Source organism: Panacagrimonas perspica, from assembly GCF_004364935.1.
Taxonomy (GTDB): Bacteria; Pseudomonadota; Gammaproteobacteria; order Nevskiales; family Nevskiaceae; genus Panacagrimonas; species Panacagrimonas perspica.
Window position 1 is genome coordinate 401,469 of sequence record NZ_SOBT01000011.1, and the last position, 56,854, is coordinate 458,322.

Below are 56,854 nucleotides of genomic sequence, written 5' to 3' on the forward strand. Positions count from 1 at the left end.
GGGTGGGCGCCGGCGGCACCGGGACGGGCATCCGCGACGGCGGCAGGATGGAGCCCGGCCGCAGGATCATCGTCTTGTCCATCTCCGACGCCGGTACCTCGACGCTGAAGTAGCGCAGCGTGTTGCGACCGATGGTGATCACGTCGCCGTGCATGAGCGGGTGCTTGGTGACCGGCTGGCCGTTGACCTGCGTGCCGTTGGTGGAATCCAGATCCTCGAGGAAGGAGTCATCGAGGATGGTCACGATCGCGGCATGGCGGCCCGACACGGCCTTGTCGTTCAGAACGATGTCGTTGCCCGCCTGGCGTCCGAGCGTGACCCGTTCGGCGGTGAGCTCGAAATCGGTTGTGACGCCTGTGTTGTCGGTGATGACGAGCTTGCCCATTCGCGTGTTCCCTTCCGGTATTCCTTAGGTATCCCGTCCGCGCTCAGAACCAGTCCAGCAGGCGCCGGTACCAGGGCTTGCCGATGGCAAAGGACTGGTCGACTCGCGCCAGGATCACGGAGACGTTGTCCTTGCCGCCGCCTTGCAGTGCCTGCTCCACCAGGTCTTTTGCCGCTTCCTGGAGGTTGTCGCCGTTACGCTTCAGGCTGACGCCGATCTGTTCGTCCGAGACCATGTCGCTCAGCCCGTCGGAACACAGCAGGAGCACGTCGCCCACTTCCACCGCCGCCTCGCCGAGTTCCACGCTCACGGCGGGTTCCACCCCCATGGCGCGCGTGACGATGTTCTTGCGCACCATCATCGCCGCTTCCTCGCGCGTGTAGTGGCCCTTCGCGATCATCTCTTCCTGCAGCGAGTGATCCCGCGTGACCTGCTGCAGCTTGCCGGCGCGATACCGGTAGAGCCGCGAGTCGCCGACGTGCGCGATGCTCATGCGGTCGTCGTGCAGCAGCACGACGACCACCGTCGTTCCCATGCCGGCGCACTGCGGCTGCGATTGCGCGGCCTGGTAGATGGTCTCGTGCGCTTCCTCGATGGCCTTCTTCAGCAGCAGCGCCTGCGGCGAATGGTTGGCGCCGTCCTCGGACGAGGTCAGGCGCCCCAGCTTCTTCCAGTCGCGGCGGACCACGTGCGGAATCGTCGTCGTGGCGATGCCGCTGGCGACTTCGCCGGCGTTGTAGCCGCCCATGCCGTCGGCAAGAACCAGAAGTCCGAAATCGCGGTCCTCCGTGATCGCGTCTTCATTGTTCGTCCGCACCCGCCCCATGTCGGTCAGCAGCGCGGTCGATACCTTGTCCTTGATGGCCATGTCGATGTGCGCCCCTGACTCAGCTCATCGTGGCCAGGACCGCACGCAGATCGCGCGCGAACTCACCCCCGCGGGCATAGCGCGTGTCGTAGTGCTTCTGCAGCACCTTCTCGATGATGGCGTTAAGCTCCGGCGGCAGATCCGGACGCACCTTCGTGATCGGCATCTGCGGCTCGTTGGCGATCTTGAACATCAGCGTCGCCATGGATTCGGCCTGGAACGGCAGCGTGCCGGTGAGCAGCTGATAGGCCGTCACGCCGAGCGAGAACAGATCCGAGCGGCCGTCCACCTTCATGCCCGAAAGCTGTTCCGGGCTCATGTAGCTGGGCGTGCCCAGCACCATGCCGGTCTTGGTCTTGCTGGCATCGGTGATGCGTGCGACGCCGAAGTCGGTGACCTTGATGGTCCGCGTATCGGTCACCAGCATCAGGTTGGCCGGCTTGATGTCGCGATGGACGATGTTGCGGGCGTGCGCGTAATCGAGCGCGTCGGCCGCATCGGCCATGTACTTGAGGACGTCCTTGACCGGCAGCAGCGCCGCGGCCTTGGTGTGGCGTACCAGGTCGTAGCCCTTGATGAACTCCATCGCGATGTAGGCAAGGTCATGCTCCTCGCCCGCATCGAAGATCTGCACGATGTGCGGATGCGACAGGTTTCCGGCCGCCTCGGCTTCGCGGAAGAAGCGCGCCTTCACGTCGGCCAGTTCGTCCGAGGCGAAGTCGTTGGACAGGGCCATCGTCTTGATCGCCACCATGCGGCCGATCTTCGGATCCTTGCCCAGATAGACGACGCCCATCGCGCCCTTGCCCAGCTCCTTCTCGACCTGGTAGCGGCCGAGCATCGGCTTTTCCATGTCGCCCGAGCCGCCGGACATGATCAACGTGCCGTCCTGTGTCTGGGCGCCCATGCCGGTGCCCAGGATCACCGTCTCCGACAGCTTCTTGGCGCGCACCTGCTTGCTCTGCACGTCGCGGAAAGTCTTGTTCTTCGAGCCGATGTATTCGTAGACGCTCTGCGCCTTGTTGAACTGGCGCTTGCGCTCGAAATCCAGCGCGAGGTTGTACATCAGGTCCAGCAGGCGATCGTCCACCGGCTGCACGCGCTTGAACTTGTCGAAGGCCATGTCGAGCTGACCCTGGCCCTGGAAGGCCAGGCCCAGCATCTTGTTGGATTCCGCACCTTCGGCATCGCTGGAGACGCGCAGCTTCTCCGTCAGGCGCAGCTTCTTGACCGTCATGAACAGGTGGCCGAGAACCAGCAGCAGGGCGGGGATCGTCAACTGCACCCAGATCGCGCTCGCCGACAGCAGATAGAACTCGGTGAGCAGGATCACCGCCACCAGGCCTCCGCTGATCGCGAAGCCGATGGCGGGTGTCAGCATCGGCAGCACCGCGGCGAGATACGCGATGGCCAGGATCAGCACCAGCGCGCTGACGATGCCGCCCCAGGAGGGCTCGATGAAGTAGTGGCCCTGCAGGATGCTCGACACCGAATGCGCCAGCACCATCACGGGCGCCATGCTGGCCGACACCGGCGTCGCCAGCGAATCGCCGGTACCGGCGGCGGTGGCGCCGATCAGCACGATCTTGTCCTTCAGCGCGCCCTTCTGGACCTTGCCTTCGCGTACGTCGTAGAACGAGTACACCGGGAACGGCGGACGGCCGTTCACGTCGCCGTAGAAGTGCGTGCGCATCTGCAGGTACGGCGAGGTCTCCAGATTGATTCCGCCCAGGCGGACGCCTTCGCCCAGCTTGACCTCGATCTCTTCGGGCTTGAGGTTGAGCGCGCGGGCCGCGGTCATCAGGCTCAGCGAGGGATACAGCTCGTTGAAGTACTGAACCGCCAGCGGCTCTTCACGCACGACGCCATCCGGGTCGAGCAGGAACATCAGGTGCCCGATGCCGCTCGCAGCGGCGCCCAGGTCAGGCAGCGGCAGGAGCTCTGCAGAGGTGACCGGCATCGGCAGGCCGCCCGAGGCGACCGCCTCGACGTTGTCCTGCAGGTTGGTCAGCGCGAAGCGGCTGACGTAGTCCGGCAACGGCGCGTCGGGATTTCCCTGCGGCGTCCCCGGCGTGAACATGATCGGCAGCAGGTTGGCGCCGTAACCGCGCATCGCGATGCCCAGCGAATCGTCCGCGGACAGCCGGCTGCGTGCGTTGTCGAGCTTCTCCTTGAGCGCCGTCATTTCACCGGCGTAGCGCTTCGAGAGCGCCAGATCGGCCCACAGCTTGTTCAGATCCCGCATCGCCTTGAGGTCCGGCGCGGCCTGGGTCGGATCGATCTGCCGTGCCGCCGCGGAGGCCGCGTCGATCTGCTTGCGCAGGCCTTCGACGTCCGCCACCTGCTTGCCCAGCGAATCGATGTCGCCCGGGATCGACTGCGTCAGCGGCGACTGCGCCAGGTAGGTCGACAGGTCGCTCAGGGCTTCGAGGCCCGGCTCGTCCTGGGACTCGGAGAAGAAGATCGCGCTGGTGACCACCTTGGCGCCGGCTTCGCGTAGCCGGTCGAGCATCTGCGCATGCACCAGGCGAGGCCATGGATAGCGGCCGATCTTGGCGATGCTGTCGTCATCGATGGCGACCACGACGACTTTGTCGGAAGGCGCGCGAGAGTTGGCTCGCACACCCAGATCGTATGTATACCTTTCGAGCGAACTGAAGCTGTTAGGCACAACTGCGTAGGCCAGCAGCACGAACGCTGCAGAGAACGCGAGCGCCGCAAACCAGTCCCTGGTCCAGAACCCCTGCTTCACCATCATCCCCCTGCGCGCGAACCCGATTCGCGTTCTGCGGTGATACTAGCGTGGTTTTCGGGACCTCAACTAACGGACTTTACGAACGTCATGGCGAAAACCCGAACCGCCTACGTCTGCCAGAACTGCGGTGCATCGGCTTCCAAGTGGGCAGGGCAGTGCGCCGATTGCGGGGCCTGGAACACGCTGGTGGAATCGACCGTCGCGGCGACCCGCCCGGGGACCCGGCCGGGTGTCGCAAACGCGACCGCCGTCCGGCGTCTGCACGAGGTCGATGCGGAGTCGGCGCCTCGTGTCGGCTCCGGCCTGGAGGAGATGGACCGGGTGCTCGGCGGAGGCTGGGTCCGGGGTGCCGTGATCCTGATCGGAGGCGATCCCGGCATCGGCAAATCCACGCTGCTGCTGCAGTTGCTGGCCGCCGTCGAGGGGCGTCTCGACACCCTTTACGTGACCGGTGAGGAATCCCTCTCGCAGGTGGCCATGCGGGCCCAGCGGCTGGGACTGCCGCGCGTGGATTTGCCTGCACTGGCCGAGACTTCGATCGAGTCGATCCTGGCCACGGTGGCCGCCACGCGACCCGGCCTGGTCGTCATCGATTCGATCCAGACGCTGTACACCGACACGCTCGATTCGGCGCCGGGTTCGGTGTCGCAGCTGCGCGAATGCGCAGCGCAGCTCGTGCGTCAGGCCAAGGCCAGCGGCACCACGGTGATCCTGGTCGGGCACGTGACCAAGGAAGGCGCCATCGCCGGTCCGCGCGTGCTCGAACACATGGTCGACACGGTGCTGTATTTCGAGCACGACCCCGGTTCGCGTTTCCGGCTGATCCGCGCGGTCAAGAACCGCTTCGGCGCCGTCAACGAACTCGGTGTCTTCGCGATGACCGACACCGGCCTCAAGGAGGTCAGCAATCCGTCGGCGCTGTTCCTGTCACGCCATGAAGAACCGGTGCCGGGAAGTGTGATCACCGTCACACGTCAGGGCTCGCGACCGCTGCTGGTCGAGGTCCAGGCGCTCGTCGACCGCTCGATGGTCGGCAATCCGCGCCGCGTCGCGCTCGGTCTGGAAGGCAATCGGCTGAACATGCTGCTGGCGGTGCTCCATCGGCACGGAGGCGTCGCACTCGGCGACCAGGATGTCTTCGTCAACGTCGTCGGCGGCATGCGCATCAGCGAACCGGCTGCCGATCTGCCGCTGCTGCTCGCCGCGCTGTCCAGCTTTCGCGGCCGACCGCTGCCCACCGACCTGGTCGTGTTCGGGGAAGTGGGTCTGGCCGGCGAGATCCGCCCGGTGCAGGGTGGCGAGGAGCGGCTCGTCGAGGCGGCCAAGCAGGGCTTCAAGCGCGCGCTGGTGCCCGAGGCCAATCGCCCCCGCAAGAGCGTGAAGCTCGATCTCGAGGTCACTGCCGTGAGCCGCCTGGATCAGGCGATGAAGTTCGCGAGTTGAGGGCGACATGGCCCGCGCCGGAAAGATCCTGACGTGGCTGGTGGTTCTGGGCGTCGGTCTTGGATGCGCGGTCTACGTCGTGTTCCAGTTGCCGGTCTTCGGCGGACGCTTCGAAGGCGCAAGACTCGAGCGCATGCGTCAATCGCCGCAGTACCACGACGGCCGTTTCGACAACACGCCGCGATCGCCCGGAGGCTTCGCGCTCGTCGAGACGATCCGCAAGTATTCGGAAGGCCAGGTCCGCGAGCCGACGTTCGAGGTGCCGGTGATGGCGATGCCGCCGGCCGCGCTGCTGGAGCCGGTCCGTCCGGGATTGCGCCTGTGGTGGCTCGGGCATGCGAGCACCCTGGTGGAAATCGACGGCGTGCGCCTCATGACCGATCCCGTTCTGTCCGAGCGTGCATCGCCGTTCGCGTTCGCGGGCCCGAAGCGCCTGCATCCGTCGCCGTTGGCGCTGGAGGCGCTGACGCACATCGACGCCGTCGTAATCTCGCACGACCACTTCGATCATCTCGACATGGCCACGATCGAGCACCTGGCCGATGGCGGGACCCATTTCTATGTGGGCCTGGGCGTGGGCGCACACCTCGAACGCTGGAAGGTGCCCGCGGCGCAGATCCACGAGATGGACTGGTGGGAGCAGGCGGACATCAAGGGCGTGCGCATCCATTGCACGCCGGCCCGGCATTATTCGGGTCGTCGGCGCATGGACAACTCCACGCTGTGGGCGTCCTGGATGATCCGCGGTCCCGGACATTCCGTTTACTACAGCGGCGACACCGGCTACTCGCCGCATTTCGCCGAGATCCGGCGCAGGCTGGGCGCGCCCGAACTGACTCTGATGAAGGTCGGCGCTTATGGCGAACCCAAGCCCTGGATCGACATCCACATGGATCCCGAATCCGCCGTGCGTGCGCAGGGGGATCTGGGCGGCTCGGTATTGCTGCCCTTGCACTGGGCGACGTTCAACCTGGCGTATCACGCGTGGGACGAACCGATCCGGCGCACGTTGGCAGCGGCCCCCGCGCTGGACGTGAAGGTCATCACGCCGCGCCTCGGCGAGCGCTACGAAGCGGGCGAGGATTTCGTCAACACCGCCTGGTACGAAGCCCCGTACCCCGGGTGAAACCCGGGTTTCCCTCCGATTTGCGAGAAAACCCCGCTCTTTCGCTTCGCGAAATTCAACACCCGGGCTACGGGGACGGTCAGACCAGCGCCGGAATCTGCATCGTCACGCAATGCAGGCTGCCGTACTGCCGGATCAGCCAGCGGCAATCGACGGCGACGACCTCGCGATCCGGGAAGCAGGGCCGCAATGCCGCGAGCGCGGCCTCGTCCTGCGGCGCGCCGTAGACCGGCACCAGCACCGCGCCGTTGACGATCAGGAAATTCGGATAGCCGGCGGGCAGGCGCTTGCCGTCCTCGTCATGCATCGCGGCCGGCAGCGGCAGCGCCACCAGGCGGTAGGGCTGGCCGTCGACGGTGCGCAGCGCGCGCAGTTCCTGCTCCATCGCCGCGAGGTCCTCGTAGTGAGGGTCGTTGCGGTCGTCGCAGGCCTGGTAGGCGATCGTGCGTGCATCGCAGAAGCGCGCGATCGTGTCGATGTGTCCGTCGGTGTCGTCGCCGAGCAGATCGCCGTGCCGCAGCCACAGCACGCGGTTCACGCCCAGGCGCGGCTTGAGGAAGGCCTCGATCTGCGCGCGGTCGAGATGCGGATTGCGGGTCGGCGCCAGCAGGCAGCGCTCCGTCGTCAGCAGCGTGCCCTGGCCGTCGACCTCGATGGCGCCCCCTTCGAGAATGAAATCCTGCGTCTCGATGGGCGCATCCCAGGCGCCGAGCTTCGCCAGCTCGCGCGTCAGCGCATCGTCGCGCGCGGCTTCGAACTTGCCGCCCCAGCCGTTGAAGCCGAAATCCAGGTGCAGCAGCCGACCCTCGCGCACGACGGTGATCGGGCCGTGGTCGCGAGCCCAGACGTCGTCGGAGTCGACGCGATGGATGCGGACGCGCTGCGTGCGTGCGCCCGCCGCCGACAGCCGCACGAGCAGCGATGCCGCATCCAAGCCGTAGTTGATGTGCACCGGTTCGTAGCGGCTGATCGCCGCGGCGATGCGCAGGAAGTTGTCCTCGACCTGCGCGAAGTGCTGCGCGAAATCGCCGTCGGCGCGCGGCCACGTCAGCATCACGGAGGTCTGGGGCGCCCACTCGGGCGGAAGGAAGTCGGTCATGTCAGGGCTGAAAATGAGAAAGCCTCGGCGGTCGAGGACCACCGAGGCTGCTGGGCGGGGATGACGCCCGGGTTACGGATTTGAGCGGACGGCTTGTTACCGCGGGGGGCCGCCGGCCAGGCCGTCGTACACCGCGATGGGCGCGGGATGGTCACGCTGCACGGCGTCCACCACGTGGTCGTATTCGAAGAAGACCGAGAAACCGTCGTAGTCCCAGCGCGTGATCGGCGGCTGCGCGCGTGATCCGCCACCCACCGGCGGACGCTTCGCAGCGGGCTGGCCGTACTGGGCCGAAACGGACGCCTTGTTCATGCCCTTGCTCGGCAGGATCGTGCTGGACGCCGGGCGCGAGGCCTGCGTGACCACGACGATCTCGCCGGCATCGACCGACAGTCCCTCCTGCTCCTCTTGCGCGAGGCAGGCGAACGGGCAGGACAGGGCGGCGGCGGTGAAGAGAACAGTCAGTCGCATAGGGGCTTACCTCCGCAATCTCGACATGAGGATAGCACTGGCCCCGGGTGTTCAGGCAGGCGGGTCCGGGCCGATGGGAGCCGCGTCCTGAGCCGCCTGGCGCCTCCGCAGCCCGGATCGTCTAGGTCGGCAAGGCCAGATCCTCGAGCATCGCGGCGAGGAATCGCGCCGCCTCGCCGCCGGTCACGGCGCGGTGATCGAACGTCAGCGACAGCGGCAGCACCGGGCTCACGACGGCCTGTCCATCGAGTGCGATGACGCCGGAGCGCACCGCACCGGCTGCCACGATCGCCACCGTCGGCGGCACGATGACCGGGGTCGCGTACCGCCCTCCGAACCGGCCGAAGTTCGACAGCGTGATCGTGTAGCCCCGCAGCTCCTCCGGCGGCACCGTGCGATTGCGCGCATCGGTCTTCATCTTGTCGAGGCCCCGGCGCAGCGACTCCCCGTCACGATTGCCGACGTCCTGCATCACGCAGACGAACAGGCCCTCGGGCGTGTCTACCGCCACGCCAAGATGCACCTTGTCGAGCAACCGCCGGCCCACCTCGGCGTGATCGAACCAGGCGTTGAGCGCGGGCTCGCGCCGGGCCGCAGAGACGATCGCGCGGATCAGGCGCAACGTGACGTCCTGCTGTTGGGGTCCCCACGCACGCAGCACCGCGTCGTCCATCAAGGTCGTGGGCATGACCTCGTCGCGCGCCTGGCTCATCGCGTTGGCCATCGCCTTGCGCGCGCCCTTGAGCTTCTCCAGCGGTCCCACTTCCGCGAGGATCTTGTGCACGCGCTGCACGTCGGCCGCGGTGATGATTCCGTCCGGGCCCGAGGGCGTGATGATCGTCAGGTCCACGTTGAGGCGATGCGCCAGCGCGCGCACGGCAGGCGCCACCTTAAGGCCCGCCGCGGAGCCGACCGAAGTGACCTTCTCGGTCACCACCTCGTTGTTCTGCGTCATCGCGCCGACGACGACGCCGGTGTCGCGAATCGCCTCGCCCGCGGTCGCTTTCGCTGCGGCGGGCGCTGGCGGCTGCGGCGGCGCATGGCTCGTTGCGGGCTTGGCCGCGGTTGCGGGTGACGGCGCGCCGCCCTCGAACGTGACCAGCGCCTTGCCGACCTCGATGGTGTCGCCGACGCCGCCGTGCAGCTTGGCGATGCGGCCCGCCTGGGGGCTTGGGACTTCGACCACCGCCTTGTCGGTCTCCACCGACACCAGCGGCTGATCGGCCTTCACGGTGTCGCCTTCCTTGACCAGCCATTCGCGGATCTCGGCTTCCTGCAGGCCTTCGCCGAGATCGGGCAGCTTGAACACGCTCATCGAATTCCTCCTTCTTGTTGTCCGGCTAGCCGACCGGTGCGAGTTCCAGCAGCTTGCGTACTTCGGCCACGATGCGACGGACATCGGGCAGATACACCTTCTCGAGCCGCGCCAGCGGCATCACGGTGTCGTAGCCACTGACGCGCAGGACCGGCGCGAACAGGCTCAGCAGTCCATGCTCGGCGAGATTCGCGGCGATCTCGCTCGCGGGCCCGTAAGCGCGCGGCGCCTCCTGCACGATCACGCAGCGGCCGGTCTTGGTGACGCTCGCCAGGATCGTGTCCATGTCCAGCGGCTTGAGGCTGGCGACGTCGATCAGCTCGCAGCTCACGCCTTCCTGTGCCAGCGCGTCGGCGGCAAGGCGGGTCTCATGCATCATCGCGCCCCAGCTCACGAGCGTCAGATGCGTGCCCTCGCGTTCGACGAACGCGGTATCCAGCGGCAGCGCTTCGCCGCTGTCTTCCACCGCCTGCTTGAACAGTCGATAGCAGCGCGTGGGTTCAAGGAAGATCACCGGGTCGGGATCGCGGATCGCCGCCAGCAGCAGTCCGTAGGCGCGTGCGGGATTCGACGGCGCGATCACGCGCAGCCCCGGCATGTGGGCGAAGAACGTCTCCATCGATTCCGAGTGATGTTCGGGTGCGTGGATGCCACCGCCGTTGGGCGCGCGGATGACCAGCGGACAGGTGATGCGGCCGCGCGTGCGGTTGCGATAACGCGCCGCGTGGTTCGCGATCTGATCGAGGCAGGGATAGAGGAATCCGCTGAACTGGATCTCCGCGACCGGGCGCAGACCCTGCGTGGACAGGCCGATGGCCATCGCCGCGATCAGGTTCTCGGCCAGCGGCATGTCGATGACGCGCTCCGGTCCATAGGCGTCGAGCAGTCCGACGGTGGCGCGGAACACGCCGCCGTTGCGTCCGATGTCCTCGCCCAGTACCAGCACGTTCTCGTCGCGCGCCATCTCCGACTTCAGCGCGAGGTTCACCGCCTCGATGATGTTCAGATCGGCCATGACTCAATGCTCCGTCTGCGGCGCGGGCGCGGTCATCACTTCGGCGCGCTGCGCCCCGAGCGCGGTGGGAAGCGTGGCGTAGAGCGAATCGAAGATCGCCTGCGGCATTTCCGGCTGCACCGCGAAGTAGGCTTGCGCCACGGCTTCCGCGCGCGCTGCGGCCTGCGCTTCGAGTTCCTCCTCATCGGCCACGCTCCAGCAGCCGAGCGTCGCCATGCACGCGCGCAGCCGCTTGATCGGACAGCGCGTCCAGGCGTCCTCGAGTTCGTCCTCGGCGCGATATCGGCGCGCATCATCCGCCGTGGTGTGATCGTGCAGGCGATACGTCACGGCCTCGATCACGCGCGGCCCTTCTCCGGCGCGCGCCGCGGCGAGCGCCCGTTCCAGCACGTGGCGCGTGGCGATCACGTCGTTGCCGTCCACCTGCTCGCCGGGAATGCCGCCGGCGATGGCTTTCTGCGCCAGGGTCTGCGCGCCGGTCTGGCGCGCGCGCGGCAGGCTGATCGCCCACTGGTTGTTCGAGATCAGGAACACGACAGGCAGGTTCCACACCTTTGCGCTGCTCACCGCCTCGTAGAAGTCGCCGCGCGACGTGGCGCCGTCACCGCAGGCCGCGACCGCCACGCGCGGCTGCTTGCGCAACCGGAACGCGTAGGCCACGCCAATGGCCTGCGGGATGTGCGTGCCGATCGGCACCGAGAACGGGAAGTCGTGGCGCGACGGCGTGCCTTCTGGAAAATGCATCGAGCGCTCGTCGCCGGCCCAGTACAAGAACGTCGACTCGGCCGGCACGCCGCGCAGGAACTGCGCCGCATAGTCGCGGTACGCGGGAATCAGCACATCGTCCGCGTGCATCGCGATGCCGGTGGCGGTGCCGATCGCCTCCTGGCCCAGGCAGGACGCGTAGGTGCCGAGCTGGCCGGTGCGTTGCAGCGCAACCGCCTTGCGGTCGATGGCGCGCGTCTCGACCATCACGCGGTACATGCGACGCAGCTCTTCGGGATCCTGCGCGAACGCAGGCAGCGGCGCGAGCACGGTGCCGGCGGCGTCGACGAAACGCGTCATGCGTACGTCGAACGCCGCGACCGTGGTCTCGGCGGAAGGCGAGGTTTCGCTCACGCGACTCTCCTTTGCGAAGTTCGACCCCACGATAGCACCGGCCGCAGCGAAGCAATTTCAGCGTCGGTTCATCTTGAAAAAGCCGTCGATGGAGCGCAGCCGCGATCGCTCATTGCTTCCTCTGCCGGTGAAAAAGCTCGCGGGGGAGAAGGGCCTCACGCAGCAGACCTCACGTCGTCGTGTCCGCCAAGCGCGCACGCGCTACCGGGGTGGCACGCGGCGCTCCCAACCACCGATACAGCGCCGGCAGCACGAGCAAGGTCAGCACCGTCGACGTCACGATGCCGCCGATCACGACGGTGGCCAGCGGCCGCTGCACCTCCGAACCGATGCCGGTGTTGAACGCCATCGGCACGAACCCCAGCGCCGCGACCAGCGCGGTCATCAGCACCGGGCGCAGCCGCGTCAGCGCGCCTTCGTGAATGGCCTCGACGAGCGGGCGGCCCTTTTCCTGCAACGAGCGGATGAAGCCGATCATCACCAGGCCGTTGAGCACGGCGATGCCGGACAGTGCGATGAAACCGACGCCGGCGGAGATCGACAGCGGAATGTCGCGCAGCCACAGCGCGAGCACGCCGCCGGTGAGCGCCAGCGGCACGCCGCTGAAGATCACCAGCGCATCGCGCGTGGATCCGAACGCGAGCCACAGCAGCGCGAGAATCAGCGCCAGGGTCACCGGCACCACGATGGCCAGGCGACGCGACGCGGACTGCAATTGCTCGAACGTCCCGCCGTAATCCAGCCAGTAACCCGCCGGCAGTTCGAGCTGCGTGCGCATGCGCGCCTGCACGTCGCCGATGAAGGAACCCAGATCGCGTCCACGCACGTTGGCCGTGACCACGACCCGGCGCTTGCCCTGCTCGCGGTTGATGGCATTCGGACCCAGGCCGAGTTCCACCTGCGCGACCTCGCCCAGCGGCACGTAGCCGCCATCGGGCAGCGGCACCGGCAGTCGCACGATCGCATCGGCATCCATGCGCAGGGCCTCGGGCAGGCGCACGACGATGTCGCTGCGCCGGTCGCCTTCGTACAGCAGGCCGGCGTGCTCGCCGCCATACGCGGCCGCCACCAGGTCCTGCAGTTGCGAGACGTTCAGGCCCAGGCGCGCCAGCGATTCACGCCGCGGCGTGACGGTGAGCAGCGGCAGTCCGGTGGTCTGCTCGGTCTTCACGTCGGCGGCGCCATCGACGCCGGCGAGCACGCGCTCGACCCGCTCCGCCACCTCGCCGAGCGTGTCGAGGTCGTCGCCGTAGACCTTCACGGCCACGTCCGAACGCACGCCCGAGATCAGTTCGTTGAAGCGCATCTGGATCGGCTGCGTGAACTCGTAGTTGTTGCCCGGCACGTCGGCCGCGATGCGCTCGAGCTTTCCGACCACAGCCGCCTTCGATGCCCGCGGATCCGGCCATTCACGGCGATCCTTGAGCATGACGAAAGTGTCCGCCACGTTCGGCGGCATCGGATCGCTCGCGATCTCGGCGGTGCCGATCTTGCTGAAGACGCGTTCCACCTCCGGCGCCTGGCGTAGCGCGGTCTCGAGCTGCGTCTGCATGCGCACGGCCTGGCCCAGGCTGGTGCCGGGAATGCGCAGCGCGTGCAGCGCGACATCGCCCTCGTCGAGGCTGGGCAGGAACTCGGAGCCCAGGCGCGTCGCCAGCCAGGCGCAGACCATCACGAACGCCAAGGTCGCTGCCAGCAACGGCACGCGTGCACGCAGTGCGAGGTCCAGCAGCGGCGCATAGCCTCGCATCGCCAGCCGCATCGCCGCGTTCTCGTGCGACTTCACCGGACCGCGGAAGGCCAGCGCGATCGCCGCGGGGACGAACGACAGCGACAGCAGCAGCGCCGCGGTCAGCGCGGCGATCACGGTGATCGCCATCGGGTGGAACATCTTTCCCTCCACCCCGGTCAGCGCGAAGATCGGGAGGTAGACCGCGGTGATGATGCCGACGCCGAACAGCGTCGGGCGGATCACCTCGTGCGTCGCCTGCAATACCACCTCGTGCCGCTCGCGCTCGTCGAGCGTGCGGTTGCCGGCGCTCGCCAGCGCCAGCCTGCGCATGCAGTTCTCCACGATGATCACCGCGCCGTCGACGATCAGGCCGAAGTCGAGCGCGCCCAGGCTCATCAGGTTGGCGGACACGCGCGCCTGCACCATGCCGGTGAAGGTCATCAGCATCGCCAGCGGAATCACCATCGCGGTGATCAGCGCCGCACGCACGTTGCCGAGCAGCAGGAACAGCACGACGATCACCAGCAGCGCACCTTCGACGAGATTGCGGCTGACGGTGTCGAGCGTGCGCTCCACCAGCGTCGTGCGGTCGTAGACCACGTTGACGGTGATGCCGCGCGGCAGGCTGCGCTTGACGTCTTCGAGCTTTGCCGCGACGGCGCGCGACACCGCGCGGCTGTTCTCGCCGATCAGCATGAACACCGTGCCGAGCACCACCTCGTGTCCGTTCTGCGTCGCCGCACCGGTCCGCAGTTCGGAGCCGATGCCCACCTCGGCGACGTCGCCGATCCGCACCGGCATGCCCTGCGCCTGGCCGATCACGATGCGCAACAGGTCTTCGGCGTTCGCTGCCTGGCCCGGCACGCGGATCAGCTGCTGCTGGCCATTGCGCTCGATGTAGCCCGCGCCGCGGTTGGCGCTGTTGGCGCCGACGGCCTGCACGATCTGGTCGAAGCCCATGCCGTAGGCGAGCAGGCGGCCCGGATCCGGCCGGATGTGGAACTGCTTCTCGTGGCCGCCGATGGTGTTGACCTCGACCACGCCGGGTACGCGCAGCAGCTGCGGGCGCACGATCCAGTCCTGCGCCTGGCGCAGCGCCACGGCGTCGATCGGCGCGTCGTCCGCGGCGTCGACGGTGTACATGAAGATTTCGCCGAGGCCGGTGCTGATCGGTCCGAGCTGTGGCGAGAGTTCCGCCGGCAGGTGCGTGCGCAGCGCCTGCAGGCGTTCGGACACCAGTTGCCGTGCGAAGTAGATGTCGGTGCCGTCCTCGAAGACCACCGTCACCTGCGACAGCCCGTAGCGCGACAGCGAACGCGTGGTGTCGAGGCGCGGCAGGCCGGCCATCGCGGTCTCCACCGCGAACGTCACGCGCTGCTCGATCTCCAGCGGCGTGTAGCCCGGCGCCTCGGTGTTGATCTGCACCTGCACGTTGGTGATGTCCGGCACCGCATCGATCGGCAGTTGCCGCGCGCTGTGGACGCCGAGCGCGGCGAGCGCCGCCACGACGACGAGCATCGCGACGCGATGCCGGATGGCGAAGCGCAGCCAGCGTTCAATGGTCATGCGACGCTCCCGATTTCTCGATGTCGGCCTTGACCAGGTAACTGTTCTCGGCGACGTACTCGGCGCCCGGCTTCAGGCCCGAGAGCACTTCGACGTACTCGCCGTCGCTGCGGCCCAGTTCCAGCATGCGCACCTCGTAGGTGTCGCCGACCTTGGCGAACACCACGGTGAAATCGCGGAAGGCCTGCAGCGCGCTGCGTTTGACGGCGAGTGGAACGTCGGCACCGCCGGTGAGTACCTCGGCCTGCACGTGCAGGCCGGGCGTCCAGCTCGCATCGGGCGCATCGAATCGCACCCATGCGCGCAGCGCCTGGCTCGCATCGCTGCCCGACGGCGCCAGGCGTGCGATGCGTCCCGCGATGCTGCGCTCGCCTTCCACGCTGCGCAGGCGCACGTCCTGTCCGACACGAAGGCGCGCCAGGTCCCGCGGAAACACCGAGAGTTCGGCGCCGCCGCGCGACAGGTCGCTGATCGTGAACAGCGGAGCGGCGCCGGCGTGCTCGCCCGGCTGCACGCGGCGCGCCGTGACGACGCCGGCGATCGGTGCGGTGACGGCGTAGACCTGCAGCGAGTCGTTGGATTCGACACGCGCCAGCACGTCGCCGGCCTTCACGGTTTCGCCCAGCGAGCGGGTGACGCTCTTCACGATGCCCGGAAAGCGCGCCGTGACTTCGCGCACCGCCTCGGGATCGGACGCGATGCGCCCGTACAGCGGCAGCACGTCGCGGATCAGTCGTGGACCTGCGATGGCGACGCCGAGTCCGGCTGCCTGGGCACTCGCCGCCGCGATCGTCACGCGGCCTTCGAAGCTGTCGTAGCGCCACTCGTGCGTCGCACCGGCGTGCTCGGCCTTCACGAGCACCGAGAACGAGTGCGGCTCGGTGACGATGCCGTCGCCGCGCAGGAAGTCGCCGGCGGGCACGAACGTAAAACGATTCGTCTCGCCGTCGAGGCGCGCCAGGCTCACTTCGAGTTTCACGTCGGCGGGCGCGAGCGCCTTGCCGCCCTTCGTGGCCCAGGCGTGGAATTCCGGCGGAACGCCGTCCTCGAAGACGGCGAGCTCGATCGCGAACGCGCCGTCCTGGAGCAGGCGGCCGCGATGCGGTCCGCGTGGCGCCTCGTCGGTCGCGGCTTCATGGCTGTGGCCGTCGCCCTGCGAGGTCGCGGCCTCGTCGTCGCGATGGCAGGCCGCGAGCGGCAGCGAGAGCAGCAGGGCGAGCGTGATGCGAAGGAGGAAGGAGCGGTTCATTGCGGGATCCCGGAAGTCAGTGCGGGGGCGCCGGCGAGGCGCTGAATTTCGACGAGATGGCCGTGGTACTCGGCCGCCGACTGGATCAGGCGGAGGCGCTGCACCGCCCACTCGGCCTGCGCCTCGCGCAGTTCGAGCAGCGAGTAGCGGCCGCGCTCGTAGGCGTACTGCGTCTGCTTGAGTGCTTCTTCCATCGCGGGCACCACGCGGTCGCGCTGCGCCTCGAACTCGACGCGCGCGTGGTTCAGCTCCTGCCAGATCTCGTAGAGCTGGGCCTGCGCCTTGAGCAGCGCCTGCTCGCGGTCGGGTCCGATCTGCGCGAGGCGCGCCTGGCTTTCGATCTGGTGACCGCGCTGGCGCGACGCACCGAACAGCGGCATCGAGGCCGAGAACACCAGCGCGGTGTCGTCGCGTTCCTCCAGGCGTCGCACGCCGGCGCCCAAGGTCAGGCCCGACGCGGCACGTGCTTCGGACAAGCGCACTTCCGATTCGCGCAGCCGCGTTTCGCTGGCGAAGCGCAGCAGGTCCGGGGTCTGGCGCAGGCGCGCGAGCAGCGCCTCGAACGGCTCCACCGCGGGCAGGTCGAGCAGATCGCCCTCGGCCTCGCCGAAATCGGCGTCGAGGCTGCCGGTGGCCGCGGCCAGATGGCGACGCGAAGACAGCAGCTCGTGCTCGGCGTGCTCTTCTTCCAGGTGCGCGCGTTCGAGCGACACCTGTGCGCGCGAACGCTCGGCCAGCGGCGAGCGCGCGGCGGCGACGCGGCGCTCCACTTCGGCCAGCGTGCTGCGCGCGTGCGCAGTGGCCTGTTGCGTGATGCCGAGCTGCGCCTGGTCCGACAGCACGTGCACGAAGCGCCGCGCCACCTCGGCGCGAAGATCCAGGCGCGCAATCTCGCCGTCGGTGACCTGCAGGCCGCGCTCGGCTTCCGCGGCCTCGACGCGGCGGTCGCGCAGGCCGCCGCGTTCGATCAGCTGGCTGAAGGCGATCGTGGTCTCGGCGCCGGAGAGTCCGGAACGCTCGCCGCTGCCGAATGCGTTCTCGATGTCGATGCCGAGTTCCGGCGCCGGGCGGGTCGCGGCCTGCACCGCGCGTCCCTCCGCTGCGCGCAGCCGTTCGCGCCAGGACAGGAACAACGGATGTTGTTGGTCGGCGCGTCGAAGCGCCTCGGCCAACGTGAAGTGCGGGCCGGCGTGAGCCAGGTGCCCTGAGGTGTGACCGGCATGCGCGTCGTGCGCCTCCGGTTCGTTCTCCGCAGCCAGCGGCGCGAAGGACAGCGCGGACAGGATCAGCGTCGCGGTGAGCCGCAGTAGCGGCGACGGACGTTGTGCTGGAGCAAGCAGGTGTAGCGATGACATGCAGCCTCCCGGATCGGGACGGACGAGCGCCCGCGGCGAGCGGACGAGCGAACTTCGCTGGACGGGGAAGGGCGATCGCGACCCGCGGTATGCGGGAACGGATGCGACTGCGGGGCCATCGTCTTCCACGCCGCCCCGGTGGTGTCCGCGGGGCCCGAGCGCGAAAGCGGCCGGGCACGACGGATGGCCGGGAACGTCAGGGACGCCTGTGCGGCGCGCGATGCAACGGATCGATGCGGGCCAGGCTTGAAGCCCGGCCTTGCCGCCCGAACCCTCAGGCCGGAGAACCCGCCTGGGTCAGCGTCAGCGCGCTACAGGATTCCCTGATGCGCGCGCGGAGGGCCGCGCAGGGGCGGCAGCAGCCTCAGGACCGCCGATGCGAAAGCAGGCGGTTCGGCGCGTCGAGCGGGACGCTCGCGCGGGAACGACAGGAATGCGAGGCAGGTCGCCGCGAGCAGGAACAGCGTCAGGTCCTGCACCAGCTTGCCGGGCTTGGTCAGCGGCTGTTCGCCCAGCGGCACGTCGACGTCGCTATGGATCTCGTGGGCGCCGTGATGTCCGCCGTGATCGTCCGCGTGGTGCGCCGCATCGCTCAGGTGCAGCGTCGTCGGTGCTTCACGACCGTCGAAGCACAGGTGCAGATGGGCGACACCGGTGCGCGCCCACAGCAAGGCCAGGCAGATCAGCGCCAGTACAGCCACCTGCCGTGAGGTGCGGGAGAACATGGGCTTCAGTCTAGGGCCGCGAAGGCAACTACGCAGCCCCGTAGCCCGGACGGAGTCCGGGATGGCATTCGCCCGTCGAGCAAAACCCCGGACTTCGTCCGGGCTACGACGCGGTCCGTGCGTGATACAGGCTCATCGTCCCGAACACCGTCGAATACCGCCGCGTCTCCCGTGCCTGCTCGAATCCGGCCTCCTGCATCAGCTCCGGCAGGCACCCCTCGACGTTGTCGGCCGTATTGACGTAACCGTCCAGCAACTGGATGCCGAGGAAGGCCAGGCGCATCAGCGGATTCGCCGCGCGCCCCCAATCGGCCACATGCAGGCTGCCGCCCGGGCGCAGGACGCGGCGGGCTTCCAGCAGCACCAAGAGCTTGGAGGCGCGATCCAGGTGATGGAAGAACAGGCTGGACATCACCGCGTCGAATCGCGCGTTCTCGTACGGAAGCGCCTGGGCGAGCGACTCGTCGAACCGTGGCGTCGCACCGCTGCGGGCGGCCTTGGCGCGCGCCTGCGAGAGCATTGCCGGATCGCCGTCGACACCCGTCAGGTCCAGGCCCGGTGTGCGCTGCAGGGCCATCAAGGCCAGGGTGCCGCTGCCGCAGCCCAGATCGAGTACGGCGTCGCCCGCCTGGAACGCGGCCTGATCGAGCAGGCCCCGCTTGAAAGCGTGTTCGCGGGTGGTCAGCCGGACCACCGGATCGTAGAACGCGGTCAGCGCGCGATAACCCAGCGCGGGGACGTACGCGGATCGAGTTTCTGCCGTCATTCGTTCACTTCCGTTCGCGAAGAAGAAGCCGGACTCGCGGGTGCGGCCCCGATGGCAGCGCCGCGCGGGACGGCAGTGTGGCGCCTCGTTGTCTGCGATCGAAGGTTTGGCCACGGCTGGGCCGGATTTCCCAACGCCGCGGCTTCATGCGTTCCTCGAGCAAGCCGAGCGCCATCGCGATCACCGAGGGACCGGGTGCGCCTGAAGGACGTTGCCCGTCTGCACACGGGCTCGATTACATTGAGGCGTCGCTCGACTCGCGCGACCGGACCGCAGCGCGCAAGCTGTCCCCAGGCCGTTCCGCCCCGGACTCTTTTCGAGATGACCGCGAAGCCGACAACCCCGCAGCCCGCTTCCGTCACGTCGCCGTCGGCGGATTTCCGCCCCGAGATGCTCGCGCCGCTCGTGGCGATGTACGAGGCCGAGGGCGCCAGGGAACTGGCCGAGACGATGCGGGACGATCTGCCGCGCCAGCGGGCCGATTTCGCGCTGGCGCTGGACAAGAAGGATCGCGTCAGCTGCGCGCGCGTCGCGCACAGCCTCAAGTCCGAAGTCCGCATGGTGGCCGCCGACGCTCTGGGCCATGCCCTGGAGTCGGCCGAGCGCGATCTGCGCGAGGCGAACTTCGACGAAGGTGTTGCCGCCATGCCGGACCTGCTGGACCGCTGCGGTGCGCTGTTCGGCAAGTTGTGCGAGGCGGCGAACGCCTGACGCGCCGCGCTGTCGGAGGCGGCCACGCTTCGATGTCCGGAGCAAAAGGCCGGCCCGGCGAGCCGGGTCCCGTCCCCAGTTTCCCTAGAATGCGCGCATGCGGAATCCCTACGAGCTGTTCGCTGGCCTGCGCTACACGCGCGCCAAGCGTCGCAATCACTTCATCTCCTTCATTTCTGCCGCCTCGATGGTCGGCATCGCGATCGGTGTGACGGCACTGATCACGGTGCTGTCCGTGATGAACGGCTTCGAGCGCGAACTGCGCACGCGCATCCTCGGGATGGCGAGCCACGCGACGATCTCGGCCTATCGCGGGCAGCTCGCGGACTGGCCGGACGTGGCCAAGTCGGTGCGCGGCAATCCCGAGATCGAGGCGGTGGCGCCCTACATCGAAGGTGAGGGCATGCTGCGCGTCGGCCAGGATCTTTCGGGAACCTTGCTGCGCGGCATCCTGCCCGAGGAGGAGAAGACGGTTTCGGACATCGGCAAGCACATCAAGGCCGGGTCGCTCGAATCGCTGAAGGCGGGCGAGTACAACATCGTCATCGGCGTGGAGCTGGCGCAGACGCTGGGCGTGGAGCCGGGCTCCAAGATCGACCTGATGATTCCGACGGCCAGCATCACCCCGGCCGGCGTGCTGCCGCGTTTCCGGCGCTTCACGGTGTCCGGCGTGTTCCGCGTCGGCATGTACGAATTCGATCGCGGCCTGGTGCTGATCCATCTCGCCGACGCGCAGGCGCTGTACCGCATGGGCGAGGGCGTCACCGGCGTGCGCCTGAAGCTGCACGACATGTTCAAGGCGCCCGCGGTGTCGCGTCAGCTGGCGAGCACGCTCGACGGCACGTACTACGTCAACGACTGGACGCGCAGCCACGCCAATTTCTTCCGCGCCGTGGCCACCGAGAAGATCGTGATGTTCATCATCCTGTCGCTGATCGTCGGCGTGGCCGCGTTCAACATCGTGTCGACCTTGGTGATGGTGGTGCAGGACAAGCAGGCCGACATCGCGATCCTGCGAACGCTCGGCGCACGGCCGCGCGCGATCATGGCCATCTTCATGGTGCAGGGCTCGATCATCGGCGTGATCGGCACCTTGCTCGGTGTCATCGGCGGCGTGGCGCTGGCGCTGAACGTCGAATCGCTGGTGCCGCTGCTCGAGGCCGCCACCGGGCAGCAGTTCCTGTCGCCCGACGTGTACTACATCAGCGACCTGCCGTCGGAGCTGAAATCCTCCGACGTCATACGCATTGCCACGCTTTCGCTCGCACTGGGCCTGTTGTCCACTCTGTACCCGGCGTGGCGCGCATCGCGCGTGCAGCCGGCGGAGGCGCTGCGGTATGAATGAAGCCGCTGTTCTCCCCTCTCCCGCAGGGAGAGGGGCCGGGGGTGAGGGAGAGTCGCGCTGGAAGCACGCGCTTCCACTCGAGGTGCTGCATCGCGTGCGGGATCTGCGGATCGCGATGACGGATGCCGAGCAGAAGCTCGGGTATTTCCTGCGCGATCGGCGATTCGGCGGGCTGAAGTTCCGGCGCCAGCATCCGGTGCAGCCGTTCGTGCTCGACTTTTTTCGCGAGCAGCTGAAGCTCGGGATCGAGCTGGATGGTGGTCAGCACAATGAAGATGCGATGGCTGTTCGCGGTGCGAAGCGGTCGCGCGTGTTGAATGCGAAGGGGATACAGGTGGTGCGTTTCTGGAATGACGAGATGCTGGGACGGATTGAAGAGGTGTTGCAGATATTGTGGGAGCTGGCTTTTCGCGGCCCAGACTCTCCCTCACCCCGGTTGGGTTTACGCGGGAGTGCCATTGATGCACTCCCACGCTGGGACCCAACCGCTTCGGGGCACCCTCTCCCTGTGGGAGAGGGGAAAAGGGGGCGCAGCTCGTGAGCGATAGCGATACCGTTCTGCGTTGCGCGGGTCTGTCCAAGACCTTCGACGACGGACGTCTGAACCTGACGGTGCTCGAAGGCATCGACCTCGAAGTGCGCAAGGGCGAGCGCATCGCCATCGTCGGCGCCTCGGGCTCGGGCAAGTCGACGTTGCTGCACATCCTCGGCGGGCTCGATTCGCCGACCACGGGCGAGGTCTGGGTGCAGGGTTCGAAGATGTCGGCGTTGTCCGACTCGGCGCGTGGTGATCTGCGCAACCGGGCGCTGGGCTTCGTCTACCAGTTCCATCACCTGTTGCCCGAATTCACGGCGCTCGAAAACGTGGCGCTGCCGCTGCTGATCCGCCGTACCAAGGACAAGGAAGCCTTCGCACAGGCGCGCGAGCTGCTCGAACGCGTGGGCCTGGGCGAGCGCCTGCAGCACAAGCCGGGCGAACTGTCGGGCGGTGAACGCCAGCGCGCGGCGGTCGCGCGTGCGCTGGTGACGCGTCCGGCCTGCGTGCTGGCCGACGAACCCACCGGCAATCTCGATGCGAAGACCGCGGGCCGCGTGTTCGACCTGATGCTCGAACTCAACCGCGAACTGGGCACGAGCCTGGTCGTGGTCACGCACGACATGAACCTGGCCGCGCGCATGGATCGCACGTGGACGATCGAGTCCGGCCGGCTTCGCCTGACGTCCGGAAGCTGAGTTTCGCCTTCGTCGCCGGCGTGCTCGCAACGCACGCGGCGACGAACCTTCTCCCCGCGTGGGTCCTGGTGCTGCTGGGTCTGTCGGCCTTGCCGCCCTGGCGCGGTCGCGCGCTGTGGTCGGCGGCGGTGCTTGGCCTGCTGATCGCGAGCCTGCACGGGCAGCGCTATCTCGATGAACGCTGGCCGGCTGCGCGTCACGGCGAGCAGATCGATGTCGTCGGCCACGTCGTCAGCCTGCCCGAGCGGTCGCTTGCGACGGGGCGCGAAGGCTCCGATGCCGATCTGCATACGCTGAGATTCGAATTCGAGCCTGTCGATCCCGCACTGCCCCGCCGCATCCGCGCGTCCTGGTATCGCACGCAGACGACGCTGCGCGGCGGCGACTGCTGGAAGCTCACGCTGCGCGTGCGCACGCCGCACGGCTCGTCCAATCCGCGTGCCTTCGACTACGAGGGCTGGCTGTACCGGCGCGGCATCGGCGCCGTGGCGACCGTGCGGGACGGAGTGCCGTGCGCAGAGGAGCGTCCGATGCCGGTGCTGCGCGCGCGGCAGGCCATCGTCGATCGCATCGATGCCTGGCTTGGCGAGCATCCGGGCAAGGCGATGGCCGTGGCGTTGACGGTGGGTGACGACGCCGGATTCAGCGACGCCGACTGGGATGCGTTCCGACGCACAGGTACGAGCCACCTCGTGGCGATCTCCGGCTTCAACATCGCGATCCTCGCGGGCTTGGCCTTCCTGCTGCTGCGATGGACCTGGCCTGCCTCGATGCGGCTGGCCCTGCGACTGCCGGCGCAGAAGGCGGCGATGGTGGCGGCGGCGATCGCGGGTCTGGGATACGGCCTGCTCGCGGGCTGGGAATCGCCGGCCCAGCGTGCCGCGCTGATGCTCGCGCTGCTCCTGCTCGCCGCGCTGCCGGATCGAAGGGCCGATCCGTCGCGCGTGCTGGCCTTCGCGCTGGCCTTGATGCTCGCGTTCGATCCGGCGGCGGCGCTGGCGCCCGGCCTGTGGCTGTCGTTCGGCGCGGTCGCCGCGATCTTCTATTCGACGGCGGGTCGACTGCGGGCGCCCGGTGTCGCGGTGGTCGCCGTGAAGCTGCAGATGATGCTCAGCGTCCTGCTGGCGCCGCTGACCTTGTACTTCTTCGACGGCGCCGCCTGGCTGGGGCCGTTCGTGAACCTGCTCGCGGTTCCGGCGATGGCCGTGCTGACACCGCTGGTGCTCGCCGCCGTGGCGCTCGCGGAAGTGATCCCGTCGCTGGGCGTGCCGGCGCTGGGGTGGGTGGCCGACGCCCTGCACCTGCTGCAGGTCTCGTTCGCCTGGATCGCCACGCACGCGCCGTCGGCCTGGATACCGGCCGCGCCGCCGTTGGCGGCCTTGCTGATGTCGCTGTTCGGCGCGCTGCTGCTGTTCGCGCCGCGTGGCTGGCCGTTGCGCTGGCTCGCGCTGCCCTGCTTCGTTCCGCTATTGCTGCCGCCGCAGGCGCCGGTCCACGGGCCGTTCGAGATGACCGTTCTCGACGTCGGGCAGGGGCTCGCGGTGCTGGTGCGAACACCGCACCACAGCCTGCTCTACGACGCCGGGCCGGCCTTCGAGGACGGCTTCGATGCCGGCGAGTCGGTGGTGGCGCCGTACATCCTCGGCCTGGGGCAGCGCGACGTGGATCGTCTGCTGCTGTCGCACGGCGACAGCGATCACTCGGGCGGCGTGCCCGCCGTGCGGCGGCTGGTCGGCGTACGGGACGAGCTCGGCACGCTGCCGGCCAACGCCTGCCACGAGGGCCAGGGCTGGGAATGGGACGGCGTGCGCTTCGAGTTGCTGCATCCCGATGCCGGCACCTGGTCGGACAACAACCGGTCCTGCGTAATGCGCGTCTCGGCGCCCGGCTTCAGCGCCTTGCTGACCGGCGATATCGAGCGCGGTGCGGAAGCCCGGCTGCTGGACGTGCACGCAGGGGCCATGAAGGCGGACGTGCTGATCGCTCCTCACCACGGCAGCCTTTTAACGTTGTTTTTATTTAATTCAGTAATACTATGATTTTACAGTGATTATTAATAGGTTATCATAACTGAATGAGGACGATCGAGAAGCATGGGGAGAAGGGGCAGCACACTTGGTTAGTGCTCGTTGGGGGCGCCATCGATCGTGAGCTGACGCTTTTCAGTGCTGCGGCATCGGTGCAGCTCGGCCTGGCGGCGAAGACGGTCATCGTCTACCTGTACGCGCTTGCTCGGTTCTTCGACTGGCTCGAGCAGGACGCAATCGCTCGCCGGGAGAAATGGGGCCGATTCGAGGAGCCACGCCTGGTTCGAGCAGCGACAGAAAGAAGGCTGCTGACTAAGCACGCGTGTCGAGTTCAGCGAAGGAGCTCCGAAGTCGAAGCGGAGATCTGTCTCGTGAAGCCGTCGAGTGCAACGCGCAGCTCACTCCTGATTGAGCTTCAAGCACTGCGTGCGTTTTACGAACTCTGCAGTCGTTGCGGGTTGTACGGGCACCCAAACCCACTCCGTAGGCAGGGCCAGCGGACAGCTCTTGAGACGATGAGGAGTCCGATTGTCCCTTCTCGTGGGCGAATGCCTAGGCGTAGCGGGGTTGATCCTCCTCCATCGCGGTCTTCTTCCGACAGCTACTACTGCATCATCGGAGACCTTTGGCGACCCGACATCAGAGCGGCTCCTGATATGCGCCATAAGCTGCTGCAGGAGGCGGCGACTGCAGGAAGCTCATTGCGGTACGAATCGGCTCTCCGGGTCATGTGTGACTCTGGCTCTCGTGTAAGTGAAGCCTGCGGCGTCACGATGGAGAATTGGTGGCGAGGCAGCAGGTTTGGAACGGCCATTGACTCGCCTTCGAAGGGTAGCGGGGATGTTCCTGTGAAGGTCCTTTCCCTAAGTAAGGACACCGCCAAGGCTCTGCGGACCTACGTTGATACGGAGCGCCGTCGGTTGGATCCAGAAGGTCGTGGGCTGGAGGAGTTTGAGCTCCTCGGTCGGCGTGGAGACCTCCCCCACAGTACTCCCATATTTCTTACAAGAAATCGAACCCAGCTGAGCCCGGAGCAGTTCCGCAACCAGTTCTTCAATCCATTGGCGCGTCGTGCTGGTTTCGATATCTCGCCGCACGGAACGCGCCACAACTTCGTTTCACTGGCGCTCGACGAGATTGACTTGGTCGCCGATACCCCCGCGCGGCGGCAAATGTTGAGGGAGGAACTGGTGAGCCTCCTCGCTTGGGCTCAAGGGGATCGCATGCTCAAGGTTTACGACCGGCGCTCAAAGGGTCGGAGAATCCTTGAGGTGATCGAGCGAGTACGCGAGAAGCAGGACTCAGCTCCGGTAGCGAGAGTGGGATCGACCGAACTGGCAGCCGACGCCCAACCGTCCGTCATCAGCAAAATTATGGGACGGCCGACATGAATAGTCCCCCTGAAGACGTGCAACGCGCGCTCAAAAAATACTTCGGGCGGCTAAAGCGCACAGGGCAAAAGTTGCCACCGCCTGGACCCAACGGTAAGGGAAACGGAAAGAAGGCAGCGCAGTTTGTAAACATTGCCGAGATTGCCCGACAGATCAGTTTGCCGAGGCATCGGCTGTACCAAGATGGCTTTGCGTATCGGCTGATCGAGGAAGCAGTCGAAGAGATCGGAGTCGCTGAACCCATCGTCGGATCCGTTGACGAACGGATAATCGTCGTTCAGGACGATGCTATTAAGCACTTTGAGGCATCCGCATTCACGTTTCGTCGACTTCGAAAAATCTTTCCATCGATCGTGTACGGCGATCAGTATGAGAATCGACTGGTACTTTCGTTGCCGCTCATACCCGACGGAGACGAGCGATGGCCGGACAGTACTTCGAAGATCGATAGGTTAAAAATCGCGCTGATCAACGAGTCAGAGTATGCAAGTCCGCCGCAGACTCAGGAGGAATTTGAGGAGCGGGCGAAACTGTTTGCCAAGCTCCGCATTTTCTCCGTCTATCGCGTGCCAGAGTCCTGGATTTTCAGCGCTTGTGAAATCATCTATTGCGCAAACGGTGGGCACCTACCATCGTTATTCGAAGTCCGAAGTCTTGTATGGGGAACGACGAAGAAGGCGCCGAACATCGTGGACCGATGGGACTCGAGAGCGGCAACAGGTAGCACTTGGAGTATCGACGAGATCGCCGATGTCGTGAATCTTTGGAGGGTGAAGCAGAAGAAATACCTTCCGCCTTCAATCTCGACAGGGAGACCCGCGACCATTGAGCATTTCCGTCAGGCGATGAAGAGGGTCGGCAATCTGCCTTTCACTTGCTTGGACAAGGATGCAGGGAGTGAATATACGGCGCCGAACGCCGAACTCATCGCATTTGTTTGCAAGATCGAGGACCAAGCCCTTCGAAATAGCATCGGTCTGGTGGCCGCAATTCAATCTGCGAACAAGGTTAAGCAGATTGCGATTATTGGGCGTGCTAGATCTATCGTCGCTCGAATTCGAGACATCAGCGAAGAGCTAACGGCGTGGGATTTCACGACCTCCACGCCTGACGCTGCGATCAAAGGCGTTTTTGACGGCACGATTTGCAAGGCCTACTCGAAATCGAAACGGGAGCGATTTCCCTTTTTGTGGCGGGAGGTTGCTAGAGCGTACGAACGGCACCAGGCCAAGCTGGGAGTTGAAGACGCTCGCCGTCTGATCCGATTCGCAATCAAACACCCGAGGGACGATGCCCAGTATCGAAACGTATCGCTGTGGCGTGCGATGCAAGCGCGTACCCGAAAGGAAAGGAAGGCGAAAGTTGAAGAGCTTTCGTTGGATTTCGCGGGCCTCCGTTTTCTCATTGAAATTCGAACGAATATCGCGCGGCGTTTGGAAGAGGCGACAAACGTAGCGGTGGCGGAGGTGAAGAAGCTGGGCCTTCCCTTGCCGCACGACTTTGCCTACAGAGACACCATTCACTACGAGGACCGCAGAACTCCGATCGTCCAGATGGTCAAGCTGCGGCTCCATTCGGTGGACAGTTTGCGAGCGATGTCGAAGGTGAAGCCGAAGTCCAGGAAACGCGAGGACGCAAACGAACCCGTTCCCATCGTCGAATTTCTCTCTATCGAAGCAGAGGAAGGCAGCGCCGGAACCGAAGAGTTTTGGTTCGCTCCCCTGATCAAGGGCCAGTTCTTCAACTCCGAGCACAAGGCAGCGTCGGCTGAGGTACAGCGCTTTCGCAAGAGAGTCCTCTCGGGTGTCGAGCTGGTAGGTCGCCAGATCGGGCGGCTTCCGGTTGGGTTTGCAGCAGGTCTTCCGGAGCCGTGGTCAAGCCGCCTGCGTCCGGTTGTTAACGATCTAACGGATCGCGTTGGCCTGCAGCTGTTCTATCCGCGAGGGATATACGCGACGTGTCTTTATGGACGCGCGATGCTTAGAACACAGACAGTGACGGGTGCCCGAATAGGAGAGGTCCTCCAGGTCGCGACCTCTCCAGGACGGATCAAGCACGAGCGGGTCCCTGTCGCCTCAGGTGCGCCGAAGGACATCTTCTGCTTCTCTGCTGTTCCAAAGGGACATACCGAGCTGTCCGAGTACTTCGTTGACGCAGAGACAATGGAGACGATGCTGGACGTCGCCATCCTAGTCAGACAGATGCGTGGACTTAAGGACGACGAGCAACTCCCGGTGGTCGCCCCATACCTTAAGGCGCGGGAACTAAAGCGCGATCGCTATCTTTTTCAGGTCAACAGCCGAGCAGTTACGACGGCAGAGGCCAACTTCATCTATCGATTCTTGCTGTGGGGGAAGCATTCCCACGTTGAGACGCACACCGTGCGTCACGCGGTGGCGAATCTGTTGGACCAATTAGGTGTGCCGGAAGAGGTTATTGCTGAGATGTTGAAGCAGAAGGACCTCAGCGCCACCCGCTACTACAAGCAAGCGACGCGAAGGCAGGTTCTTTCGGCTGCCGAGTTCCTGTTTCGCCCGCAGGTGGATTGGTCTGACGTGACTACTACTTCCCAGAGACTGGGAGCCGAGCGAGCGGCTGTTTTTCTTGAAAGCCTGGAGTCTGTTGGTCGCTTGAGCGGCGCGTACACCCACGTACTAGGCGGAATCTGCACCGTATCGCACGCGTGCGCCGCGAAGTTCAGTTGCGTCAACTGCGCAGGAAAGATCCCGGATCCGGCCAAGCGTGATCAGGTGGAGGTAAAGCTCGTTGATGCGCGCCGCTGGAAGCAGTACGCCGAGAAAGAGAATTTGGGGGCTGAGGTCCGTAAGGCGGCAGCTGCTATCAATGATTGCGAAGCAGAGCTACGAGAAATGGATCTGATCCAGCTGGCGAAAAAGAATCGTGCTTCAAAATGAATTTGCGATTCGCCGGCGGGTCGACGAAGTGCGCGTGCGAGGCGCTGGGCAGCTAGAAGCGCTAGTGAGTTCAGGTCGCGAAGGCGGGTCGGCAGGTGGCCGCTCTAAGGGTGAGCCCAATGGCATCTGTGCTCGAGGCCCACTCCTCCGGCCGGATGGGGTTATCGATCAACAGGCAACCTTTGGCAGGGCGCCGCAGGCATCGTAGCCACGCGCAGAGATCAAGTTTGGAAATGAAATGTAAGGTAATGTAATGTAATTAACATTACGTTGCCCCTACATTACAGCGAGTTAATCAATGGCAAGCTTGACGATCAAGGACGTGGCTGATGCCGTCGCTGCGCTGGAGGCGGCGGGGATATCCGTTAGTGCGAGCTCTGTCAGGGAACGACTCGGCCGAGGGTCGTTCAGCACAATCGCTCCGCTCCTACGTGCGGTACGCGACCAGCAGCAGCCTGGCGGCAAGGCAAGTGCCCCGCTGGCGATCGAGCGGGACGTGCCCGCAGCTGTGATTGAGCAGATTGCGGCTGCGGCTAGAAAGGCTGGGGAGGAAGCGTACAAGGCGCTTGCCGCATCCTTGGAGGTCAAAATCGCTGAGGTGACCGCGAATGTTGGCCAAGAACGCCAGATCATGCGCAGCGACATGGACCAGGTGCTCGCGGATGCTCGAGATGCGAGAGAGCGGGCGCAGGCAGTCGAGGGGGAGCTCCGGGAGGCTCGCGAGCGGCTTACCGCGGTTGATTCCGAGCGGCTGCGCGCGCAGGAACAATTGCATGGAGAGCAGATACGCCGGGCGACCGAGACGGAGAGCTTGGCTCGCGAGTTGGCGGCCGCGCAGATGGAACTGAAAGCGGCCCGGGCACGAATCGAGGCGTTGTCAGCGGAGGCAGGAGAGCTTCGCGGACGGCTCGGCGCCTCTGAGAGGTCAGCTCGTTAAGAAGCCTTGGAGCGACTGGCAGCCTCCCGTAAACGAAGCGTCGAGTGGCGCCTCGAAGTACGCCCGCTGAGCTTTAGTGATCCGCAGGCTGCGAACACACCCTAACAACGCGCAAGACAACCGACTCAGTCGTCAGCGGTCACCCAAGTTGTACCACCTGTGGCCAGGTCAAAGTGTCCCACCCGGTCCTCAGCTCATAGTGTCCCAGGGTGGCCACCGGCTAGTGTATGAACGGCAAGTGTTCTAGGCGTGGGTCGGCTCCCGCTTTTTTCGCACCAATGAGTTGAAAGTGTCCCAGGTGGCCACCGATCGGGAGGCTGAATTTCTAGGGGGAAAAGGCGTGGCCGGGTGGGATACTTGGGCGCGGCTGGGCAGAACTCCAGATTGGTTGGGTGTACGGACCCCGATGCAGCACAACTTCTGCCAGCGAACCCATGCAGGCCCAGTCGCCTTGGCCCCTCGTCCGACGAACTGCGAAGCAGTCCTGATTGCCGCGTGAGCACTCATCGGTTGACGGGCTTCGGCGCTCAGATCACATCGGAACCACTCCCCGGACGCGGCCAACGCCACCGATATTGCAGGGTCGCGCGGAGGGAGCAAACGAGAGCGTGTCGTCTCCTCGGTGACACTAAGAACTCCTTAGTATCTAAGGACTTCTTAGCAGCGCAGGCTTATGTGAGGTCAACGATGGCTCTCGCGTGGCGCGTCCGACGAAAACCCGCAGTCCCGTGTCAAAACGCTTGAAAGAGCTTCGCGTGCGCGCGGGCATCTCTCAACGTCAGCTGGGTGTATTGATCGGACTAGATCAGTCGGTGGCGAGCCCTCGCATGAATCAATACGAGCGAGGCGCCCACGAACCTCATTACGGCTTGGTGAGGCGGATCGCAGCGGCGTTGCATGCGCCGACGGCCTACTTCTATGCCGATGAGCCTGCTCTAGCGGAGATCATCCTCGCGTACGGCGGTCTCTCTCCCAACGATCGCAAGAGGGCTGCACTCAAACTGCCTCGGGCTACCTGAAGCCCGTCCTTGCGCGGCGTGCGCCTGGTACGGTGGCCCGCGTCATTGATTCGCGCCCCGCGAGTCGCTCCCGAGAGGGCACGCGTCCGAGATAGTCGCTCCCAAGTCCGGTGACCTGGTCGGCGAACACGGCCGCCACGGAACTGTGTGTTCGGCCTCTGTAGTCCGACCATTCCTTGAGGGCCCATCGCTCTGAGATTGCCCGATCGACCCTCTGGTCAATGTACGAAACCAGGGAATCCGAGAGGGTGTGCACCGACGCTGGGAAGCGCAAGTAGCGGGACGCCGCCTCACGGACTGCCAGCCAGCAGAGATAGAACATCTGGTTCGCCGAGAGCTTACGAAGTCCCCGCTCAAACGCGGGCACTGCCGCCAACGCCCAGCCCTCATCGAATCGGTGCTCGCCAAGTTCATGGCCAAGAAAGCCAGCGACTTCCGAAATGGCGAGCTCGCGCCAGACGGTGAAGAGTTCCTCTGTAGCGGCGGGCTGGCGGGCAAGCTCGAGCGTGTGTCGTGCGAGCTGGCCGCTGAGACCTTCGATCGAAGCGAGCGCATCCCCTAAGCGCCATTCGGGCTCCTGCACGGTGGCGGCGGAGAAAATCCAGCTCCGCCGGGGATCCGAAGACGAACTCCAAACGATCGCGCCGTGCGCCGCGAGTTCTCGCAGCATCTGAGAGGCCATCTCGGTGTGAGGCGCTAGACGACTTAGGGGTCTTGCGCTTCGAAATGACGTCGCGACGGAGGTATCACCCAGGACTGAGAGCAGGAACAGGCTCGAGCGAAGGCCAAGCACACCCAACGCCGGATCAACCACTTGCGAGGTGGTCTCGTGGGCAGGGTCGAGCGTGTCGGAACGGCTTGCCCTCCGCGGCGGCATTCGGGCGAATCCAATCGATCTGGGGTACTAAGGATATCTTAGTGATCCAAATGGACACAGCACCGTCTGCCGCCACGGTTAGCGGCCTTACCCGACCTTTTGGGCCTTCCCGTGGCGCCTAGGTACGGCGAACAGCCCCGCTGGGCCGAAACCTGATGGGCTTTGCGCCAACCTGCGCCTCCGGCGGGAGCGTCGCGATGCGAAGTGCGGCGGCCTGCTGGCCGGAGAACGAGAATGCCTTGCTCAACTCCGGGGTCCAGCCAACACGGCCGGTCTTGCGATCAACACAAAGCAACTCATGGAACCCCGGGCTCGCGGGATTTTTAGAGGACGGAATGCGACCGATGTACCACATAGGTGCGACCTCCTGATGGAGCCGCGCGCATGCGTGAGCCCATCGCAAAAGTGGATGGAAGTCACCAGCCGGGGCAGTCATGGTCTGGGTGCCTTACCGAAGCGCGCTACCTTGTTCCTGCCGCGCTTCGCCCCTGGCTGCAGTACGCCCACCGCATCGGAACGATGGGGCCGCTATTCGGGCTCGAGATCGATGAGCTTGTATGCGAAGAGACTACCGACAGTTGCGCGCTCTCGGGAAGTCTGGCGCAGTGATTCATCGCCATCCGCTAAACGCCATGGCCGGCCCGCTTTATCTCAAAGCGTCTTCGATCAACGGCACCGAGGTGATCGCGGAGGCGCTGAACCGGGTGCCCTGTATCTCGAGGAACATCAGCTCCATCGGCTGGTCGCTCGTTATTGATCAAGTAGCCAGTGTCAGCTTCCACGAGGACATGCTGGCTTTTGCGATCGCCGACAGCTACGAGGAGGGTCGACAGATGCTCCTGGCCTTCGCGACGTTGCTGGACCGCCATTCCGACGACATTGTCGGTCTCGACGAGTGCAAACTTCAGGCTTGGGTGGTTGGCGAGAGGGTAGGCGTGCCCATCCGCCACCTCTGTTTTCGTTGGTCACGCACCCGCGCAACGAACCCTCGAGTGGTCTGGCTCTCCGGCCCGCACAGTGCCCGCCAGCGGCCTCCCTGAGAGAGGGTTCTCCCAAACTTCGCTCCCGCACTCGAGTGAACGACTTGCGTCCGATGGACGCGTGGATTCACACGCTCGATGCCACATCGCGAACGGCGCAAACTCCGTCAGCACTCAGTCGGGAGAACATGCAATGGCGCGACACACGATCGAACTGATCATCAACGCCGAAGCCAGCGGCTCGCGTTCGGTCTCGTTGCCGGGTGCAGGCGATCTCGCACATCTCATCGATGTGTTTGGGCTGGCGCTCACCCTGCTGCCATCTACTCCTTCTTCTGGCGCGCCATCAGCTTCTCCGCAAGGCGACGCCAGGGACCCCACTGAAGAGGCGTCCCGCCGCTCAGAACCTTCGCGAACTGCACGTCAGTCATCCGCCCGGGAACGGCTGCGACGAGTTCACTGAACTTCGGTATGTGGACCTGGCGGGCAGTTGGCTCACGGTGCGGCCCGATGAGCAGTTGCATGCCCGTGTCAGATCGCATGAGCTCTTCGATCTCCTCTAGGCTCAATCCTGCCAAGCTATCCACGTGAGACTCCATCGCTGCCAACTTCTGCAGCGAAGCAGCCTCTTCAAGTCCGCGACGGGGACGCTTAGGGCGAGCACTCTTCATGGAGGGGACCGTACGCCAAGTTGGCGAATGTGGGAACTCTTGCAGCCGTCTCGATGACGAGTCGATCACGCCGCCCAACTAGGTACGCGCTACCAGGCTACGTGGTCACCCATTCTTCCGCCTCGTAATCCGTCGCAGGTATCGAGACCGACGGCCGATTTTTCATCGGTCGCAAGGGACCGCTTTCAGCCCATCTCGGCCATCGTTTCGGATCCTAGGAGCGGACGGTCGCAAGCGACAACTCTTGAGACAGCGTCGAAGGTCACCGCACTCTTTGGCGCAATCTCGTCGACCGCCTACCGCCCCGATTTTGCTGCACGCGTTGTCGGACTTTCGCTCATCGGTGGAGGATCCGAGTCTTCGCCCAGCTCAAAGGCTGCGGTAGCGGGCACTTCATGATCAAACATCGCCGACTCGGGCGGTGGAAGACTGTGCATGATTGCCCAGAAATCGCACTCGGAGAGCTCTTCAAGACTCAGCACCTGCCGGTCAGACTGTCGATTCATCTCAGGACCTATCGCGCTGAGTCGCCGCATGCTGGAACAATGGCCGCCCGCATGTCGAGAACTCGCGCACTCCAGGACGATCATTCGGGATACGGCCGAAACCCGCCCACCGTCGTTTGTGGAGCGAGTATTGTGGGCCAAGGTCTTCACCCGATACGGGTTCATTGTCTAGCCGGCATTTTGGCGGGGGAGCATTGATGGACGACAGTAATCCTCGAATCAGGCAAGCCAATGCCAGAGCCCTCGAAATACTCGAGGATGCGAAGGCAGCTGCACACTGGATTGAGACTCCAAACGTGTCGCTCGGGAACGTCGCGCCGCTGATACTGCTCGATTCGGATGAGGGCCTGCGACGCGTCTTAGCCGAGCTCTCGGCGATCGAGTACGGACTGCCGATTTGAACTGAGAACTCAGGAGCCAACGACGCGTATCAGCCCACTGCGGACTGCTGTCGACGGATCCGGCCGGCGCCGAAGCGGACACTGAGTGGCTGGCCAACGGATAGAGGCTTGACGACCCGGACAGAGAAGGCGGTAGGGCCGTCAAGCCAATGCTCAACTCTCTAGTCCAGCGGACTGATCACGCCCTGCACTCCTTTGCCTAAGACATGCGTGTAGATCATCGTGGTGGCGACATCGTTATGGCCTAAGAGCTCCTGGATCGTTCTAATGTCTTGCCCGCGCTCGAGCAAATGGGTCGCGAAAGAATGGCGGAACGTGTGGCAGCTCGTGTGTTTGGTGATCCCTGCCGTCCGGATGGCGCCTTTTACCGCTCGCTGGAGTGTGTCCGGAAAGACATGGTGTCGTTTCGTTCTGCCGGAGTAGGGATCGACCGATCGCTTCGCCGACGGAAAGACGTACTGCCAACCCCAGTCGAACCCAGCCTTCGGATACTTCCTGGCCAGTGCGTAGGGTAGCGACGCTTCTCCGAAGCCCTGGCCCAAGTCGAGTTGGTGAAGCTCGCGGGCCTTGTCGAGGTGGATCTGCAGCGATGGCACTAACGCCTTGGGCAGGATCGTCACGCGATCCTTTGCACCCTTCCCATCACGTACCGTGATCTGCAACCTGGTCAGGTCAATGTCCTTCACCCGAAGGGTGATGCACTCGGTCAACCGAAGTCCCGCGCCGTAGAGAAGGCTCGCCATGAGCCACCGCGTGCCCGATAGAGCCGCCAGGACGTGCCTGCACTCTTCCTGGCTGAAAACCTGAGGCAGCCGCTGCGGCTTCTTTGCGCGCTGGAATGTGTCGACCCAATCGACCGGTTGTCGAAGGATCCATTTGTACAGGAAGAGGATCGAAGCCAACGCTTGGTTCTGGGTGGAGGCCGAGCAGTGACGATCCCGAGCAAGGTGGGTCAGAAACTGTGTGATCTCTGGCTCGCCCATCTCCTTCGGGTGCCTCTTGCCGTGGAAGATGATGTAACGCCGATTCCAGTGCTGGTAGGTTTTCTCTGTCCTCAACGACAGGTTTCGGCGCCGCATTTCGTCGCGGAGCCGGTCCAGAAGCTTTGGCTGGAGAAGGGGAGTAGGATTTTCGTCGGGGCTCATCGATTCAGCTGTCTAATCCGGCGGAAGTGCCGAGATCATTTAGCTGAATCAGAGCGTTACATCACAGTCGACCAGATTGAATTGCGAAAATGCGGCAAAACAAAGCAGCAATTGATCCGTCCAATTGGCGTTGGGCACTAAGAGAGTAAGCGCATGACTCCACGAGATGAAACAAACGGCCTCCTCAATGAGGCCATTGAGATGGCACTCAAGCTCACGGCAGAGCATGGAAGCAACTTCCCGTTCTGTATGGCAGTCACGGTAAAAGGCGAGCGCCTGAATATTGCCGCGGATGACACAGCGGTATCAGGGTACGACGCACTACTCGCTCTCGTACAACAACAAGTGAGGTCCGCTATCGCGGACAAGCAGCTACGCGCAGTAGCTGTCGCTCGCCACGTCACACTCCGCGCGGGGCCAGTGAAAGCGGGCACGGAAGCTATCCAGATCACGCTAGATCACCTCCAAGACTCAGCGAGCACATGCTATCTGCCGTATTCGGTATCCGACGGTCAGATAGAACCTGGAGAGTTGTTCGCAACGGACCCAGTGGATACCTACTTCTCAAAGGAGGCGCCAACTATGCAAGCCGCCAAGCCCTCAGGCGGGTTTCTCAAAAAGCTTTTCAAGAGATAGCCGTTCGGCATGCCCAACAAGTCGCTGCAGCCGACGTCCACGCCCCAGGGCATTCGGCCAATCGGATGGGCCGGTATGGGCGTGGCCGCGGCTGAGCTTGGGCGTTGGGCGTCAGGGAAAGAGATCTTGTAATGGACAGTGGAATGGAATCGCTGAAGGCCATGATCGGCACGCCCTACAAGGCGAGTGAATCCATCGCGACGACATCGGACCGGTGGAAGCAGTCAGAGACGCGGCTCGGAGTTGAGTTTCCACCAGACTACAAAAATCTTGTGGAAATCTATGGAACACACGCGTGGGCTGGCTTCCTTCACACACTCATTCCGGGTCACGTCAGGCGTAGTCTTGAGCTGGAAACACGAGGACTACGCATCCTTGGAGCTCTTTTGGAGGCAGCTCGTGAGTATCCGGGAAGCATCGAATACCCGATCTATCCCGAGAGGTGCGGGCTTTATCCATGGGGTGTAACGGATAACGGCGACATTCTTTGCTGGCTCACTCAAGGCTATCCCAATTGGTGGCCGACGGTGGTCATCAATACTCGAGGAGGATCCATTGAGAAGCATGCGATGACTGCCTCCGCCTTAATCGCGAGCTTTCTTGACGGCACGCTGCAATCGCCTCTACTGCTGGGCCCGTTCGATGGAAAGCGTCCTCAAAACTCCGATCCGGGGTGGGAGGATGGGTGCTACTGACGCCCAACCAGCTGATGCAGCCGAGGTCTCTGCCGCCGGCGATCACTGTGTCCATCTGCTTGGTTAGCGCAGGCGGCAGAGCCCCGGCTGATCGCAGGCGTTGGGCACCACAAGCATGGCGTTAACGATTCCCCAACTGATAGTGCGCAGGTGCAAAGAACGCGCCATCTGCGAGGTATTTGATGAAGCGCCTTGGTCGGAGCGCTCCGCTGCGTTGACGCACGTCGGAATCTCCCACCCCGACGCATGTACCGCCCACGAGATTTCGCGCCATGCCGCGCAACAGGCACTGGCAGCGTCTCTGTCTATTGACCTTTGCTACCGCACCAGGCGGCTAGGCCCTACGGCGTCGGCAGAGTTCGCGGACGCATTTCTCGGGCTGTTCCCTTCTTCGTCCCGCTTCTACAGCAATAGCGCCACACCTTTCCGCTCCGCTGAGCCTGCGTGGGGGTTCTGCAGTGCTACGGAGAGCACGGTGGACACCGGCGTTATCGTACGGCAGGGTCGGACTCTTGCCGGTGTTCTATGGCTTGCAGATACCGATTAGGAGTTCGTGTGGGTGTTGCCCAACAAGCTGTTCAAGCCGACGCTCTTGCCCTGCGTGGATTGCTCAGATCTGCAAGTGCAGGTCTGGGCAAGAGCGCGGCTTAACGCAGGCGTTGGACCGCTAAGTTGGCGTGCGGCTCCAGATCATGGGCATAGGGCGACGTCCCCCCGATTTTGAGTAGCGATTCGGTTTGGAGTCCAATCCTACCCATCGAGGAGATTGGACGTGAAGAAGCGATTCAGCGAAGAGCAGATCATTGGGTTCTTGAAGCAGGCTGACGCCGGTATGGCGGTCAAGGATTTGTGCCGCAAGCACGGATTCTCGGAGGCCAGCTACTACCTCTGGCGCAGTAAGTTCGGGGGCATGGACGTGTCGGATGCCAAGCGGCTCAAGGCCCTGGAGTCGGAGAACGCCCGGCTGAAGAAGCTGCTGGCGGAGTCGATGCTCGAGAACGAGATCACCCGCGAGGTGCTCCGAAAAAAGTTCTGACCGCACCGGCCAAGCGCGAGACGGTGCGGGCAATGCAGGCGCTGGGATCGACGGAGCGACGCGCGCTGGCGGTGGTCGGCATGAGCGCCAGTTCATTGCGCTACGAGCCCGCGGCGGACCGTAATGCGGTGCTGCGCGAGAAGATCGTGAAGCTCGCACAACGGCATCGTCGCTACGGAGCCGAGATGATCTACCTGAAGCTGAGGCAGGCGGGCGAGCTCGTGAATCACAAACGCGTGGAGCGTCTCTACGCGCTGGAGAAGCTGCAGGTGCGACGTCGCCGCAGGAAGAAGATCCCGGTGAGCGAGCGGCAGCCGCTAGTGCGTCCCGGCGCCGCCAACGAGGTCTGGTCGATGGACTTCGTCTTCGACCGCGTCGCATCGGGACGGGCCATCAAGATGCTGGTGATCGTGGACGACGCGACGCACGAAGCCGTGGCCGTCATCCCCGAGCACGCCGTCGGTGGCGAGCACCTGGTTCGTATCCTCGATCAGGTCTGCTCGCTACGAGGCCGGCCAGCGGTGATTCGATCGGACAATGGGGCGGAGTTCACAGGAAAAGCCATGCTCACCTGGGCTCACCGAAACAATGTCGCACTGCGCCTCATCGAGCCTGGCAAACCCAACCAGAACGCCTATGTCGAATCTTTCAACGGTCGGCTCCGCGATGAATGCCTCAACGAGCACTGGTTCACCAGCCTGCTGCACGCCAAGGCCGTCATCGCGATCTGGACGCGCGAATACAACGAGGAAAGACCGAAGCCAGGACTCGGCGGGCTGACGCCCGTTGCCTACGCAAAGCAACTAGCCGCCAAGGCGGCTACATTTGCCCCGGACTCCAATGCCGCGCGCTACTGAAACCGGGGGGACGTCGAGGGAACGGCGATCGCCTCAAGATGTTCACCGTCAGCGAACTCGAACGATTGGCCTCATGGGGTTCCCTTGAGTCAGGTTTCGATCTCCTCGACACCATTCCCCGATCTGAGAGCCAGTGGCGCAAGCGCATTGAGCATCCGCTTATGACACGGCTAAAACGCCAATGCTCTGCTTCAGTGGTCGTGTCGGCGCACGGGCAGGACGGGCATTCCACGTACTTTCACTTCTTCTTTCATCCGGACGGAGCGTTGAAGCGTCGACCCGCTCCTCGCGGGGAGGAACTGGAGCAGGCTGAGGTATCGGTCGTGTATCTCAGTCTCTTGACGCCGGTTGCGGTCTTTGGCCGTGGAACGTACTCCGTACATCGGAGCCCCAAAGGGCACGGCTGGAGCCATCCCTCAATAGATCTGGATACCGCGCTCGATCCGGCAATGAGCCGCCTATCAGATTTGGAGAAGTGCGTTCTCGATGCGGTGGCAGATCACGGTTACAGGTTCCCACCGCTTGCGGAGCTGGAAGCCATGCTCCCGGCCCACATAAGGCCGCAGGAGTACTGTCTCGGACGGCAGCCTTGGGACAAAATCTTCCATGTTCTCTTCGCCAACACAGACTAGATGCCGCCGACGCGGTCCAACAAGCTGTTGCAGCCGAGGTCTCTGCCGCCCGTGACCTTTAATTCTCAATGGCTGGTCTGTGCGGGCGGCAGAGCCCCGGCTGAACGCTGGCGTTGGGCATCATGGAGAGCATTCGAGTGAGCTATTACACCTTTGCGAACTTGCAGTATCCGGACGGCGGGGCGATCGATCCTTCTGAGTTCAGTGAAGGGCTTGTGATCTTGCTTAACGAGCACGGACTTCACCGTGACGTCGGAAAAGGGCTTATAGATCTCTTCACCCAGGGAGAGGCCTTCTTCACGTTCTACGGTGGCTGCGCTGCGCTCGAGACGTTTCTGCTGTGGGTGTCGAAGCAGCGCCCTGAGGTGCCGTTCGGAGTTCAAGGTCGTGGAGAAGACCTTAGAGACGTTTGGGTTCGAGAGTTCCTCGGAGGCAGCGTCACCTACGAGCAGGGCCCATTCACCGAATGAGCCACTTGGAGAGGTGATGCCCAACCAGCTGATGCAGCCGAGATCTCTGCCGCCGATGAGCTATCGGTCAGCCTTACCGGCCAGTGTGGGCGGCAGAGCCCCGGCTGATCGCAGGCGTTGGGCAACAAGGAGCGCGCATGGAAGCTCGTGAGTTTGTTTCTCGCTGGCGCAAGCACAAGGATCGCCTGCTGACCTCGTTCACCGATCCAGACAGCACGTTGCGGGTTGCTGAGCGCATCCGCGCTTTGAACTTAACTGACGAGCAGCGGGATGAACTCTGCGTCGTAATAGATGGCGTTCTCGTTGACACGTTTTATTCGCTGCTGCTTGGCCTTGACGGCTCTGGGCAGATTGGCGGCACACAAGAGATGTACGAAATCCGCGGGGAAGACGGAGAGCTGATATCTAGCTGTGGACAAATTGAGGCGGTCGCAGGTGAATTCTTCCCTGCCTAGAAGCTTCGGCGACTTTTGGCCCAACAAGCCGTTGCAGCCGACGTCCATGCGCCACGCCTTCAGCTATGCAGACAGGGCAGGTTGCGGCATGGCCGCGGTTGAACGACAGCGTTAGCCCTCATCGACTGAGTCATGGCCAACGAACTAGAAACGAAGAACACGGATTATGTAGCGTCGGCAGCGAGAGCGATTCTGGATGGTGTTCCGTTCGTTGGCTCCTTGCTCGCCGAGCTTGCCGGAAGTCTTATCCCCAACCAACGCATTGATAGGGTGGCTAAGTTCGCAGTGCTTCTTGAGGCTCGCCTCTCAACGCTAGAAAAGGAAGCCTTATCGCGGCAAGCCCGTGATCCGGCCGGAGCAGATCTTCTTGAGGAAGCGCTCAGGCAGGCAGCTTCGTCCCTATCCGATGACAGGCGAGAGAGGATCGCGTCGCTGATTGCCAACGGGCTTAGCGAAGGCGAAGTCAGCTATCTCGAATCAAAGCACCTTCTCAAAATTCTCGGCGAACTGAGCGATGCAGAGCTCATATGGCTCCGATCGCACCTGCATGATGAGATTGACGGAGACTCAGAGTTCAGAGAGAAGCACTCTAGTGTCTTGAACCTTCCGGCTGCTCATTTGGGCTCGTCTCAACCGGACCTGGACAAAAACACCGTGGGAGAGAGCTACCGTCAGCATCTGGTAAGGACTGGGCTCCTGGAGAACAGATACCGGACCGACCCAAAGACCAAGGAACTCAAAGTCGACAGCCATGGACGCCTTCAAGTTCAGAGGCGCACCATTACTTCGCTCGGCCGACTTCTGCTAAGAGTCATCGATGGCGGGCAATGAGGGCTAACAACACGTTGCAGCCGACGTCGTCGCCTCCGCTTCGCTTCGACGACGCCGCGGCTGAACGTGCGCGTTAGCGCGCGCATCAAGGGAGATTCAAGTGACATTCTTAAAGCGGCTGTTGGGAGCCATCGGCTTCATCTCGGCAGCACAAGCAGGCGAGAACATTCAACCAACCCCGGGTCAAGAGGCCGTGCTTCGCGAGGCAGAATCAATTACATCCGGCTTCATGGCGGAAGGAAAACAGTTTCCCGATTTTGGTGTGGGGCTCGGGACAGACGGCAAGACTGTGCTGGCCATTGCGTCGTCTGACTTTGCAGATCCATCTTCGGCGTATCAAGCAGTCATCAGTCAGCTCTCAGCCCAAGCGGCTGACTCAAAGATTGTCGCAGCCGCACTCGTCTCGCCGGTGTTTCCACCACCAGGATCAGGGCTGAACCAGGGCGCAATAATCTTCATCCTTGAAGACAGGAAAGCGCCGGGCGTTATGGTGCGAAAACGGATCGAGAAGGGGCCCACTGGTGCTTGGACCGAGGTCGAACGGCGTGTCGCAAAACTCCCACAGGACAAGCCGCTTGTGTTCAAGCGCTAACCAGGCGCTGCACCCGACCCACTTGCCTCCGCTTCGCTACGGCAAGCGGTCGGGTGAGCTGTGGCGTTGGGCATTCAAGATCATCCATCTGACTAACCGCCGCGGAGCATAGATGGCCGCCTCTCTGAAACTGGTGTTTCGCTCCCCTGTCGTCGGCTACGTACCTGATGAAAGGAGAGGGCTCGCAAGGCTCCTCTTCGACAAGCGATTTGAGCAGTACACGGCGAAGCTGGGAGTCCGCCCGCTCGTCGATTTCTACAGCACGGACCCCGCGGATCTGGATTGGCAGATCGATGACCCGATCGAGCGCGAGCGTCTAAAGGCGAAGCTTGGTCCTGCACAGTATTTCCCAGCCACAGACTGCTTACGCACCGTGCACGCGCTGCTGCAGGCGTTAGCGGAGCCTAAGGCTCGCATTCCGCTCCCGCCCCTGGTATCAAAGGATGGACTGGCGCGAGAGCTGATTGGCGTCGCGGAGGGTCTGTTGGCAGCAGAAGATCAAGGAGTGAGCTTCTACCTCGACAATGAGATGTGATGCCCAACCAGCTGATGCAGCCGACGGGGACCTTCCCCCGAAATAGTTAACACTCCGACCTAACCATGTCGGAGGTGAGATGGCCAGGATCAAGGGACCGCGAAAGCTGTATCGCTACACCGCTGAGTTCAAGCTCAAGGCGGTGAAGCTGAGCGAGGCAGAAGGGGTTCAGGTCAAGGATGTTGCAGAAGCGCTGTGCATCCACCCCTGGATGCTCTCGAAGTGGCGGACGCAGTACGCACACGGCGAGCTGGTCACCGAGCGTCCGGTCGAGCTCGATGTCGCGAAGGCTGCCGAGCTGGCCGAGCTTGCGAAGGTCAAGCGCGAGTTGGCCTTGCTCAAGGAGGAGCATGAGCTCCTAAAAAAAGCTATCCGGTTCTCTTCCGAACTAAAGACGAGATCTTCTCGTTCATAGCGCGGGAGAAGAACCGGTTCGGAGTGACCTATCTCTGCCGGCGGTACACGGTGACCCGGGCGGCGTTCTACGCGTGGTGCCGTCGCGGAAAGAGTGCTCATAGCCAACGGGACGAGATTCTTCTCAAGCGGATCCGCGAGGTCTTCAAAGCCAGCGATCAGACTTACGGGAGCCCGCGGATCCACGACGAGCTGAAGGCTACCGGTGAGAAGGTCAGCGAGAAGCGAATCGCACGCCTGATGCGGGACGCCAAGCTGGTTGCTCGTTCGGCACGCATCTATCGCCGTGCCAAAGGCGTGAAGCAGTTCTTCGCCCAGATTCCGAATCTGGTGCTCGATCTGCAGACCACAGCGCTCGATCAGATATGGGTGGGTGACATCACTTACCTGCGCGTCGGCAATCGATGGCGATATCTCGCTGTGGTGATGGACCGTCACTCGAGGCGCATCATCGGTTGGAGCTTCGGCCGACAACGCGGGCATCAGTTGACGCTGGATGCGCTCGACCAGGCGGTCCACGTGCGTCGACCGGCAGCCGGCCTGATCTTCCACTCCGATCGAGGCATCGAGTACACGCAGGCGGCGTATCGGGCTCGCCTGGCCACCTGCGGCATCGTTCAAAGCACGAAGCGCCCAACAGGGTTTGGAGACAACGCCTTCATCGAATCTTTCTTCCACTCGATGAAGAGCGATGTGATCCACGGCCACCGCTTCCTGGACGACTCCACGCTGCTACGCACGGTGAATCGCTACATCTGGAGATACAACGGCTGGCGCCGTCACTCTTCAATCGGAAGCCGATCGCCGATTGACTTCGAGCGACTGGCGGCGTGAGCATCAACCATGGAGTGTCAACTAAATTGGGTGAAGATCCCGGTTCTGCCGCACGTGGCTTGGTCGAGCACTTCAAGGTTGGTGCTGGCGGCAGAACCGCGCCTGATCGCGGGCGTTAGGGGGCGCGCATTCACAAAGTAAGTGCAACGTCGCCGGAGCAGTCGAAGAAGGAGTGAGCTGGGATACTGAGGCCTCGCTTTCCGCCAAGAAAGAGAGAGACCTCATGTCGTATGTCCAGCTCACCCCGGGTGAGAGATATATGCTCGGCCAGCTTCTCAAGCAAGGTCTGAGCGTGCCCAAGATCGCGGATCAGATGGGCCGTCATCGCACGACGATCTGGCGCGAGGTTCGGCGCAACGTGCGTGGCAACGATCCTCTGTATCGCTGGTACGAGGCGCAGGAGCGCAGCAACGGCCGACGCTCCCGCTCTCGGCGCAACCGAAGGTTGTCAGACGAGGATCTGGCGCTGATCGAGCGCTGCCTGGCTGACAAGTGGAGCCCTGAGCAGATCGCGAATCGAGGGGCTCTGCTGTTCGCCCTCGAGGTCAGTCACGAGACGGTCTATCGACACGTGTGGCGAGACAAGCGGCGCGGCGGCCAGCTGTTCAGGCATCTCCGCTTGAGTCAGAAGCAGAAGCGCAAACGGTACGGCGCCTACGATAGCCGTGGCCGGCTCGCAGGCAAGCGGCACATCAGCGAACGGCCTGAGGCGGCTAATCAGCGCAGCGAATTCGGTCACTGGGAGATCGACACGGTCATGGGCTCACCAGACCAGCACTGCGTCGTGACGCTGGTGGAGCGCTCGACCGGCTACACGTTGATCGGAAAGCTCCGAGATCGCTCCGCCCAAGGACTGACCCGCCAAGTGATCTCGATGATCCAGCGCGAGCGCTCTGGATCTTTCAAGACGATCACCTCGGACAACGGCACAGAGTTTCACAGCTACAAAGATATCGAACAGGCCACCGGGGTGATCTTCTACTTCGCGACGCCCCACCATGCGTGGGAGCGTGGCACCTGCGAGAACACCAATGGATTGCTTCGCCAGTACCTGCCCAAGCGGACCAGCACGGCCCGAGTCACTCAGGATCGATGCGATTTCCTAGCTCGTGAACTCAACAGCAGACCCAGGAAGAGGCATGGATACTTCACACCAGAGGAGATGCGCCGTGCCGCATAATCGGTTGCAGTTCAAAGGTGAACCCAAGGGGTTAAATGTACTTACTCTACTCTCGAACGTCGTTGAGGCCTTGGGCGGTGAGGCTCTAGATTTGAGCATGCCGTGTCGTCACGACCCAAAGCTCGTCCAGATGAAGCGATTCAGCCAGCATCAGTTCTTTCTCGAGGTGGATGGCATCGATCTCGAAGAGGAGGAACGGAAATGGCGACGGGAAAAGGCCGAGCGCGAGAAGTCGCAGGGGAGTGGACCGCACTCACTGGACTCAATTGGCGTTGCTCGCTTGCCGTAAATCCGCTTCGTTCGGCGCAAGACCCGTCAATTATCGGACAAGGTCGTCGGCGTGCCCGCAATGAGCGCTACACTCAAGATGCAAATCCTCGTTGATTGAATTGCCGATGAAGAAGCGTCGCGCCGAGTCCGAGCTCGCGACCGGAAGTCAGATTCGCTACTTCAGCCGCTACTCGAAGATGGAACTGGCGTCACTGGTTTTAGCTGAAGTGGAGAAGCTGCGTTCGCTTCCACGCGGGCCATCTCATGAGGATGTTTGCTGGGCGCCCCTAAGCCCGCCGCCTGCTCAACTCCGGGAGGTATATCGAACAAGGGAGTCGCGTACGTCGACGTTACTCAGGCAGGCTCTTGAACTCTGCAGGAGGGATGGCAGCACCGTCTCCCTGCGAGCGCTGGAACGGGCGTCCAAGGGCGTTGATCCTGAGGGCCGAGGAATCACTCGGCGCGCTATTTTGGGCAATGCGCGCGCGTACGCCGCCTATCTCAAGGCCGTCGGTCGAGCGGCCGTCCCTAGGCCTGTTCAATCGCGCGAGCTGGATCGGGTAACGAAGCCGGAACTCATTCATCAACTCGTTCGGATGCGTGAGGTGAGGAGGGAGGCGACGGCTGCTCTGGTGACCCGTGGCCTTGAGGACTGGCGTCAATGGCTGGCGGAGAAAAAACTCGACGTGCTGGTCACGCATAGATAAAACATTGGAAAAATAAAGAAAATATACCGATTGCGCTGAAATAATTAAAACAGCAAGACGTCGTCGACGGCAGAGTTCGTCGCTGCCGTGTCGCCGAAGGTCGTCGTCTTCGGCGCCGGATGGCGCAGCCACTACGGACATCCACGGCCGGAAGTCGTGCAGCGTTACCAGCAGGCCGGCGCGCGACCGCTGACGACGGGTGTCGAGGGGGCGATACGGATATGGCCCGGACCGGCCGGCGAGATCCGGACGGAATCGTGGCGGCGGCGTTCGTCGCGGTTCTGGAGTGCGCCGCCCGAACCGTAGCCCGGACGAAGTCCGGGGTTTTCCTCGCAAATCGAGCGGGAATCCCGGACTTCGTCCGGGCTACGGCGAAGTCAGAGAATCGTCGGATTCGGCGCGTCGCCGTAGACCTTCTTCGGATCGAAGACCTTCTCGCTTTCCTCGAAATGCAGTTCGCGCGCGGCCTCGCCTTCGCCGGTCGGGATGGAACGGTAGAAGCAGGAGCGATAGCCGACGTGGCAGCTCGCGTCGCCCGGAATCTCCACGCGCAGCCAGACCGCGTCCTGGTCGTCGTCGATGCGCATCTCGACCACCTTCTGCACCAGGCCCGAGGTTGCGCCCTTGTGCCAGAGCTGCTTGCGGCTGCGGCTGTAGTAGTGCGCCTCGCCGGTGGTGATCGTCTTCTTCAGCGCCTCGGCATTCATGTAGCCCAGCATCAGCACTTCGCCGGAACCGGCGGCGGTGGTCACGCAGGCGATCAGGCCGTGCTCGTCGAACTTGGGCGCCAGCTCATGGCCTTCCTCGACCTGTTCGATCGTGAGGCGCTTGGAGAACTGGACGTCGGGAGTCGAAGACATGATGCGGCTCGTCGGAGGGAGGGGCGCCGAAGCGGGCGGGAATTATACGTGGCGTCGGCAGGGTGGCGATTCAAGGGGGCGGCCGTAGCCCCGGGTTTCACCCCGGCTACGACGGGTGCATTCCCCGTTCAGCTGCCGCGAACCCGTCCCACGGCTCCCTTCATCACGCCTTCGTAAGCCCGTGCCTCGACCGTCTTGCCCGGCAGACGCGCAGCCCCCACCCAGGCCAGGTGCTCGGCGATGCGCTCGACGGTGGTGTCCGCATCGAGCAGCTCGGCATGCGCCTCGGGCAGGGCCAGCTCGAATCGACCCTCGGGCGCCGAATACGCGAAGCGCAGTTCCCCGTTGGCGCGCGTGATCAGGTCCTCTCGCGTGCCCAGGTAGATGTCGGCCCAGGCCAGCGCGATGTCCTGCTCGAGCGCCGCATCACGCGTCCCGTCGACGCGCATCTCGATGCGGGAGCGGTGCCCATGCGCGATGCGCTGGCACTGGCCGGCGTGCTTCTTCAGGCCATGCACGTACTGGTACGACGCGCCGTCGATGACCTCGGTGCGCAGCCGCAGATCCAGGCGCGCGACGTTGGCCGGCAGGATTGGCGCCAGGCTCGTGCGCAGGTGCGCCGTGACCGCCGCCTCGTCGATCGCCGCGGCGTCCACCGGCGTGATCGCCAGCGCCGGCGAGCGGTGCTCGTAGGCGCCCAGCGCCGAGCGGAACTGCAGTTCGCTGATGTCGCCGGTGTGCGCCAGGCTCAGTTCCGGCGCCTGCGTCGGCACGATCAGGGTGTGATCCAGCCCCGAGTCGATCGCGCGCTTGAGGCGGCGCTTGACCTCGCCGAAGTCGAGCACCATCGACTGCTGGTCGAGGTCGCCTTCCAGCTCCACGTCGACGATCCAGCTCTGGCCCACCAGCCCGCGCGCCGCGTCCAGGTAGGCGCAGTCGATGACGGTCAGGTGTTCTACGAAGAGCGTGGACATCTGCGGGCGAGGGGCAAGGCGAGGACCAAAGAGGCGCAAGGGCAGGGCCGTTCCGAGGCCTGCGAGCACCCGTAGTCTAAAATGTTGCGCCGCAGAGGCTCGGATTCTCCACATCCCGGCCTCGACTTCCGCTTTTTCGTCCCCGCCTCCCGAAATGACGATCACCCGATTCGCCCCCAGCCCCACCGGTTATCTGCACATCGGCGGGGCCCGCACGGCCCTGTTTTCCTACCTCTATGCCAAGGGCCGCGGCGGCAAGTTCCTGCTGCGCATCGAGGACACGGATCGCGAGCGCTCCACGCAGGCGGCGGTCGACGCCATCTTCGAGGGCATGGCCTGGCTGGGCCTGGCCGGCGACAACGCGGAGCCGATCTACCAGACGCAGCGCTTCGGCCGGTACGCGGAAGTCGTCCAGCAGATGCTCGACGAAGGCACCGCCTACCACTGCTACGCGAGCAAGGAAGAGCTCGACCAGCTGCGCGCGGAACAGCAGGCGCGCAAGGAAAAGCCGCGCTACGACGGCCGCTGGCGGCCCGAGGACGGCAAGACGCTGCCGGCGCCGCCGGCCGGCGTGAAACCGGTGGTGCGCTTCCGCAATCCGGTCGAGGGCCAGGTCGTGCTCAAGGACCTGATCAAGGGCGACATCGTGTTCGACAGCGTCGAACTCGACGACCTGATCATCGCGCGCTCGGACGGCACGCCGACGTACAACTTCTGCGTCGTCGTCGACGACATGGACATGGGCATCACCCACGTCATCCGTGGTGACGATCACGTCAACAACACGCCGCGCCAGATCAACATCCTGAAGGCGCTGGGCGTGACGCCGCCGGCCTATGCCCACGTCTCGATGATCCTGGGTGCGGACGGCGCCAAGCTGTCCAAGCGCCACGGCGCGCTGGGCGTCACCGAGTACCGCGCGATGGGCTTCATGCCCGAGGCGCTGCTGAACTACCTCGTGCGGCTGGGCTGGAGCCACGGCGACCAGGAGCTGTTCACGCGCGAGGAGATGATGGCGAAGTTCGACTTCGACCATGTGTCGCCCAGCCCGGCGCGCTTCGACATGGAGAAGGCGTACTGGGTCAATCACCAGTACCTGAAGGTCACCGACCCGGCCATCATCGCGCCGGAGTTCGACTGGCATCTGCGGCGCCTGGGCGTGGATCCGGCCAACGGCCCCGCGCTGCCGGCGGTGATCGAGCAGCAGCGCGAGCGCTGCCGCACGCTGGTGGAGATGGCCGAGAAGTCGCGCTTCTTCTACGAGGAGCTGGCCGGCTACAACGAGAAGGACGCCGCCAAGCACCTGACGGCCAAGGCCGTGCCGGTGCTGTCCGCGCTGATCGAGGCGCTCTCGGGCACCGAGTGGAAGCCCGAGGCGCTGCACCTGGCCGTGCACGGCGTGGCCGAGAAGCTCGGCCTCAAGCTGGGCGACGTGGCGCAGCCGATCCGCGTGGCGGTGGCCGGCATGGCCATCTCGCCGCCGATCGACCAGACGCTGGCGCTGCTGGGACGCGAACGCGGCCTGGCGCGCCTGGCGGCGGCACAGCGGCGTGCCGAGTCGGCGTAACCCGTAGCCCGGACGAAGTCCGGGGCTTTTCTCCGTCCATCGCTCAGGAATCCCGGACTTCGTCCGGGCTGCGGGCGCGACATTCGTCAGCTCTGCGCGGACAATGGCGGCCCGATTCTTCCCTGCTGCATGCAGGCGCCATTGCCAATGTCCGTCAACATCACCTTCCCGGACGGGAACCAGAAGTCATTCGAAGGGCCGGTGACCGGCCTTTCCATCGCACAGGGCATCTCGCCGGGCCTGGCCAAGAAGGCCGCGCTCGTCGCCGTGGACGGCGAACTCTGGGACCTGACGCGCCCGATCGACCGCGACGCGACGATCTCGATCATCACGCGCGACAAGCCCGAGGCGCTCGAGACGATCCGCCACGACGCCGCCCACGTGATGGCGCAGGCGGTGCAGGAGCTGTTCGCCGGCACGCAGATCACGTTCGGCCCGTCGACCGAGTACGGCTTCTACTACGACTTCGCGCGCGCCGAGCCTTTCACCGAGGCCGACCTCGAGAAGATCGAGCAGAAAATGCGCGAGATCGTGAAGCGCGACCTGCCGATCACGCGCGAAGTGTGGTCGCACGAGGCCGCGGTCGCGCACTTCGAGAAGGCCGGCGAGAAGTTCAAGGCCGAGTGGATCCGCGACGGCATCAAGGCCGACGAAACCCTGACGATCTATCGCCAGGGCGACCAGTGGCTGGACATGTGCCTGGGTCCGCACCTGCCGTCCACCGGCAGGCTCGGCACGGCGTTCAAGCTGACCAAGGTGTCGGGTGCGTACTGGCGCGGCGATGCCAAGAACGCGCAGTTGCAGCGCATCTACGGCCTGGCCTTCGCCAACGACGACGAGCTCAAGGCGCACCTCAAGATGATCGAGGAGGCCGAGAAGCGCGATCACCGCCGCCTCGGCCGCCAGCTCGATCTGTTCCACATCCAGGACGAGGCCATCGGCCAGGTGTTCTGGCACCCGAAGGGCTGGGCGATCTACCGCACGCTCGAGAACTACGTGCGCAAGCAGCTCGACGAAGCCGGCTACGTCGAGGTCAAGACGCCGCTGCTGGTGGACCGCAAGCTCTGGGAAGAGTCGGGCCACTGGGAGAACTACCGCAAGAACATGTTCATCGCGGAAGTCGACGAGGGCGAAGTCGCCGGCGTGGCGCGCAAGGCGATGCTCGCGGTCAAGCCGATGAATTGCCCCTGCCACGTGCAGATATTCAAGCAGGGCATCCGCAGCTATCGCGATCTGCCGCTGCGCATGGCCGAGTTCGGCGCCTGCCATCGCTACGAGCCCAGCGGCGCGCTGCACGGTCTGATGCGCGTGCGCGGCTTCGTGCAGGACGACGCGCACATCTTCTGCACCGAGGACCAGATCGCCGCCGAGACGGTGGCCTTCTGCGACCTGCTGACGCGCATGTACAAGGACCTGGGTTTCGAGAGCGTGCGAATCAAGTTCTCGGATCGCCCCGAGAGCCGCGCCGGCGACGATGCCATCTGGGACAAGGCCGAGGGCGCACTGCGCAACGCCGTCGAACAGACCGGCCTGCCGTACACGATGAATCCGGGCGAGGGCGCGTTCTACGGTCCCAAGCTGGAGTTCGTGCTGCGTGACGCCATCGGCCGCGACTGGCAGTGCGGCACGCTGCAGGTGGACTTCGTCGTGCCCGAGCGCCTCGGCGCCGAGTACGTGACCGAGGACGGCTCGAAGAAGACGCCGGTGATGCTGCATCGCGCGGTGCTCGGCAGCTTCGAGCGCTTCATCGGAATTCTGATCGAGCAGCACGCGGGCGCGTTCCCGATGTGGCTGGCGCCGGTGCAGGCCGTCGTCGCGCCGATCGTGTCGGACGCCGACGAGTACGCCACCAAGGTCTGCGCGGAACTGCGCAAGGCCGGCATCCGCGCCGAGTCGGACCTGCGCAACGAGAAGATCAACTACAAGATCCGCGAGCACGCCACGCAGAAGATTCCGGTGATCGTCGTCGTCGGGCGCAAGGAAGCCGAGGAAGGCACGGTGACGCTGCGCTTCCGTGGTGAGGAGCGGCAGGAAACGCTGCCACTGGCGCAGGCCTTGCAGCGGCTGCTGGCGTAGCCCAGCTGCGGGAAGTTGCAGGGGCGCTTGCGCGCGTTCATCGCTCGTGGAGGCGGGACATGAAGGACCAGAAGGCGGGGAATCGCGGTCGACCGCTCGCCGGGCCGGTGCCGATCGACCCGTCCTGGTACCGGGACCTCGTCGAATCGGCGCCCGACGCGGTGATCCTGATCGACTCGGAAGGCCGGATCCTGCTGATCAATCGCCAGGCCGAGCGCCTGTTCGGTTACCAGCGCGAGGAGCTGCTCGGGCAGGCCGTGGAAATGCTGGTCCCGGAGCAGTTCCGCAAGGCGCATGCGCTGCACCGCGACGGCTTCTTCGCCGAACCCAAGGTGCGCGAGATGGGCGCCGGGCTCGAGCTCGCGGGGCGGCGCAAGGACGGCACCGAGTTCCCGATTGAGATCAGCCTGAGCCCGATCCGGACGTCCTCCGGCCTGCTCGTGACGGCCGCCATCCGCGATGCCAGCGAGCGTCGTCGTGCCAACGAGATGTTCCGGGCCCTGCTGGAATCGGCGCCCGACGCGATGGTCATCATCGACCATACGGGCGTCATCCGGCTGGCCAACGCGCAGGCGCAGGCGCTGTTCGGCTACCAGCGCGAGGCGCTGATCGGCAAGCGCGTGGAGGTATTGATTCCGGAACGCCTGCGCGAACGACACGCCGCCCACCGCGCCGGCTATTTCGTGGCGCCCAAGCCGCGGGGCATGGGTGCCGGTCTCGAACTCTCCGGACGGCGCAAGGACGGCGGCGAATTCCCGATCGAGATCAGCCTGAGCCCGCTACAGACCGAGGAAGGCACCTGGGCGACGGCGGCGGTGCGCGACATCTCCGAGCGCAAGCGCGCCGAGGACCGATTCCGCGCCCTGCTCGAGACCGCGCCCGACGCGATGGTCATCATCAACGCCGAAGGGCGCATCGAACTGGTCAACGCGCAGACCGAGCGAATCTTCGGATACGCACGCGGCGACCTGGTCGGCCAAACGGTCGAGATGCTGGTGCCCGAGCGCCTGCGCGGTCGGCATCTCGCGCACCGCGGGGACTACTTTCGTGCGCCCAAGGTGCGCGAGATGGGGGCTGGCGCGGAGCTCTCCGGCCGGCGTCGCGACGGCAGCGAGTTCCCGATCGAGATCAGCCTGAGCCCCCTGGACACCGAGTACGGGACCTGGGTGACCGCAGCGATCCGCGACGTCACGCAGAGCAAGCGGGAGCGCGATGCCGCGGTGCGGCTGGCCGCGATCGTCGAATCGTCCAATGACGCCATCATCGGAAAGGACCTGTTGGGCCGCATCACCTCCTGGAACCGCGCTGCGATGCACACCTTCGGCTACACCTCGGAGCAGGCGATCGGGCAGGAGGTGACGATGCTGTTCCCGCCCGAGCGGCTGCACGAGGAAGAACAGATCCTCGAGCGCGTGCGCGGTGGCGAGCAGATCAAGCACTTCGAGACGCAGCGGCGGGCCGCGGATGGCCGGGTGCTGGAGATGTCGATGACGATCTCGCCGATCCTCGACGCGGCGGGGCGCGTGGTCGGCGCCTCGACAATCGGCCGCGACATTTCGGAGCGCAAGCAGGCCGACGAACGTTTCCGGTCGCTGCTGGAGACCGCGCCGGACGCCATGGTCATCATCGACCGCGAGGGCCGCATCGTGCTCGTGAACGCGCAGACCGAGCGGCTGTTCGGACATGCGCGCGAGCACATGATCGGCCGGCCGGTGGAGATGCTGATCCCCGAGCGCCTGCGCGGGCGCCACGGGGAGCACCGGGCCGGCTACTTCGGCGCGCCCAAGGTGCGCGAGATGGGAGCCGGCCTGGAGCTGCCGGGCCTGCGCTCCAACGGCGAGGAGTTCGCCATCGAGATCAGCCTGAGTCCGATGGGCAGCGACGACAGCCTGTACGCCACGGCGGCGGTACGCGACATCAGCGACCGCAAGGCGGTGGAACGCAAGCTCGCGCGGACCGCCGACAACCTGGCGCGCAGCAACCGCGATCTCGAGCAGTTCGCGTTCGTGGCGTCGCACGACCTGCAGGCGCCGCTGCGCAGCATCATCGGATTCTCCCAGCTGCTGCGCCGCAAGTACCACGACCAGTTCGACCGGGACGGGCAGGAGTTCCTCGACTTCGTCGAAGGCAGCGCGCGCCACATGCAGGCGCTCGTGAACGGGCTCCTGGATTTCTCGCGCGTCGGCAGCCAGGGACCCGACTTCGTCCAGGTGAACATGGAAACCGTGCTCGCCCGGGTGAAGAGCCAGATGTCCGCGATCGTCCTGGAACGCGATGCGCGCATCACCCACGACCCGCTGCCGACGCTGCTGGCGTCCGAACTCGAGATCAACCAGCTGCTGCAGAACCTGATCGTCAACGGGCTCAAATTCCAGCCCGGCCCCGAGCCGCGCGTGCACGTGTCGGCCGTGCGCAAGGGCGAGGCCTGGCAATTCAGCGTTCGCGACTGGGGCATCGGCATCAGCCCGGAGTACCAGCAGCGCATCTTCCAGATCTTCCAGCGGCTGCATTCGCCGGAGGAATACGCGGGCACCGGCATCGGGCTCGCGGTCTGCCAGAAGATCGTCCAGCGCCACGGTGGACGCATCTGGGTGGATTCGAAGACCGGGGAGGGCGCCACGTTCCACTTCACGATCGCGCCCGACGTATGAGGCCGGCCATCGCGTCATGCGCGCTGGCACTGCTGCTCCTGGCGTCGGCCACGGCGTTCCCGGCGGCACCGGAACTGAAAGGACGCTGGGTGCAGGGCGCCCCGGTTTTCGGGACGGTCGCTCCAGGTTCGAAGCTGCGCTTCGGGGAGCGCGACGTGGCGGTCTCGCAAGAAGGCCGGTTCGTCGTCGGCGTGGCCTACGACGCGCCGCCCGCGGCGGAGCTCGTCGTCACCGATCCGGCGGGCGCCGTCCATCGATACGAGTACAGCGTCGAGCCGCGCACCTACGACGTGCAGAAGATCAGCGGCCTGCCGCAGGGCATGGTCGAGCCCCCTGCGGCGGTGCTCGCGCGCATCGAGAGTGATCAGAAGCTCGTCGCCGGCGCGCGCGTGTTCGACACGCCGATCGACGACTTCGCCGGCGCCTTCATCTGGCCGGTGGCGGCGGAGGTCACCGGCGTGTACGGCTCCAACCGCATCCTCAACGGCGTGCCCAAGCAGCCGCACTTCGGCATCGACCTCGCGGCGCCCGAGGGCGCGCCGGTGCGGGCATCCGCGGGCGGCGTCGTGCGGCTGGCGCACCGCGACCTTTACTACACCGGCGGGACTATCATTCTCGATCACGGCCACGGGCTGAGCACGACCTACCTGCATCTGTCGAAGGTCGACGTGACATCGGGGCAGGAAGTGAAGCGCGGCGCGGTGATCGGACGAGTGGGCAAGACCGGGCGCGCGACCGGGCCTCATCTGTGCTGGCGCGCCAATTGGTTCGATGTGCGGCTCGACGCGTCGGTGCTGCTGCAGCCCGACCCGGCGAAGAAGGGGGAAAAGAAGAAATGATGAAGACGCTGCTGAAGCTGATCGTGCTGGCCATACTCGTGACGATCGGGGTGGGCATGTATCGCACGATCGTGCAGCCCGACGATCTCTACGCGACCACCGGCAATTTCCCCGGATGCCCGGCGCGTCCGAGCTGCGTGTCTTCATTGGCCAAGGACGACGTGCATCGCGTCGCGGCGCTGGCATACACCGGCGATGCGCTGACCGCCGTGTCGATGCTGCGCGAGGTGATCGAGCGCATGGGCGGCAAGATCGAGCACGAGTCGGCCGGGTATCTGCACGCGGTCTTCGTGGTCACCCAGCTCAAGCTGCGCGACGATCTCGAACTGCTGGTGCTGCCCGAAGGCGCCATCGAAGTGCGTTCGATCTCGCGTTTCGGCACGCGGGACTTCGGAAAGAACCGCGAGCGTGTCGAAGAGCTGCGCCGCGCCTTCGAGGCGGTGCCGCAGCCGTCGTCGACGATCGAACCGCAGAACTGAGACGGCGCCGGCGCCTCGGCGGGAGGCGGCGAAGCGACACACCGTAGCCCGGGTGAAACCCGGGAGTTTTTTTCGCAGGTCGAGGAGACGCCCCGGGTTTGACCTGGGCTACGGCGACGCGTCGTCGCGTTCCAGCACCACGTAGGCCAGCACCAGCCCGTCCTCGTCGGTGAGCGACACGTGTCCTGCCACGATGCCCAGTGCGTACAGGCGCGCCTGCATCGCACCCGAATACACCAGGTGCGGCCGTCCCAGCTCACCGCGCACGACGCCGACTTCGGGATTGGCGTATCCGCGCACACCGGTGCCCAGCGCCTTGCCGAAGGCTTCCTTCGTCGCCCAGGATTTGGCGAGAAAATTGGCGGCGCGCTTCGACTGCAGGTACTGCTGGAATTCGGCCGGATGCAGCAGCTTCTGCGCGAAGCGATCCGGGTGTTTCGCCAGAACCGCCGCGATACGCTCGACGCGGATCAGGTCGGTGCCGATGCCATAGATCATCTGCCGCGCGGTGTCCGTGAACCGCTCAGTCCGCTTCCGTCGGCGTGCGCGCGTCGGTCATCGCACGACGCATCTCGCCGATGGCCGCGGGCAGGCCGATGAACACCGAGCGCGCGATCAGCGAGTGGCCGATGTTCAGCTCGACGATCTGCGGGATCGCGGCGATCGGGGCCACGTTGTGCACCGTCAGCCCGTGCCCGGCGTGGACTTCGAGCCCGGCGCTGGCGGCGGCCTCGGCGAAGCGGCGGATCGCATCGAGCTCGCGCAGCCGCGGCTCGCCGTCGTGGGCCTCGCAATAACGGCCGGTGTGGATCTCGATGAGCGGCGCGCCCGAGCGCAGCGCGGCGTCGAGCTGGCGCGGATCGGCGTCGATGAACAGGGCTACCTGGATGCCGGCGTCCGCGAGTTCCTTGCAGGCATCGCGGATGTCGGCAAGGTTCTTCGCGACGTCGAGGCCCCCCTCCGTCGTGATCTCCTCGCGGCGCTCGGGAACCAGGCAGGCGAAGCGCGGTGCCGCGCGGCTGGCGATGGCGAGCATCTCGTCGGTGACGGCGAGTTCGAGGTTCACCGGCACCGGGCAGCTCGAGACCAGGCGCGTCAGGTCATGGTCCTGGATGTGGCGGCGATCTTCCCGCAGGTGGATCGTGATGCTGTCGACGCCGGCGCCGGCGGCCACCAGCGCGGCCTCCACCGGGTCGGGGTAGGAGGTGCCACGCGCCTGACGCAAGGTCGCGACATGATCGACGTTGACGCCGAGGCGGATGGGGAGGGGTCCTTCGCCGGGACGGATCGGGCTCATGAGGTCGGCTCTTTTCGTGATCCACCGCATGATAACCCTCGCAGGTGCATTGCCGCGTCATCGCCCATGGGCTATGAAGAGCGCATAACGAGAGGGGGGATTCAGGATGGGTGTGATCGGTGTGATATTCCAGCCGCGGTACTTCGTGTTCGTGGCCGTCACCGCGCTGTTCCTGCTCTCGGTGCTGGTGTTGCCGTTCCTGATGCCCTGGGCCGCGGCCAGCGTCGGCGTCATTGCGCTGGCCACCGGTTTCCTGACGGCGATCGGCCTCTGGGACGTGATCCAGAAGAAGCATTCGATCCGTCGCAACTATCCGATCCTCGCGCACATCCGCTTCTTCCTCGAGTTCATCCGGCCGGAGATCCGGCAGTATTTCCTGGAGGACGATCAGGAGCGCATTCCCTTTTCGCGCGCGCAGCGGGCACTGGTCTACCAGCGCGCCAAGGACGTCGTCGACGTGCGGCCTTTCGGCACGCAGCTCGACGTCTACGCCGACGACTACGAGTGGGTGAACCACTCGATGAACGCGCTGCATATCCACGACTGGAATTTCCGCACGCGCGTGGGCGAGGGCAGCTGCAAGCAGCCCTACGACATGTCGATGTTCAACGTCTCGGCGATGAGCTTCGGCGCGCTGTCGGCCAACGCGATCCTGGCGCTGAACAAGGGCGCGAAGATCGGCAACTTCGCGCACGACACTGGCGAAGGGTCGATCAGCCGCTATCACCGCGAGCACGGCGGGGACCTGGTGTGGGAGATCGGCTCGGGCTACTTCGGTTGCCGCAACGACGACGGCACGTTCAACGCGGAGCGCTTCGCC

51 protein-coding genes (2 of these 51 only partly in view) are annotated in these 56,854 nt (G+C 64.7%); 30 read left to right on the plus strand and 21 right to left on the minus strand.

Annotated elements, in window-relative coordinates; translation table 11 throughout:
* The 3 genes in view from DFR24_RS21350 to DFR24_RS21360 are tightly spaced (at most 43 nt apart) and all read right to left on the minus strand, a layout consistent with a single transcriptional unit that may run on beyond the window.
* Positions 1-385 carry the 5' portion of an FHA domain-containing protein gene (locus DFR24_RS21350; RefSeq protein ID WP_133883459.1) on the minus strand. 338 nt of this gene lie to the left of the window's left edge, so only the first 385 of its 723 coding nucleotides appear in the window; it begins with the start codon at positions 383-385; its stop codon lies beyond the left edge, outside the window.
* 43 nt (positions 386-428) lie between these two features.
* Positions 429-1,253, minus strand: a complete 825-nt coding sequence (locus DFR24_RS21355; RefSeq protein ID WP_133883460.1) for a Stp1/IreP family PP2C-type Ser/Thr phosphatase — start codon at positions 1,251-1,253, stop codon at positions 429-431.
* Positions 1,254-1,272: 19 nt separating this feature from the next.
* Positions 1,273-4,011, minus strand: coding sequence for a CHASE2 domain-containing serine/threonine-protein kinase (locus DFR24_RS21360; protein WP_407075127.1), 2,739 nt, complete (start codon positions 4,009-4,011; stop codon positions 1,273-1,275).
* An 84-nt stretch (positions 4,012-4,095) separates the two neighbouring features.
* Between DFR24_RS21360 and radA the strand changes: the two genes are divergently transcribed.
* Both radA and DFR24_RS21370 read left to right on the plus strand, forming a co-directional pair.
* Positions 4,096-5,451, plus strand: a complete 1,356-nt coding sequence (gene radA / locus DFR24_RS21365) for a DNA repair protein RadA (RefSeq protein WP_133883461.1) — start codon at positions 4,096-4,098, stop codon at positions 5,449-5,451.
* Between the two features lie 7 nt (positions 5,452-5,458).
* Entirely contained in the window at positions 5,459-6,577 is a 1,119-nt protein-coding gene (locus DFR24_RS21370; RefSeq protein ID WP_133883462.1) for an MBL fold metallo-hydrolase, read from the plus strand.
* Positions 6,578-6,656: 79 nt separating this feature from the next.
* Here the strand turns inward: DFR24_RS21370 and DFR24_RS21375 are convergent, their stop codons facing one another.
* From DFR24_RS21375 to DFR24_RS21420, 10 genes are all read right to left on the minus strand, one after another.
* Positions 6,657-7,676 (minus strand): agmatine deiminase family protein, encoded by a 1,020-nt coding sequence (locus DFR24_RS21375; RefSeq protein ID WP_133883463.1) that lies wholly within the window; start codon positions 7,674-7,676, stop codon positions 6,657-6,659.
* Between the two features lie 96 nt (positions 7,677-7,772).
* Entirely contained in the window at positions 7,773-8,147 is a 375-nt protein-coding gene (locus DFR24_RS21380) for a phosphodiesterase (protein WP_133883464.1), read from the minus strand.
* A gap of 121 nt (positions 8,148-8,268) precedes the next feature.
* Complete coding sequence (locus DFR24_RS21385; protein WP_133883465.1) at positions 8,269-9,462, minus strand: dihydrolipoamide acetyltransferase family protein; 1,194 nt, start codon at positions 9,460-9,462, stop codon at positions 8,269-8,271.
* Positions 9,463-9,487: 25 nt separating this feature from the next.
* A complete protein-coding gene (locus tag DFR24_RS21390) occupies positions 9,488-10,477 on the minus strand; it encodes an alpha-ketoacid dehydrogenase subunit beta (RefSeq protein WP_133883466.1) in 990 nt (329 codons plus the stop codon).
* Between the two features lie 3 nt (positions 10,478-10,480).
* On the minus strand, positions 10,481-11,542 hold the full coding sequence (gene pdhA, locus DFR24_RS21395) for a pyruvate dehydrogenase (acetyl-transferring) E1 component subunit alpha (RefSeq protein WP_133883545.1): 1,062 nt from the start codon (positions 11,540-11,542) through the stop codon (positions 10,481-10,483).
* Between the two features lie 223 nt (positions 11,543-11,765).
* Entirely contained in the window at positions 11,766-14,894 is a 3,129-nt protein-coding gene (locus DFR24_RS21400) for an efflux RND transporter permease subunit (RefSeq protein ID WP_133883467.1), read from the minus strand.
* Positions 14,884-16,143 carry an efflux RND transporter periplasmic adaptor subunit gene (locus DFR24_RS21405; protein ID WP_133883468.1) on the minus strand — a complete coding sequence of 420 codons (1,260 nt, stop codon included), beginning with the start codon at positions 16,141-16,143 and terminating at the stop codon, positions 14,884-14,886. Before DFR24_RS21405 ends, DFR24_RS21400 begins: the two co-directional genes overlap by 11 nt.
* Entirely contained in the window at positions 16,140-17,498 is a 1,359-nt protein-coding gene (locus tag DFR24_RS21410) for a TolC family protein (protein WP_133883469.1), read from the minus strand. Before DFR24_RS21410 ends, DFR24_RS21405 begins: the two co-directional genes overlap by 4 nt.
* A 311-nt stretch (positions 17,499-17,809) precedes the next feature.
* Complete coding sequence (locus DFR24_RS21415; RefSeq protein WP_133883470.1) at positions 17,810-18,223, minus strand: hypothetical protein; 414 nt, start codon at positions 18,221-18,223, stop codon at positions 17,810-17,812.
* A 103-nt stretch (positions 18,224-18,326) separates the two neighbouring features.
* Complete coding sequence (locus tag DFR24_RS21420) at positions 18,327-18,989, minus strand: class I SAM-dependent methyltransferase (protein ID WP_133883471.1); 663 nt, start codon at positions 18,987-18,989, stop codon at positions 18,327-18,329.
* A 321-nt stretch (positions 18,990-19,310) separates the two neighbouring features.
* Here DFR24_RS21420 and DFR24_RS24565 point away from each other — a divergent pair, with 321 nt between their 5' ends.
* The 9 genes from DFR24_RS24565 (at position 19,311) to DFR24_RS25435 (ending at position 30,567) form a co-directional block, all read left to right on the plus strand.
* Positions 19,311-19,700 (plus strand): Hpt domain-containing protein, encoded by a 390-nt coding sequence (locus tag DFR24_RS24565; RefSeq protein ID WP_162851363.1) that lies wholly within the window; start codon positions 19,311-19,313, stop codon positions 19,698-19,700.
* Positions 19,701-19,797: 97 nt separating this feature from the next.
* Positions 19,798-21,045, plus strand: a complete 1,248-nt coding sequence (locus tag DFR24_RS21430; RefSeq protein WP_133883473.1) for a lipoprotein-releasing ABC transporter permease subunit — start codon at positions 19,798-19,800, stop codon at positions 21,043-21,045.
* A complete protein-coding gene (locus tag DFR24_RS21435; protein WP_133883474.1) occupies positions 21,038-21,586 on the plus strand; it encodes an endonuclease domain-containing protein in 549 nt (182 codons plus the stop codon). The genes DFR24_RS21430 and DFR24_RS21435 overlap by 8 nt, the downstream gene beginning before the upstream one ends.
* Positions 21,583-22,278, plus strand: coding sequence for a lipoprotein-releasing ABC transporter ATP-binding protein LolD (lolD, locus tag DFR24_RS21440; protein WP_133883475.1), 696 nt, complete (start codon positions 21,583-21,585; stop codon positions 22,276-22,278). The genes DFR24_RS21435 and lolD overlap by 4 nt, the downstream gene beginning before the upstream one ends.
* Positions 22,233-24,317: a DNA internalization-related competence protein ComEC/Rec2 gene (locus DFR24_RS21445; protein WP_133883476.1), complete on the plus strand. Its 2,085-nt coding sequence runs from the start codon at positions 22,233-22,235 to the stop codon at positions 24,315-24,317. The genes lolD and DFR24_RS21445 overlap by 46 nt, the downstream gene beginning before the upstream one ends.
* A 644-nt stretch (positions 24,318-24,961) precedes the next feature.
* Complete coding sequence (locus DFR24_RS24570; RefSeq protein WP_162851364.1) at positions 24,962-25,696, plus strand: site-specific integrase; 735 nt, start codon at positions 24,962-24,964, stop codon at positions 25,694-25,696.
* The gene (locus DFR24_RS21455) at positions 25,693-28,611 is read left to right on the plus strand and encodes a site-specific integrase (RefSeq protein ID WP_133883478.1); all 2,919 of its coding nucleotides are present in this window, start codon (positions 25,693-25,695) and stop codon (positions 28,609-28,611) included. The genes DFR24_RS24570 and DFR24_RS21455 overlap by 4 nt, the downstream gene beginning before the upstream one ends.
* Before the next feature lie 307 nt (positions 28,612-28,918).
* Positions 28,919-29,548 (plus strand): DNA-binding protein, encoded by a 630-nt coding sequence (locus tag DFR24_RS21460; RefSeq protein WP_162851365.1) that lies wholly within the window; start codon positions 28,919-28,921, stop codon positions 29,546-29,548.
* A 728-nt stretch (positions 29,549-30,276) separates the two neighbouring features.
* Positions 30,277-30,567, plus strand: a complete 291-nt coding sequence (locus DFR24_RS25435; RefSeq protein ID WP_133883546.1) for a helix-turn-helix domain-containing protein — start codon at positions 30,277-30,279, stop codon at positions 30,565-30,567.
* Here DFR24_RS25435 and DFR24_RS21470 read toward each other — a convergent pair.
* Positions 30,560-31,237, minus strand: a complete 678-nt coding sequence (locus tag DFR24_RS21470; RefSeq protein ID WP_133883480.1) for a hypothetical protein — start codon at positions 31,235-31,237, stop codon at positions 30,560-30,562. The genes DFR24_RS25435 and DFR24_RS21470 overlap by 8 nt on opposite strands.
* Positions 31,238-32,076: 839 nt before the next feature.
* On the opposite strand from DFR24_RS21470, the gene DFR24_RS21475 reads away from it, so the two are divergent.
* Positions 32,077-32,484 carry a hypothetical protein gene (locus DFR24_RS21475; RefSeq protein WP_136249376.1) on the plus strand — a complete coding sequence of 136 codons (408 nt, stop codon included), beginning with the start codon at positions 32,077-32,079 and terminating at the stop codon, positions 32,482-32,484.
* A gap of 263 nt (positions 32,485-32,747) precedes the next feature.
* On the opposite strand, the gene DFR24_RS21480 is transcribed toward DFR24_RS21475, so the two are convergent.
* Entirely contained in the window at positions 32,748-32,948 is a 201-nt protein-coding gene (locus DFR24_RS21480) for a hypothetical protein (RefSeq protein WP_136249375.1), read from the minus strand.
* An 850-nt stretch (positions 32,949-33,798) separates the two neighbouring features.
* Here DFR24_RS21480 and DFR24_RS21485 point away from each other — a divergent pair.
* On the plus strand, positions 33,799-34,002 hold the full coding sequence (locus tag DFR24_RS21485; RefSeq protein WP_133883483.1) for an MbcA/ParS/Xre antitoxin family protein: 204 nt from the start codon (positions 33,799-33,801) through the stop codon (positions 34,000-34,002).
* Positions 34,003-34,163: 161 nt separating this feature from the next.
* Here the strand turns inward: DFR24_RS21485 and DFR24_RS21490 are convergent, their stop codons facing one another.
* On the minus strand, positions 34,164-35,147 hold the full coding sequence (locus tag DFR24_RS21490; RefSeq protein WP_133883484.1) for an integron integrase: 984 nt from the start codon (positions 35,145-35,147) through the stop codon (positions 34,164-34,166).
* Between the two features lie 779 nt (positions 35,148-35,926).
* Here DFR24_RS21490 and DFR24_RS21495 point away from each other — a divergent pair.
* The 11 genes from DFR24_RS21495 (at position 35,927) to DFR24_RS21545 (ending at position 44,314) form a co-directional block, all read left to right on the plus strand.
* Positions 35,927-36,478: an SMI1/KNR4 family protein gene (locus tag DFR24_RS21495; protein WP_133883485.1), complete on the plus strand. Its 552-nt coding sequence runs from the start codon at positions 35,927-35,929 to the stop codon at positions 36,476-36,478.
* An 832-nt stretch (positions 36,479-37,310) separates the two neighbouring features.
* Positions 37,311-38,371, plus strand: a protein-coding gene (locus tag DFR24_RS21500; RefSeq protein WP_407075129.1) for an IS3 family transposase whose coding sequence is annotated in 2 segments (ribosomal slippage) — positions 37,311-37,503 and positions 37,503-38,371 — 1,062 coding nt in all. Because the reading frame shifts where the segments join, the coding sequence is not laid out codon by codon here.
* Between the two features lie 38 nt (positions 38,372-38,409).
* Positions 38,410-39,003, plus strand: coding sequence for a hypothetical protein (locus DFR24_RS21505; RefSeq protein WP_133883487.1), 594 nt, complete (start codon positions 38,410-38,412; stop codon positions 39,001-39,003).
* 137 nt (positions 39,004-39,140) lie between these two features.
* Entirely contained in the window at positions 39,141-39,473 is a 333-nt protein-coding gene (locus tag DFR24_RS21510) for a hypothetical protein (protein WP_133883488.1), read from the plus strand.
* A gap of 137 nt (positions 39,474-39,610) precedes the next feature.
* Positions 39,611-39,928, plus strand: coding sequence for a hypothetical protein (locus DFR24_RS21515; RefSeq protein ID WP_133883489.1), 318 nt, complete (start codon positions 39,611-39,613; stop codon positions 39,926-39,928).
* A 132-nt stretch (positions 39,929-40,060) separates the two neighbouring features.
* Positions 40,061-40,759, plus strand: a complete 699-nt coding sequence (locus DFR24_RS21520; RefSeq protein WP_133883490.1) for a hypothetical protein — start codon at positions 40,061-40,063, stop codon at positions 40,757-40,759.
* A gap of 100 nt (positions 40,760-40,859) precedes the next feature.
* Positions 40,860-41,351, plus strand: coding sequence for a hypothetical protein (locus DFR24_RS21525; protein WP_133883491.1), 492 nt, complete (start codon positions 40,860-40,862; stop codon positions 41,349-41,351).
* Positions 41,352-41,463: 112 nt separating this feature from the next.
* Entirely contained in the window at positions 41,464-41,886 is a 423-nt protein-coding gene (locus tag DFR24_RS21530) for a hypothetical protein (RefSeq protein WP_133883492.1), read from the plus strand.
* 79 nt (positions 41,887-41,965) lie between these two features.
* Complete coding sequence (locus DFR24_RS21535) at positions 41,966-42,301, plus strand: transposase (RefSeq protein WP_133883493.1); 336 nt, start codon at positions 41,966-41,968, stop codon at positions 42,299-42,301.
* A 23-nt stretch (positions 42,302-42,324) separates the two neighbouring features.
* Positions 42,325-43,134, plus strand: coding sequence for an IS3 family transposase (locus DFR24_RS21540; RefSeq protein ID WP_246051744.1), 810 nt, complete (start codon positions 42,325-42,327; stop codon positions 43,132-43,134).
* 223 nt (positions 43,135-43,357) lie between these two features.
* Positions 43,358-44,314, plus strand: a complete 957-nt coding sequence (locus DFR24_RS21545; RefSeq protein ID WP_133883547.1) for an IS30 family transposase — start codon at positions 43,358-43,360, stop codon at positions 44,312-44,314.
* A gap of 620 nt (positions 44,315-44,934) precedes the next feature.
* On the opposite strand, the gene DFR24_RS21550 is transcribed toward DFR24_RS21545, so the two are convergent.
* From DFR24_RS21550 to DFR24_RS21560, 3 genes are all read right to left on the minus strand, one after another.
* Complete coding sequence (locus DFR24_RS21550) at positions 44,935-45,423, minus strand: hypothetical protein (protein ID WP_133883495.1); 489 nt, start codon at positions 45,421-45,423, stop codon at positions 44,935-44,937.
* Positions 45,424-45,668: 245 nt separating this feature from the next.
* Positions 45,669-46,151 (minus strand): phosphoribosyl-AMP cyclohydrolase, encoded by a 483-nt coding sequence (hisI, locus tag DFR24_RS21555; RefSeq protein WP_133883496.1) that lies wholly within the window; start codon positions 46,149-46,151, stop codon positions 45,669-45,671.
* A 128-nt stretch (positions 46,152-46,279) separates the two neighbouring features.
* Positions 46,280-47,125, minus strand: coding sequence for a 6-pyruvoyl trahydropterin synthase family protein (locus DFR24_RS21560; protein ID WP_133883497.1), 846 nt, complete (start codon positions 47,123-47,125; stop codon positions 46,280-46,282).
* A gap of 154 nt (positions 47,126-47,279) precedes the next feature.
* Here DFR24_RS21560 and gltX point away from each other — a divergent pair, with 154 nt between their 5' ends.
* From gltX to DFR24_RS21585, 5 genes are all read left to right on the plus strand, one after another.
* Entirely contained in the window at positions 47,280-48,692 is a 1,413-nt protein-coding gene (gene gltX, locus DFR24_RS21565) for a glutamate--tRNA ligase (protein WP_133883498.1), read from the plus strand.
* Between the two features lie 147 nt (positions 48,693-48,839).
* The gene (gene thrS, locus DFR24_RS21570; protein WP_133883499.1) at positions 48,840-50,768 is read left to right on the plus strand and encodes a threonine--tRNA ligase; all 1,929 of its coding nucleotides are present in this window, start codon (positions 48,840-48,842) and stop codon (positions 50,766-50,768) included.
* Between the two features lie 59 nt (positions 50,769-50,827).
* Positions 50,828-53,419 carry a PAS domain S-box protein gene (locus tag DFR24_RS21575; protein ID WP_133883500.1) on the plus strand — a complete coding sequence of 864 codons (2,592 nt, stop codon included), beginning with the start codon at positions 50,828-50,830 and terminating at the stop codon, positions 53,417-53,419.
* Positions 53,416-54,258, plus strand: a complete 843-nt coding sequence (locus tag DFR24_RS21580) for a M23 family metallopeptidase (protein WP_133883501.1) — start codon at positions 53,416-53,418, stop codon at positions 54,256-54,258. The genes DFR24_RS21575 and DFR24_RS21580 overlap by 4 nt, the downstream gene beginning before the upstream one ends.
* A complete protein-coding gene (locus DFR24_RS21585; RefSeq protein WP_162851366.1) occupies positions 54,258-54,737 on the plus strand; it encodes a DUF1499 domain-containing protein in 480 nt (159 codons plus the stop codon). The genes DFR24_RS21580 and DFR24_RS21585 overlap by 1 nt, the downstream gene beginning before the upstream one ends.
* A 108-nt stretch (positions 54,738-54,845) precedes the next feature.
* Here the strand turns inward: DFR24_RS21585 and acpS are convergent, their stop codons facing one another.
* Both acpS and pdxJ read right to left on the minus strand, forming a co-directional pair.
* The gene (gene acpS / locus DFR24_RS21590) at positions 54,846-55,235 is read right to left on the minus strand and encodes a holo-ACP synthase (protein ID WP_133883503.1); all 390 of its coding nucleotides are present in this window, start codon (positions 55,233-55,235) and stop codon (positions 54,846-54,848) included.
* A 25-nt stretch (positions 55,236-55,260) separates the two neighbouring features.
* Positions 55,261-56,034 (minus strand): pyridoxine 5'-phosphate synthase, encoded by a 774-nt coding sequence (gene pdxJ / locus DFR24_RS21595; RefSeq protein WP_133883504.1) that lies wholly within the window; start codon positions 56,032-56,034, stop codon positions 55,261-55,263.
* Between the two features lie 106 nt (positions 56,035-56,140).
* Here pdxJ and DFR24_RS21600 point away from each other — a divergent pair, with 106 nt between their 5' ends.
* On the plus strand, positions 56,141-56,854 hold the 5' end (the start) of the coding sequence (locus DFR24_RS21600; RefSeq protein WP_210772469.1) for an FMN-binding glutamate synthase family protein. It continues 918 nt past the right edge of the window; 714 of the gene's 1,632 nt are visible here — the first part of the coding sequence; the start codon lies at positions 56,141-56,143; its stop codon lies off the right edge, out of view.

What these genes read in the sequence shown, in the direction of transcription:
- DFR24_RS21355 (WP_133883460.1), bottom strand. Translation starts at nt 1,253, where the DNA reads ATGGCCATCAAGGACAAGGTATCGACCGCGCTGCTGACCGACATGGGG.
- DFR24_RS21360 (WP_407075127.1), bottom strand. Translation starts at nt 4,011, where the DNA reads ATGATGGTGAAGCAGGGGTTCTGGACCAGGGACTGGTTTGCGGCGCTC.
- radA (WP_133883461.1), top strand. Translation starts at nt 4,096, where the DNA reads ATGGCGAAAACCCGAACCGCCTACGTCTGCCAGAACTGCGGTGCATCG.
- DFR24_RS21370 (WP_133883462.1), top strand. Translation starts at nt 5,459, where the DNA reads ATGGCCCGCGCCGGAAAGATCCTGACGTGGCTGGTGGTTCTGGGCGTC.
- DFR24_RS21375 (WP_133883463.1), bottom strand. Translation starts at nt 7,676, where the DNA reads ATGACCGACTTCCTTCCGCCCGAGTGGGCGCCCCAGACCTCCGTGATG.
- DFR24_RS21380 (WP_133883464.1), bottom strand. Translation starts at nt 8,147, where the DNA reads ATGCGACTGACTGTTCTCTTCACCGCCGCCGCCCTGTCCTGCCCGTTC.
- DFR24_RS21385 (WP_133883465.1), bottom strand. Translation starts at nt 9,462, where the DNA reads ATGAGCGTGTTCAAGCTGCCCGATCTCGGCGAAGGCCTGCAGGAAGCC.
- DFR24_RS21390 (WP_133883466.1), bottom strand. Translation starts at nt 10,477, where the DNA reads ATGGCCGATCTGAACATCATCGAGGCGGTGAACCTCGCGCTGAAGTCG.
- pdhA (WP_133883545.1), bottom strand. Translation starts at nt 11,542, where the DNA reads ATGACGCGTTTCGTCGACGCCGCCGGCACCGTGCTCGCGCCGCTGCCT.
- DFR24_RS21400 (WP_133883467.1), bottom strand. Translation starts at nt 14,894, where the DNA reads ATGACCATTGAACGCTGGCTGCGCTTCGCCATCCGGCATCGCGTCGCG.
- DFR24_RS21405 (WP_133883468.1), bottom strand. Translation starts at nt 16,143, where the DNA reads ATGAACCGCTCCTTCCTCCTTCGCATCACGCTCGCCCTGCTGCTCTCG.
- DFR24_RS21410 (WP_133883469.1), bottom strand. Translation starts at nt 17,498, where the DNA reads ATGTCATCGCTACACCTGCTTGCTCCAGCACAACGTCCGTCGCCGCTA.
- DFR24_RS21415 (WP_133883470.1), bottom strand. Translation starts at nt 18,223, where the DNA reads ATGTTCTCCCGCACCTCACGGCAGGTGGCTGTACTGGCGCTGATCTGC.
- DFR24_RS21420 (WP_133883471.1), bottom strand. Translation starts at nt 18,989, where the DNA reads ATGACGGCAGAAACTCGATCCGCGTACGTCCCCGCGCTGGGTTATCGC.
- DFR24_RS24565 (WP_162851363.1), top strand. Translation starts at nt 19,311, where the DNA reads ATGACCGCGAAGCCGACAACCCCGCAGCCCGCTTCCGTCACGTCGCCG.
- DFR24_RS21430 (WP_133883473.1), top strand. Translation starts at nt 19,798, where the DNA reads ATGCGGAATCCCTACGAGCTGTTCGCTGGCCTGCGCTACACGCGCGCC.
- DFR24_RS21435 (WP_133883474.1), top strand. Translation starts at nt 21,038, where the DNA reads ATGAATGAAGCCGCTGTTCTCCCCTCTCCCGCAGGGAGAGGGGCCGGG.
- DFR24_RS24570 (WP_162851364.1), top strand. Translation starts at nt 24,962, where the DNA reads ATGCGCCATAAGCTGCTGCAGGAGGCGGCGACTGCAGGAAGCTCATTG.
- DFR24_RS21455 (WP_133883478.1), top strand. Translation starts at nt 25,693, where the DNA reads ATGAATAGTCCCCCTGAAGACGTGCAACGCGCGCTCAAAAAATACTTC.
- DFR24_RS21470 (WP_133883480.1), bottom strand. Translation starts at nt 31,237, where the DNA reads ATGCTGCGAGAACTCGCGGCGCACGGCGCGATCGTTTGGAGTTCGTCT.
- DFR24_RS21475 (WP_136249376.1), top strand. Translation starts at nt 32,077, where the DNA reads ATGGCCGGCCCGCTTTATCTCAAAGCGTCTTCGATCAACGGCACCGAG.
- DFR24_RS21480 (WP_136249375.1), bottom strand. Translation starts at nt 32,948, where the DNA reads ATGCAACTGCTCATCGGGCCGCACCGTGAGCCAACTGCCCGCCAGGTC.
- DFR24_RS21485 (WP_133883483.1), top strand. Translation starts at nt 33,799, where the DNA reads ATGGACGACAGTAATCCTCGAATCAGGCAAGCCAATGCCAGAGCCCTC.
- DFR24_RS21490 (WP_133883484.1), bottom strand. Translation starts at nt 35,147, where the DNA reads ATGAGCCCCGACGAAAATCCTACTCCCCTTCTCCAGCCAAAGCTTCTG.
- DFR24_RS21495 (WP_133883485.1), top strand. Translation starts at nt 35,927, where the DNA reads ATGGAATCGCTGAAGGCCATGATCGGCACGCCCTACAAGGCGAGTGAA.
- DFR24_RS21505 (WP_133883487.1), top strand. Translation starts at nt 38,410, where the DNA reads ATGTTCACCGTCAGCGAACTCGAACGATTGGCCTCATGGGGTTCCCTT.
- DFR24_RS21515 (WP_133883489.1), top strand. Translation starts at nt 39,611, where the DNA reads ATGGAAGCTCGTGAGTTTGTTTCTCGCTGGCGCAAGCACAAGGATCGC.
- DFR24_RS21520 (WP_133883490.1), top strand. Translation starts at nt 40,061, where the DNA reads ATGGCCAACGAACTAGAAACGAAGAACACGGATTATGTAGCGTCGGCA.
- DFR24_RS21530 (WP_133883492.1), top strand. Translation starts at nt 41,464, where the DNA reads ATGGCCGCCTCTCTGAAACTGGTGTTTCGCTCCCCTGTCGTCGGCTAC.
- DFR24_RS21535 (WP_133883493.1), top strand. Translation starts at nt 41,966, where the DNA reads ATGGCCAGGATCAAGGGACCGCGAAAGCTGTATCGCTACACCGCTGAG.
- DFR24_RS21545 (WP_133883547.1), top strand. Translation starts at nt 43,358, where the DNA reads ATGTCGTATGTCCAGCTCACCCCGGGTGAGAGATATATGCTCGGCCAG.
- hisI (WP_133883496.1), bottom strand. Translation starts at nt 46,151, where the DNA reads ATGTCTTCGACTCCCGACGTCCAGTTCTCCAAGCGCCTCACGATCGAA.
- DFR24_RS21560 (WP_133883497.1), bottom strand. Translation starts at nt 47,125, where the DNA reads ATGTCCACGCTCTTCGTAGAACACCTGACCGTCATCGACTGCGCCTAC.
- gltX (WP_133883498.1), top strand. Translation starts at nt 47,280, where the DNA reads ATGACGATCACCCGATTCGCCCCCAGCCCCACCGGTTATCTGCACATC.
- thrS (WP_133883499.1), top strand. Translation starts at nt 48,840, where the DNA reads ATGTCCGTCAACATCACCTTCCCGGACGGGAACCAGAAGTCATTCGAA.
- DFR24_RS21575 (WP_133883500.1), top strand. Translation starts at nt 50,828, where the DNA reads ATGAAGGACCAGAAGGCGGGGAATCGCGGTCGACCGCTCGCCGGGCCG.
- DFR24_RS21580 (WP_133883501.1), top strand. Translation starts at nt 53,416, where the DNA reads ATGAGGCCGGCCATCGCGTCATGCGCGCTGGCACTGCTGCTCCTGGCG.
- DFR24_RS21585 (WP_162851366.1), top strand. Translation starts at nt 54,258, where the DNA reads ATGAAGACGCTGCTGAAGCTGATCGTGCTGGCCATACTCGTGACGATC.
- acpS (WP_133883503.1), bottom strand. Translation starts at nt 55,235, where the DNA reads ATGATCTATGGCATCGGCACCGACCTGATCCGCGTCGAGCGTATCGCG.
- pdxJ (WP_133883504.1), bottom strand. Translation starts at nt 56,034, where the DNA reads ATGAGCCCGATCCGTCCCGGCGAAGGACCCCTCCCCATCCGCCTCGGC.